Raw genomic sequence first — 54,432 nt, 5'->3', positions numbered from 1 at the left:
AGTCGGGAAGACGGGTCCGCTCGGGATCAGGCCTCGGGGGCCGCGGCGGCCTTGCGACGCGAGGGCTTGGCCGCGGGCGCCTCGGGCTCGACCGCCTCGGCGGTCTCGATCGCCGCCGCCTTGCGCTCGTCGATCGCGTCGAACGCGGCGTTGGCCCCGTCCTCGAAGCCGCGGCGCACCGCGCTGCCGTTCGGCAGCAGCTCCTTCAGGAACACCGCGGCGAACACGACGCCATAGGAGGCGCCATAGGCGCCCTTGTAGGCTCCGGCCCCGAGGACTTCGCCGGCCTTGCCCGCCGCCGACTTCACCGTGGCGCCGGCGCTTGCGCCCGCATTGCCGATGTAGTCGATGGCGTTTTCGACCGCGGTCGAGACGCCCTCGAGGGCGCTGTGCTCGCGGGCGTCGATCGTTTCAGTCGCGCTCATGTCTCGTCTCCTTTTGCGAGGTGAAGCGGCGGCCCAAAGAGGGCCGCCGGGATGCTCGGGATGTCAGGCCGCGCGCTCGGCCGCCGGGGCCACGGCGAACGGCAGCGGACCGGCCTCGACCGCGCCCTGCATGGTCGCGATCATGCGCGGACGGCGGATGCGCTCCACCAGCAGCCAGGCGACGCCGATCAGCATGTAGACCAGGAACAGGCCCGACAGCAGCGAGTCCGGGAAGCCGATCGGCGGGAACAGCTCGCTGCCGGGAAGCCCGAAGGTGCCGAGCAGCGGCAGCGCCATGAAGGCGAGACCCGCGACCGAATAGGCCACGGCCCGTGCGGTCAGCCGGCCGATGGAGCGCAGGTAGAGCGGCGCGGCGATCGTGATCAGGATGTAGACCGTGATGAAGCCGAAGCTGCAGAGCGTGCCGAAATAGCCCTGCGCGTCGAAGGCGCCGACGCCTGCGAGATGGACCGCCGCCGGAGCCGCGAAGGTGATGAGCGCCGCGACCGCCACCGCCACATGGGGCGTGCGGTTGGTCTCGTGCGCCTCGCCCAGCGCCTCGAAGAACAGGCCGTGCCGGGACATCGAGTAGATGATGCGGGCGGTCGAATTGATGGCGGCGAGCGTGCAGGCGAAGAAGCTCAGCATAACGCCGATGGTGATGACGGTCCCGAGCGGGCCGACCCCGAGCCTGGAGGCCAGATGATCGAGCGGCGCCTCCGAGGTCGCGAGCGACGCCGTCTCGCCCTTGAAGCCGAGCACCACGACGTAGGCCATGAAGATGAACACGATCCCGGAAAACACCACGCTGTGCATAACCGAGCGCGGGATCGTCTTCAGCGGGTCCTTGGCCTCCGCGCCGAGCGAGGTCGAGCTCTCGAAGCCCGAGAACGCGAAGATCGTCAGGACCACGCCGACCAGGACGCCGCTCGGGCTCGCGCCCTCCAGCCTGAACTGGGAGGAGTCGATCTCGAAGCCGTGCTGGCGCCAGATCAGGACGCCGAGGATCACGATCGAAACGATCGCCACCGCCTCGAACACCAGCATGGTCTTGGCCGAGAGCTGGATGTTGCGCATGGCGACCCAGCCCGAGAGCCCCGCGCCGATCGCAAACCAGAGCAGGACCGGAAGCTGCAGGCCGGTCGCCTGGCCGAGCAGGACGTTCGCCACGAGGGCGAAGCCGCAGAGCGTCGACATGCCGGTCAGCGTGTAGGCGAAGACCAGCGCCCAGCCGCCGAGGATGCCGGACGTGGGCCCCAGTCCGCGCACGATGTAGGTGTAGAGCGAGCCCGGCGACGCCGAGCGGGTCGCGAACTGGTTGACGTTGAGGCTGACCAGCACGAGGCCCAGCATGCCGAGCAGGAAGCTGAGCCAGGTTCCCGTTCCCGCCGAGGCGAAGATCAGGCCGATGATCGCGGCCGGAACCGTCGAGGGGGCGATGACCGACACCGACTGCGCCAGCACCTCCGGATAGGACAGGCATTCGCGTCGCAGGCCGCCCGCCGTCGGAGCGGCGACATGATCGTTGGCGTCGAGGGCGACGGGCTGGGTCTGCATGGTCGGGCTGCCTCGCTCCGGTGAGAGGTCGAAAGCGGCGACGTCGCCGCGGCTGCACGGATCGCGAGGCGCACAGGAAGGCGTTTCCGCCGATCGGGGAACGGCGAATCTGGCCTGTCTGCGAAGTCACGGTCCGCATCGATCTCGACGCTGGGGAAACGCGTCGCCGACGTCCGGCGACCCACTCACGGCAACGTCATCTGAGTGTCATTTAATGCACCGCAAAACGCGGATTTGCAATGCGCCACGCGCAAATAATTTCTCTAAGTCATTAAAAACACAGATAAATACCAATTTCCTACTAGGGATATGGCATTTCTCTCTTCGCCACCACGGCGCCTGTGCGACGTGGGTTGCGGAAGCCCTTCCTATGGCATCGATGGCAGATTATGTCCATAAAAAAATACAAAGTCTATAGATTTTGATCAAAAGATTTTCGGCAGGGGCCTGACGCGTGCGTCAACCCTCGGCGAACCTGCTTTCCGTCTCGCGGCGCTGTCTTCAGACGCACTGTCACGCCCCGTCGCGCCTGCTCTCAACGGCGCGATCGTGCGGGGACGGCAACTGCGACAAACCGATCCGCAAGCGTGACAAGAAGAGAATGTTCGTGGTCCACTCCGTGAAAAAATGATTTACTGTGTAGTGGCGGAGCGTATGGCAACCAACGCGCCGACAGAGATAGAATGGAGTAAGCTCCTGGGTCCAACAGCACCGCTGATAAGGATTGAGCCGACGGATTGGACCAAAATGTCTTCACATCGAAAAAGGCGAAGTCTCCTTGTTAGAGTTTGGCAAGAACAAGTGTCAGGCTCGAGAGAGCCATAATATGTCGGTCGAGGTTTTTGGAAAATATGCGGGACTTCGCTTGGCGCGGCCTTCATGTTCGCTGGGATGATGGACAATGCGAACAACCGAAGGCGGCATGGAGACGACGACGCACGATGCGATCCGGCACGATCTCAATGCTCGCAAGGCGATGGGAGAGAGCGGCGAGATCGTCCGCTCCGAGGTGATCGCGCGGGCGATGCTCGACCAAGACCTCGGCTATCACTCCGACAGCCTGCGGCATGACTATGGGCTAGACGAGGCGACCCGCGACCGCTTGATCGCACATGCTCGCCAGGATGCCGCGAATGCCCAAGGCAATGCTTTGGCCGCCTACAAGGCCGCGATCTCCGCCAAGCGCGTCGCTTTGGCGCTCGGGCTGATCAACGCCGGCCTGTTGACGTGGGTTCTCGTCCGGCTGGGCTAAAGCCCTCTGTTAGGGATCTGCGACAAGCCCCCGACAGATCGCCAAGTGGATTCCTTCAGAAACTCAAGGCAACTTTCTGACAAATCCCAAACCCAGAAGGCGCCGCGAACAGGCATAGGGTTTTGCGTAAGGGCTTTGGAGCCGGCGTAAAAGTTCTCCGACCATTCGTGGCCGAACTGTTCCGATTCAGGAAGTTCCCTTCAGCTTCCAACGGCATTGAAAACCGCTGGGAGCTGAAGAAAATTTGGCGACCCCGGCTGGATTCGAACCAGCGACCATCAGCTTAGAAGGCTGGTGCTCTATCCGGCTGAGCTACGGGGCCGTGGAAACGACGCTCAGTGCGTCCAGGGCTCGGGAGCGCCGGCGCGGAAGTTGTCGGAGTAGGCCATGGCGCGGCGCACCGGGGCTTTCGGCTCCTGAACCTGATAGGCGAGGCCGGCGCGCTCCGCATAGGCCACGGCCTCCTCGCGGGTGGCGAAGGTGAGACGCACCTGCTGGTGGGTGTCGGCGGAGGAGGTCCAGCCCATGAGCGGCTCCACGCGCCGCGCCTCGGCCGGCTCGTGCTCCAGCACCCAGCGGCGGGTGCGGGCGGCGCCCGACTGCATGGCGTTGCGCGTCGGTCTGTAGATGCGTGCGGTCATCGCAAGCCCTCGGATAAGCGCGGACGGACATGGTCGGGGCGACACGATTCGAACATGCGACCCCCTGCTCCCAAAGCAGGCGCTCTACCAGGCTGAGCTACGCCCCGCGACCAACGTCCGCTTCGGGTTATGCGGGATCGGAGCCCTCCCGGCAAGGCGCGAAAAACGGAACGGACGGAGAATATCGGCACGTTCTGGACAAGTCGTCCCGGAATAGCACCGGAGCATGTTCCGCAGGCGTTCCGCCCACGGCCGCCAAAAACGAAAACGCCGCGGCCCTGGCGGGGGCTCGCGGCGCGGATCGCATGTCGAATTTCAACGCCCCCGAGTATAGCCCCCGCGTGGGCCGGGTCCAGCCCAAAGCCGCGGTGTCGTCGCGCGACCACTACGAGGTCTACCTCACCCCGTCCGGCTGGGTAATGGACCACGGCGGCCTCCGCACGCTGATCGGTCGCACCTTCGCGGAAGCCTTCCGGCGGCTCTCCGACGTGGCTCCCGCAGGTGTCCCCGGCCTCGTCATTGGCGGCGAGTGATGACCGCCCTCTCCGACATGGGCCATGCGGCGGCGGAAGCCGGCGCGTGGTCCCACATGGACGCGCTGGAGCTGGAGTTCCTTGCGCTGCCCATGCCCGACCGCGCGGATCTCGCCTTCCTGCGGGAGGCCGGCGTCCCCGAGCGCGCCCTCACGGCCCACGCCACCATGACGAAGGTGGCCCCGGTCTCGATCGATCGCGGCCGCTTCGAGTTCCAGCCCGGCGGCGAGCCCATGTTCGTCAACGCCGTCCGCGCCTTCACCAGCGAGGTGCAGGACCTTGTGGCGTGGCGGCCGTCCCCGTCCGTGAAGCTGCGCCTGCTCGGCCGATCCTTCGCCCTGGGCGAGGCCGCGATCGACATGGCGGCGACGTACTTCGCGGACAACGCCTTGCAGGTGTGGCGCTCGCCGCTGGACTGGCTGCGGGCGGAGGGTCGCGGGATCGTGATCGTCGATCGCGCCGCCGTCCACGACCGCCTGCGCGACGTCCCCCGCATCGCCGGCGAAGACCTGGAGCATTCCCGTCAGCTCCGAGACGCGCTCGTTCCGCCGCGGCCCACCTGCCGCGTCGTCCTGCACAAGACGACGATGGAGAAGGCCGCGTGACCTACGACAACGACAGCTCGTGGATCGACCTGGAGGAGGTGGAGCGCCGCCGCGGCCACATGCCGAAGGGCGGCCCCGTCATCCGCACCGCCGAAGAACTGCGCCGGATGGTGTTCCCGCCGGTGTCCTATGTGGTGCCCGGCTTTATCGCGGAGGGCTGCACCGTCCTCGCCGGCGCGCCCAAGCTCGGCAAGTCGTGGTTCGTTCTGGACGTGGGGCTCGCCGTCGCCCGCGGCGGCTTCTGCCTGGGCGAGACCAAATGCCCCCAGGGCGATGTGCTCTACCTGGCGCTGGAGGACAACGAACGCCGGCTCCAGCGCCGCATCACCAAGGTGCTGGGCGTCACGTTCGACGAGTGGCCCGAGGGCTTCACCTACGCCACCGAATGGCCGCGCTCCAACGAGGGCGGCGTGGCCCGCATCCGCGAATGGATCGCGACCGCCAAGAACCCGCGGCTGGTGATCGTGGACGTCCTCGCCATGTTCCGCGCGCCCCGGAACGACAAGCAGTCGGTCTACGAGGGCGACTATCTGGCGATCAAGGAGTTGCAGAAGATCGCCTCCGACACCGGCTGCGCCATCGTCATCGTGCACCACGTCAAGAAGGGCGGCTCCGACCTCGACCCGTTCGAGGAGGTGTCCGGCACCTTCGGCATCATGGGCGCCGCCGACGCCGGCCTGATCCTGCGTCGCACCTCGAACGGCGTAACCCTGTATGCCCGCGGCCGCGACATCGAGGAGGCGGAGACCGCCGTCACCTTCGACCGCGACAACTGCCGCTGGCGGGCGCTGGGCGACGCCGGCGACGTGCACAAGTCCGACGAGCGGGGCCGCATCCTTGCCGAGCTGAAGGACGCCACCGAGCCCATGGGCGCCCGCGAGATCGCCTTCGCGGTCGAGACCACCCGCAACGCCGTGGACATCCTGCTGTACCGCATGGTGCGCGCCGGCGAGGTGCTGAAGGTCGGTCGCGGCCTCTACATCCACCCTGACCGCACCGATCTTTCAGCCGATGACGCCGGGGAGAGAAAGAACGGAAAGAAAGAAAGATCGGAGGCGACTGACTTCTACGCCGAAGACGAGGCCCAAGAGAATGAACGGTTTTCAGAGGGCGACAAAAAGCCGGAAAGTCAGAAAGCCCCTGAATCTTTCTTTCTTTCGGATCTTTCCGAGGTGGCGGAGCCCGCTGACAGAAAGAAAGAACTGACGATCGAGGAGGCGGTGGAGAAGGGCCGCATGGTCCGGGCCGCCGAGCGCCGCGAGCCCGGCATCGTGGCCCGCCTGCTGGAGGAACGACTGGCCGCCGGCGAGGAGCCGACCCGCGAGAAGCTCGACGCGCAGCTCGCGGCCGCGATCCAGTCGGCACCCGCCATCCAGCCCGTCGCCGCCGCCACCGATTGGGAGGCGCGGGCTGCGTCGATCACCTGCGCCAAGGGCGAGGGCAAGGGGCGCAGCCTCACGTCCGCGGGCGAGGCGCTGTTCGCGGAGATGCTGGCGGCGGGCGTCAACTCCTGCCGGGCCGGGCGCATCGTCGGCATCTCGAAGCAGTCGGCGCATACGCGGGCGCAGAAGCTGAAGGGGGCTCCCCTCCCCTAAAGCTGTCCCAAGTTCCTCCGTGCGCAACTTTTTCGCCCCCCGCATCCTTCGCGCATGGCGAAGCGGAAGAAGCACAAGGCTCTGGCGACGATGGCGGGGGACGTTCTCCCGCCCGCGCTCGCGCTCGACGAGAAGGCCGCGCCGGCGGCCGGCGGGACGCTCGCCTACCATGACGAAGACTTGTTCCGCATCTTCGGCATCGAGACGACCAGCATCAACGTCGGGCCGCGTTCGGCGCTGGAGCTGACGGCGGTTTCCGCCGCGGTGCGGCTGCTCTCCGAGACGGCCGGCGGTCTCAAGTTCCACGTCTACAAGCGCGGCGACGGCGAGGCCCGCGAGATCGATCGCGAGCACCCGGCCGAAGCCCTGCTGAACGAGGACGCGAACGACTGGACGGCGGCCGGCGACCTGCGGGCGCTGCTCGTCTCGGACGCCTTGCTGCACGGCAACGGCTACGCCTTCGCGAACCGCGTCGAGGGCCGCGTCGTGGAGCTGCTGCGGCTCGACCCCCGCGCGGTCTCCATCGTCGTGGACCAGCTCACCGGCGAGCCGTCCTTCGAGGTCAGCGTCGTGACCGGCGGGCGGCGGGTCTACGGCGTCCGCGACATCATCCATCTGCGCGGCCCGCATCTGGACGTTGACGGCGTGTCGGGGCTGGCGGCCATCAAGGTGGCGGCCAACGCCATCCGCTTCGGGCTGGCGCTCCAGCGCCACGGCGTGAACCTGTTCGAGCGCGGCGCGCGGCCGGGCGGCGTGCTGATGACGCCCGCGGGCACCCGCATCGACGCGGAGACCCGCGCCCGCATGAAGGCGTCCTGGCGGGCCTATGAGGGCTCCGCCAACGCTGGCGGGACGCCGCTGCTGGAGCAGGGCACGGCATATCAGCCCTTCACCTTCAACTCGACGGACGCGCAGTTCCTCGAACTTCTGCGGTTCATCGTGGACGACATCAGCCGGGCCTTCGGCGTGCCGGCGCACATGCTCGGCGAGATGGGCCGCGCCACCTGGGCGAACGTCGGCGAGCTTGGCCGCGAGTTCCTGGCCTATGGCCTCTCGCCCTGGCTCACCCGTCTGGAAGCTGGCTATCGCCGCGTCCTGCTGAGCCCGGACGAGCGGGCGGAACGCTTCATCGAAGCCGAGACGGACGGGCTGATTTCCGCGGACATCAAGAGCCGGGCGGAAGCCTACAGCCTCATGCGCGCCGCCGGCGTCGTCACCGGCAACGAGTGCCGCGCCCGCGAGAACCTGCCGGCCCGGCCGGACGGGGACAGCCTGAGCAATCCCAACACCACGAGCGGCGCCGAGCCCGAGGGGAGGAAAGTTCCCCCCCCCTCCGAGCCCGCCGAACAGGAGCCCGCCGATGGCGAATGAGGCGATCACCACCACGCGCTTCTTCGGGGACGGCGATCACGCCTTCGCCCTGCCGCCCGAGCGGGTGGCGGAGCTGGAGCGCAAGGCGGGCGCGGGCGTCGGGGCCATCAGCCGCCGCATGTTCGCCGGCGACTTCACCGCGCTGGAGCTGCGCGAGACCGTGCGCATCGGCCTGATCGGCGGCGGCTCCACGCCTGAGGACGCGGCGGTGCTGGTGTCGCTCTACGTGGACGGCCGGCCGCTCTCCGAGGTCCACCCGCTCGCGACCGCGATCCTTGAGGCCCTGTGGTGGGGTCCGGCCAAGACGGAGGCGGACGATGGACAGGCTTGAGGTCAAGGCCGTCTTCACGCCCGGCGATCAGGGCGAGGTGGTCGGCATCGCCTGGCCCTTCGGCTCCGCCGACATGGTGGGCGACGTCATCGAAAAGGGCGCGTTCGCCAAGGTGGTCGGCGCGCTCCCCATGCTGTTCGCCCACGACCAGCGCGACGCCGTTGGCGTCTGGACCGAGGCCAAGGAGACCGGCGCCGGGCTGGAGGTGAAGGGCCGCCTGCTGGTGGACGACGTGGCCCGCGCCCGCGAGGTCCGCGCCCTCATGAAGGCCGGCGGCGTCGGCGGGCTCTCCATCGGCTTCGTCACCCGCAAGGCCGCACCCCGTCGCGGCGGCGGCCGGACCATCACCGATCTCGACCTCAAGGAAATTTCCATCGTCCCCGTGCCGTCGCATCCCGGCGCGGTCGTGACGTCTCTCAAGGGTGCCGGACGAGAAGCAATGACCGAGACGACCGCGGACACGCCCGCGACCGAGACGCCGCCGGCCCCGGTCGCGGCCGACATCGAGAAGAAGCTCGCGGAGCTGGGAGACGGCGTGAAGGGCCTCGCCGCCCTGCCGGGCCGGCTCGACAAGATCGAGGCCCGGCTCAACCGGCCGAACGCCGGCGGCGGACAGCCCGAGGACGAGGCCGCGGCGGTCGAGAAGAAGTCCTTCGGCGTCTATCTGCGCCGCGGCGACGCCGCCCTTGGCGAGACCGAGCGCAAGGCCCTCACCGTCGCGAACGACGCCTCTGCCGGCTATCTGGCTCCCGAGGCCTACGGCTCGGAAATCCTCCGCGCGCTGGTCGAGTACAGCCCGATCCGCCAGTACGCCCGCGTCATGCAGCTCGCGGCCCCGGAGGTGCGGCTCCCCAAGCGCCTGACGGGCACGAACGCGCAGTGGGTGAGCGAGATCGAGGACCGCCCCGAGAGCACCATGACCTTCGGCCAGGTGACGCTCACGGCCCACGAACTGGCGACCTACGTCGAGATCAGCAAGCAGCTTCTCGAGGACGCGGCTTACGACGTCGAGGGCGAACTCCGCACGGCCCTGTCCGAGGACTTCGGGCAGAAGGAAAGCGCCGCCTTCGTCACCGGCGACGGCGTGGGCAAGCCGAAGGGCATCCTCGCCGCCGGCGCCGGCATTCAGGAGGTCGTCACGGGGGCCGCGTCGACGCTGGGCTCCGCCCCGGCCGATCTGCTGATCGACGTCATGTCGAAGCTCCCGACCGCCTATGCGCAGAACGGCGCGTGGCTGCTCAACCGCACCGTGCTCGCCAGCATCCGCAAGCTGAAGGACGCGCAGGGGGCCTATCTCTGGCAGCCCAGCATCCAGGCGGGCGCTCCCGCCACGCTGCTCGGGCGGCCGGTGATCGAGGCGGTGGACATGCCGAACGTGGGCGCGGGCGCGTTCCCGATCGTGTTCGGCGACTGGTCCGGCTACCGCATCATCGACCGCGTGGGCCTGTCGATCCTCGTGGACCCCTTCACCCGCGCCACGAACGGCATCGTCCGCTTCCACGCCCGCCGTCGTGTCGGCGGCGACGTTCTCGAACCCGCCAAGTTCGTGAAGGTCAAGGTCGCGGCGAGCTGAGGGAGGACGACATGGCCCATCTGACCAACAAGACGAAGTTCTACATCGCCACCACGGCGGCGACGCCCGCGCTCGACACGGTGGCGGAATACGAGGCCCTGACCTGGACCGAGATCAAGGACGTCTTTGATCTTGGCGAGTTCGGCGACGTGGACGAGGCCGTGGAGGTGAAGAGCGTCGGTGAAAGCCGCCTCCGTCGCCTCGCCGGCACCACCGACGGCGGCACGCTGGACCTGATCGTCAACCGCCTGCCGGGCGATGCGGGCCAAGCCGCGCTCTCCGCGGCGCGCGGCAAGGGCGATTACCCGTTCAAATGCGTGCTGCCGGACAAGCTGACCGCGGGCGGGGACGGCACGACGTTCTTCTTCTCCGCGACGGTCCTTGGCGGCCGCATCTCCTTCGGCGAGAGCGACAACGTGGTGCGCATCACCCACACGCTGGCGATCAACACCGACCGTCTCGAAGTGGCGGCGGACTGATCCCATGGGGGCGCTGTCCGCCATCATCGGCGACGTCGTCGTGGTGCATCTCGGAGGCCAGGCCATCGAGATGCGTCCGACGCTGCGCGCCGCCATCCGCTCCCATGAGCTGCACGGCGGCTTCGACGCGCTGCTGAAGAAGCTCCACGAACTCGACACCCGCACCGTCCGCCGGTTCATGCGGGTGGCCGTGGGTAGCAATGCCTCCAAGGTGGTCGAGGCGTCCACGCCCGGCGCGCTGATGGCGGTCCAGCCGCAGCTTCTCGACTTCGTGCTCGTCCTCGCCAACGGAGGGACCATCCCCGGCGACATGTCCGGCGACGCCCTCGACGCCCCCAAAACCGGAGGCGTCACCCACGCGGACTATTTCGCCCGCCTCTACAAGATCGGGACGGGCTGGCTCGGCTGGACCCACGAGGAGGTCATGAACGCCCCGATGCCCGCGATCCTGTCCGCCTACATAGGCCGGCAGGAGATGCTTCAGGCCATCTTCGGCGGAGGCGACAAGGCCAGAGGGCGGAACGACACCTCCCTCGAAGACAAGCTGAAGGCCGGCATGGCCTTCCTCGGCACGCGCAAGGTGGCGCGCGCGGCATGACGAACACCCGGACGCTCTCCTTTGAGGGTCGCCTTCGCAGTCGGCCCAATACCGAAAAGCCCGCCTCCCTGGCGTCCGGGCATACACCTGACTGGAGGGTCAAGGCGGGCAGGACTGCGACGCTCGTGAGAGAGGGAGGAGGCGTCGTGGTAGCGCTTCCTCCCGCCGCGGGGAGCTGAGCCCATGCCCATGCGCGCCCCTCGCATCTGCGGCTGTGGACATCGGATCGCGTCCGGCGCCCGCTGCCCCTGCGAGACCCGACGAGACAAGGCTCGCCGCGACGCCTTCGACGCCAAGCGCCAGTCGTCCGCGGCACGAGGCTACGACGCCCATTGGCGCAAGGTCCGCGCCGCCATCCTCAACGCTGAGCCCTGGTGCCGGAACCATGCCGCCCGAGGCGAGAGGGTCGAGGCGACCGAGGTGGACCACATCGACGGGAACAGCCGGAACAACGCGACCGCGAACCTGCGACCGCTCTGCAAGGGGTGCCATTCGGCCCGCACCGCCCGCGACCAGGCGTTCGGCCGCAGGGACCGGGGGGTGGGTCGAGACTTTGCCGAGAAGGGCCAAGACCGCGCGCCCCCAGACGCTCGCAACACCGGCGATTTCAGTTTTCCTGACGACACCATTCAGGCGGATAAGAAGCGCTGATGATCGTGATCTCGCTCGCCGACATGCGCGCCCACCTAGGTCTCACCGACGACTTCGGCGCGGACGATGACGTGCTGATCGTGAACAAGGTGGCGGCGGCGACGGCCCATGTGGAGGCGGCGGCCGGCCTGTCCTTCGACGACTTCGAGACCGTGGACGCCGTGCCCGCCGACCTGAAGGAGGCCATCAGGATGCTGGCGGCGCACCTCTACGAGAACCGCGAGGCGTCCATCGTCGGCGTATCCGCGAGCGCGATCCCGTTCGGCTTCGACGATCTGGTCCGGCCCCATCGGGCGGAGTGGTTCTGATGGCGCGCGGGAACGGGCTGGACGACCTGAGCCGGCGCCTGAAGCGCATCCCCGAGGAGGTGCGGAAGGCGATCGACCCGGCCGTCACCCAGTCGGCGGAGGAGATGGCGGCCACCATGCGCGCCATGGTCCCGGTGAAGAGCGGCAAGCTCCGCGAGAGCATCGTCGTCACCCCGCCGGGCGGCACGACGCCGGCCCATAGCCAGCCGGGCGGCTCGCATGTCGTGCCCGCCGGCGCGGCCGTCGTGACCGCCGGAAACAGCGAAGTCCGCTACGCCCATCTCGTGGAGTACGGCCACATGGCGAGCGGCTGGAGCGACGTCCCGGCGCCCGCCTATCCATTCTTCTGGCCCGGCTACCGACTGACGAAGAAGCGGGCGCGGGGCCGCATCAATCGGGCCATGAAGAAGGCGATTGAGAGGGGGTGGTCCTCATGACCGAGCCCAGCCTCGCGCTCCAGAAGGCCGTGTTCGACCGTCTCCGCGCCGACGCCGGCGTGACCGCGCTCGTCCCGGCCGCCAACATCTTCGATCGCCACGGCCTGCCGACCGTCTCCCCCTGCATCATCCTCGGGGACGACCAGACCATCCGCGACCCGCTGAGCCTTGCGGATAACAGCTACCGCGTCGCCGTCACCCTGCACCTGTGGGTGAAGGGTCAGAACCTCGTGCTCGCGAAGCAGATCAGCGGCGCCGTCATGGTCGCCATGAGGCCCGGCTTCTGGACGCCGGCGGGCTTCGAGGTGGCGTGGCTCTCGCTGGATGACGCCCGATACATGCGGGATCCCGGCGGCGAGTGGGGCCATGCGGTGCTGACCTTCGAGGCCATGCTCGTGGAGGTCGTGGCATGAGGGCCGGCTCGCTCGATCGGACCATCACCATCCAGCGCCTTGGCGAGGTGCAAGACGAGTTCGGGGGCGTCTCGGGGGGCTGGACGTCGCTCGCCAGCGTGCGGGCGCAGCTTCTGGAAAGCAGCACGTCCGAATGGATGGAGGCCGCCGGCGAGCAGGCCGGGCGCTCGGTCGCCTTCCGCACCCGCTGGATTGCTGGCCTGCGCAACGCCGATCGCGTCGTGTTCGAGGGCGCCGCGTTCGACGTGCTGGAGGTGAAGGAGATCGGCCGCCGCCGCGGGCTGGAGCTGCGGTGCAAGGGGGCGTCGTCGTGAGGGGCGCGAAGCCGAACCTGAAGCCGGCGGCCCGTCCAGTTCTGGACGCATCGCGTCCGCCCGCCTGGCTGTCCAAGGACGCGAAGGCGGAGTGGAAGCGCGTCATGCCGCTGCTGATCGAGCGCCGCATCCTGTCCGACGCCGACCTCGGGAGCCTCGAAAACTATGCGGTCTCTATCGGCCGCGTCCGCGAGATCGAGCGCCTGATCCAGTCCGCGGGCGTCGATCCGGCGCTGTTCCGCATGCAGGACAAGGCGATCCAGACGGCGCGCCAGCTCGCATCCGAGCTTGGCCTCACGCCCGTGTCGCGCTCGCGCCCGGCCCTGAACGAGGAGCCCGATGAAGACGACACGTCCCCTCTGGCTGAATGACGGCTCCGAGATCGACGACCCGTTCGGCTATGGCGAGCGGGCGGTCGCGTGGCTCCGCAAGCTGAAGCATCCGAAGTCGCGCCTGCCGGGCCGCGCGTTCCAGCTCGATCCGTGGCAGGAGCGGATTGTTCGGCGCATCTATGGCCCGTGCCATCCAGACGGCCGGCGGATCGTGAAGACCGTCGTGCTGCTGCTGCCGCGCGGCAACCGCAAGACGTCGCTCGCCGCGGCGCTCGCCTGCCTCCACACCTTCGGCCCGGAGAAGGTTCCGAACGGACAGGCGGTGTTCGCCGCGGCCGACCGCGATCAGGCCCGCATCGGCTTCGCGGAGGCGGCCGGCATCATGCGCGAGGACCGCCGTGTGGAAAAGGCGCTCCGCTTCGTGGATTCGCGCCACCGGGTTTCCTACCCGCAGAAGGGCGCGACGCTCCGGGCGATCTCGTCCGACGCCGGCCGGCAGCACGGGCAGACCCCGAATTTCGCGCTGGTGGACGAGCTCCATGCGTGGCCGAAGCGCGACCTGTGGGACGTGCTGCGCACCGGCCTGACGAAGGTGGCGGGCTCGCTGCTGGTGGTCGCGACGACCGCCGGGCGCGGCAAGGAGAACGTCGCGTCGGACGTGGTGGACTACGCCCGCAAGGTGGCCCGCGGGGAGATCGAAGACCCGGCGTTCCTGCCGGTCCTGTTCGAGATGCCGGCAGGCTCCGACTGGCGCGATCAGGCCATGTGGCATGACGTGAACCCCGGCCTGGCGCTGGGCTATCCCGACCTTGAGGGCCTGCGCCAGCTCGCGCGGGAGGCGGAGAACCGGCCGTCCGATCAGGCCGCGTTCCGGCAATTGCATCTCAACGAGTGGCAAGCCAACGCCACCACGCCGTTCGTGGACATGACCGTTTACGACCAGGGCGCCGGCGAGGTGGACCTCGACGCCCATGCGGAGGAGCGCACGCCCTGCTGGCTTGGCGTGGACCTGTCCTCGTCCATCGACCTGACGGTGGTGGTGGCGGCGTTCGCGACCGAGGCCGGCTTCGAGATCGCGCCCTTCTTCTTCTGCCCGACCGGCAATCTCCAGCAGCGCCAGGACCTGAGCGGCGCGCCCTATGTGCGGTGGGCGGCGGAGGGCCAGATCACCGCCACGCCCGGCGACGTGATCGACGTGCGCGCGGTCGAGGACCGCATCCGCGACCTCTGCGCCACCTACAACGTGCAGGAAGTCGCCTTCGACCCGGCGCTCGCGCGGCAGTCGCTGGCGACGCTCGGGGACGAGGGCCTTCCCGTGGTCGAGCACCGGCAGGGCGCGTTGTCCATGATGCCGGCGATTGCGGAGCTGGAGCGGGCGATCATCGGCCGCCGCTTCCGCCATGGCGCGCATCCGGTCCTGCGCTGGACCTTCGAAAACACCGAGGTCGAGACCAACGCCCACGGCCACAAGGTGCGGCTGTCCAAGCCGACCCGCTGGCTGTCGATCGACGGCGCGGTGGCGGGCGCCATGGCGGTGAGCCGGGCCGCGACCGGGAACATGGGCGGCTTCATCTACGCGGACGCCGACGCGCGTCCCGAGGGCATCGAAATCTGGTGACGGAGGGCTGAGACATGGCGGCGGACAACGGGGCGCGGCTGATCGCGACGCTCGAAGCGCGGGTGAACAAGTTCGAGAAGGACCTCGCCAAGGCCAACGGCACGGCCCGGCGGGAGTTCGGCGCGATCGAGAAGCGCGGGCAGCAGATGGCGAACCGGCTGGAGACGACGGTCAGCAGCGCCGCGACCCGGGCGCAAGGCGCGCTCAAGGGCTTGGCCGGCAGCTTCGCCACGGGCTTCCTCGGGGGCTTCGCGGCGGGCGGGGTGCAGGGCATCGTCTCGGAGATCCGCAGCGCCACGCGGGCCATGTCGGATCTGAAGGCGGAGGCGGCCAAGGCGGGCGTCGGCGTGGAGGCGTTTCAGGCGCTGGGCTACGCGGCGCGCCAGAACAACGTGTCGCTGGACGCCCTCACGGACGGCCTGAAGGAGCTGCAGCTCCGGGCTGACGAGTTCATCGTCACCGGCAAGGGCTCGGGCGCGGAGGCTTTCGCCCGCCTCGGCTACGGCGCCGACGAGCTGAAGGCGAAGCTGCGCGATCCGGCGGCGCTCTTCGTCGAGATCATCGGCCGCATCAAGGCGCTGAATAACACGGCGGCCGGCATCCGCATCGCCGACGAGATTTTCGGCGGGACCGGCGGCGAGCAGTTCGTGCGCTTCCTCGAGCAGGGCGAAGCCGGCATCCGGCGCAACATGGACGAGGCCAAGCGTCTTGGGCTCGTGCTGGACAAGGACGTCATTGAGAAAGGCGCGGAGCTGGACAAGCAGTTCCAGAAGATCGCCGACACCATCTCGAACAACATCAAGTCCGCCGTGGTCGGCGTCGCCACCACGCTGGCGTCCTGGGCCACGAACGTCGAGGGCTTCCTCGCGGCGCTCGGCAACTCGAAGTTCTTCGCGATCCTGAACAAGATCATGGGGAGCGAGCTTGAGGCCGGGTATTACGGCGCGAAGCTGATCGACCGCAGCGGCGCGGCGACACCGGCCGGGGCGCTGGACCCGAAGGCCGTGAACGCGCTGCGCGACGCCATGAACGCGGCCGGGACCACCGCCCGCGCCAACGTGCCGAACCGGGCGGAGCACCTGCCCGAGCGCTTCGTCGATCCGAAGCTCGCCGGCCTGCAAACCGAATTCCGGGGCTCGCTGGCGAAGCTGATCGAGGCGGCCAAGGAGGCGGGCCACGACATCAAGATCACCTCGGGCTTCCGCAGCGTGGAGCGGCAGCAGGAGCTTTGGGCGGCGGCCGTCAAGAAGTACGGCAGCGAGGACGCGGCCCGGAAGTGGGTGGCTCCTCCGGGCCGGAGCTTCCACAACAAGGGCACGGCGGCCGATCTGGGCTACGGCTCCGACGCGGCCCGGACGTGGGCGCACGCCAATGCCAATCGGTTCGGCGTCACCTTCCCGATGGGGAACGAGCCATGGCACGTCGAGCCCGAGGGGCAGCGCGGGCAGCCGAAGGACGGCGACCCGGACACCTCGGGCCTGGAGCGCCAGTCCACGGCCCGCGCCAAGGTGACGACGGAGGCCGACAAGCAGGCCGCCGCCGTCAAGCGCGTAATGGACGCCCTGGCGCTGGAGACGGCGCAGGTGGGCCAGACCGAGCAGCAGCAGCGCATCCTTCAGGAGCTGTCCGCGGCCGGCGTGGACATCCACACCCGCGAGGGGCAGGCCATCGCCGCCAAGGTCGCGGAGCTGTACCGCCTCAAGGCGGCGCAGGAAGGCGCGGCGGAATCAGCGGAGCAGTTGAAGGACGCCCGGCAGCAGTTCGCCGACATGGGCAAGGAGGCCACGAAGGGCTTCCTGCGCGACCTTCGCCAGGGCGTATCCGCCGCCGACGCGCTCTCGAACGCGCTGGATCGCATCATCGACCGGCTGATGGACATGGTGGTGGATCAGATTTTCTCCGGGCTGTTCGGGCAGCAGGGCGCGGCCGGCGGCTCGGGCGGGGGCATCTTCTCGACGTTCCTCGCCAGTATGTTCGGCGCGCCGCGGGCCAAGGGCGGCCGGCTGGAGGCGGGCAAGCTGCATCTGGTCGGCGAGGAAGGCCCGGAGCTGGTGAAGGGCTCGGGGACGGTGATCCCGGCGGCGAGGACCGCGCAGCTCATGGCCCCAGCCCCGCCCTCCATCGGCAAGCCGAACGTCGGCGCCGCCAGCGCCGCGCTGCGGCCGGTGGTGAACGTCACGCCGCCGAAGACCGAAATCCACGTGGCGAACGCCCCGGCCGTCGCGCGCCAGGAGGAGAGCGAAGGGCCGAACGGGACGCGCCGCGTGGAGTTGGAGTTCGAGGACTGGATGGCGAACGCCACGAACAAGCCGGGCGGCCGGATGCAGCGCATCCTTCGCTCGGGCTACGGCGTGCAGAAGACCGTCACGCGGAGGTGAGGGCGTCAGTCGAACTGCCTGATCATCACATCAACAAACCTGTCGATTATGTTGTTTAGGGAAATGGATAGCACACAGAATAAAAACCAATATACAATGGTGTGTATCTTTCCATGACCGCGACTGTTGAAAATGCGCTCAAGAGCCAAATATATTAGATAAAGAATATTGTTTAGTGTGTATTGCGCGAGGAACGCAAAGCCAATGCCATAAAAAACAAGAGGGATATAGCTTCCTGTTTTCTTGTGCATAAAGAGAAGAAGGGCAAGTATACCGACGCCTTCGATGAAATTAAAGACGACATCACGTGTCGCTGAGCTATGTTCGGTTTGCTGCCGCTGGTACTCAAGCCGATCCATGGGCTACCCTGCCGACCTGTCGGACGGAGAAAGCGCGTCCCGCACCTCGGCGCCCGCCAGCTCAATGCCCCATTCCTCGGCATATACGCTCTCGCGCTCCCCCCACCCAAATGAGTATCGAGTGATATCACCCCCTCCCTGATTAACTTGAAACACTCCTTCATTCTCAATGAATACTGTCGCTGAACTAAATCTCACTAAATTCTTCAGGTAAGATAGAGCATCTGATTTTGTAACAAACTTCATATCCGGCAATGGAGATATCTTCCCGTCCATCCCAACACTTGCCAAATGAAGTACATAATATCCACTCATCTAATCGTCCTCAATCCCGTCCCGCGACCGTCTATTTCCGCATCGGCCAGCCATCTATCCCGGTAGTGCGGCGCTCAATGCTGGCCTTCAGCGCGCCGGACGCAACCAGCACTGAAGACACGTTTGGCGATGGCCACTGTTCACGGATCTGTCGGATGGCGCTTGATACCGAACCACGCAACTGCTCCATCAGTCGCCTTTCGTCCTTCGACTGCCTGCTGTCGAAGTCTAGGCTGTAATTAATTGATTCTACCAGTGACCACCACTTCTTTGCATCTTCGATATTGGCATCCGCACGAAGAGATTTTTCTAGTTCAGCGATCTTCGACAGCGTGTCGAACATGTCATTTCCCCTTCCTCAGCCGCACCCCAGGCCCCTCTCCGTTCTCATCCACGAAGATCACGCCGGCGGCTTCGAGGGCAGCGCGGATGGCGGCCATAGCCTCGGCAGATGCGGGAGGTTTTCCAGAACCTTCGGCACGCTTCACCGTCATAGAAGACACGTTCGCTCTTTCGGCCACCTCGGGTTGAGATAGTCCGAGGAGCGCGCGCGCGGCACGGAGTTGTTCGGGGCGAGCCAAGCCTATTGACCTAATTAGAACAGTGAGCCATTGTTCTAATTGTATCAGGCAAGTCACTTCGGAGCAATGAACCATGCCGCACCACCCCGTGCCGGCCAACGGCGGAGCCATGTCTACCGCCACGGCCCATATCGAACATCCCGCCGCCTTCGGCCGTGTCGCGCTCGCCTGCGCGGCCCTGCGCCGGCACCGTGTAGCGCTAGACGCTCTCCGCGAGCGCGCCCAGATCGAGGCGGCCGAATACGCCCGCGCGCGGGAGGACATGGAGCGCCTGATCGCGATGCTGATCGCCCGGCTCGACGAGGCGGACGGGGACCCGGACATGGAGGACTTCGCAGAGGCCGTGGATGAGGACGGGGGCGCGGTGGACGACGAGGGCGAGACCACATCGTGCGAGACCGCCGGACGCGGCTTCACCTTCAATGGCGGCGCGCGCGAGGATGACGCGGAGGAGGACGACCCCGGCGAGCGCAACGGCGATTACGAGCCCAGCTTTTGCGGCGTGACGGTGGAGCGGACCATCAACACCAGCGCGGAGGCCTGGGCATGAACCGGCGCGGCTTCCTTTCGATCGCGGCGGCGTCTCCGCTTGCCGGTAGCGCTGCCCTTGCTTCCGCGCCGGCGGATCGACACTCGCGACTGCGCGCTGAACTGGAGCGCCTGGCGGCATGGTCCGCATCGCTCAACGCCAGGAGCGGCCACGCCAGCGAGGAGGAATGGGACCGCCTCGCCCTCGCCGAGCGCGCCGCCTACGATGAGATCGAAGCCCTGCCGATCACGCGGGAAAACGCAGTGATCAGGGCGCTCGCGGTGCTCAACATCTATGACGGTGACCTTGCTGAATTCGTCGATCGGCAGCCCACCACGGATATGCGGCTCGCCCTCCTGGTCTTGAAAGACTTGGTGACGGAGACGGCGTCATGACCATCGCCCGCCTCCTGCTCGCCCGCCTCCACCTCGCCGCGGCGCGCTACCTCATCCGTCGCTCGCTCGTCTACGCGCGGGCGGCGGGGGTGGAAGTTGGCACGCCTCCACGTGTAGGCTCAGCGACTTGACATAAAGGTTCATTGAAACCAATTGTAGGCTCAGCTTATGGAGCCCACGATGGTCGACCCTCTCTTCTCTCCCTCTTTGAAATGGCTAGCCGATCACTGGCACAAGGCTGCCGCCAGCGGCGCCGAGGCTGCGACACTCCTCGCGATCAAGCCCAACACACTGAAAACAAGGGTTTCGCGAGGGCAGGCACTCGCGCTGCGAACTCCCGCCGGAGATGTGCGGAGCAACGTGACATACACGGGATACCACCTTGTCTACAATCTTCTTCAGGATCGCTTTGCACGATTTAACGTATTTTCGCCTGATAAATCGGAAGGCATGAAAGATTTAGTCCACTTGTATGCGGAGTGGACGCGCGAACACATCCTTGGTGGCGAGCATCATCATAGCGCAATCATTCGATTCACCTACGATCATGATGGACACATCAACAATCATCTGATCACCGACGGCAAAATCGATGAGGCTGATGGCGACACCTCGGTAATCGTCCCCATCGGAGTGATGGTCGGCCGCATCGCGATGAACCTTTGGTTGAAGAGCGCCCCCGATGAGGTCTCGGCCCTCATGACCCAGCTCCGCCAGGCTGCGAACACGTGATGACCGCCCCCGGCGTCATCCGCGGCCGTGGCCGCATCGCGGGCCTGCTCGCTGTGAGCGAAAAAACGGTGAGCCGGATGCGCGCCCGCGGCGAGATCAAGGTCGAGACCAAGGCCGCCGGCCGTCCCGCCAACTGGTACGTCACCCGCTCCGAACTGGAGCGCGTGAAGAAGCAGCGCGAGGGCTGACCGCTCATGGGCCTGGTCCCTGCCGCTCTCTCCGCCCGTCTCGACGAACTGTTCGCGTCGGACTGGATCATCTCGCACCCCGCCGCCGCGGCGGTGCTGAAGATGAGCGACAAGACCTTGAGGGCCCATGGCGACGCCGGCCGTATTCGCTACCGGCTCCGCGGCACCTCCTGGCGGGGCTACGCTCGCGAAGACATCGAAGAGTTTGTGAGGGCCGATCCATGTCCGTCTACCGACCGAAGCGCCCCGACGGCTCGTTCAAGTCGGACTTCTTCCACTACGACTTCACCGTCAAAACGCCGACCGGGGAAAGTCATCGCTTTCACGGCAGCAGCGGCCAAAAAACTCGTTCAGCAGCACAGAGGGTCGAACAAAAGCTCCGCGAGCAAGCAGCGACCGGGAAGCTGATCCACCACCTCACTCTGGACGAAGCCGCCTTCCGCTATCTGGACGAGATCAAGCACCAGCCGAGCGCGGACGACACCGGCGCCGGGCTGGTGCACCTCTGCCGCCTAATCGGCGGCGGGCGCCAGCTCACCAGCGTGACGGGCGAGATGATCGCCGACGCCGCCCGCAGGCGCTCCGCAGAGCGCGTCGTCATCCAGACCAAGGAGGGGCCGGTCGAGAAGGGGCTCGTCTCCAACGCGACCGTCAACCGGCAGATCACCCAACTGGCGCGACGCCTGCTGAGGCGCGCGAAGATCCATTGGAAAATCCCTGTCGAGATCGATCTCCCCTGGCGCGACATGCTCCTCGCCGAGAAGAAGCGCGAGCGCATCCTGAGCGACCGGGAACGCGAGGCGTACCTCGCCGCCATCCGTGACGACTACAAGCCCATCCTGGCGGTCTACATGCTCTGCGGCGCCCGCAAGGCCGCGTTGTGCGGGCTGAAGAAGTCGGCGGTGGACCTCGATCGGGAGGGCTTCACGATCCTCCTGAAGCGCAAGCGCGGCGAGGAGCCCCGCGAGCACTTCATTCCGTTCACGCCCGCGCTCCGCGCCGTCTTCGTCGAAGAGATGAAGAAGAGCCCGCTGCCCTACGTGTTCACCTACATCATCCAGCGTGGCCCGAAGGCCGGCATGCGGGCGCCGATCGTCTACAACTCGATCCGCCGCATCCATGAGACCGCCAGGACGGTCGCGGGGGTCGAGGACTTCCGTTTCCACGACACGCGCCACGACACCGCGAGCCGCGCCCTCCGCGCCACGCGCGATCTCAAGCTCGTCCAGCGGATGCTCGGCCACTCCGACATCGCGTCCACCGTGCGCTACGCGCACATGCTCGACGACGACCTCCGCGCGGGCATGGGCAGTTTCGGGCTGTCCCGGAATAGCACCGGACAGCCCACCTCACCGGCTGATGGAGATCAGCCTAAGCATCTGAAAAGTGAAGGAGAATGAGATGTCAGCAGTGCGAAAGAACGATTGCTCCCAAAGCAGGCGCTCTACCAGGCTGAGCTACGCCCCGCGACCAACGTCCGCTTCGGGTTATGGGCATTTTGCGCGCACGTCGCAAGCGGGAGAACATGAAACGCGCCGTCCAGCTCCGCGTCGCGCCGCTTTCCGCCAGACCCCATGGTCCGCATGGGCGGATCGGGGCGGCGGAGATGCGCGTCGCCTGACCTCGGGGAGGCTGTGCTCATCGACGAATCCGCCGCGCCCGCCTATGGTGCGCCACCGCGCCCGGCTCCGACCGGGCCGCACGCGCCCTCCTCCTTCATGCGATGGCCTTACCCCATGAGCGACAGCCTGTCCGACCGCCTGCTCGCGACCGCCGACGATCTCGACGGCACGCCGAAGCCCATGCTGCAGATCCTGCTGCGCATGGCCGCTCAGAAGCTGACGGAGCGCGCGGAGCGGATCGAGAAACTGGTGGCGCTGGTGGAGCGGCAGGACACGGACGCGGCGAACGGCTGAACGGGCGCGGCGCCCGTCGCCTCGCCCGGAGCGCGCGACCGGGCTCAGCGCCCGGCCGCGGCGTCGATCAGGCGCTGGGACACCCGGTCGCCGGGCTTCAGGCCGAGAGCGTCCGCCTCGCCGGCGGCGAGCTCCACCACGAAGCGCACCGGCGCGCCGCTGTCGATGATGGCCTCGGACAGCGGTTCGGCCCCACGCTCCACGCGGTGCACGAGGCCCTTGTCGGTCACGAACACCATGTCCAGCGACAGGTAGGTGTTCTTCATCCACATGGCGACGGGCTGCGGCGCGCCGAAGTCGAACAGCATGCCGTGATCGGGCGCGAGCGCGCGGCGGTACATCAGGCCCACCTGCCGGCGTTCGGGCGTGTCCGCCACCTCCACCTGCACGGCGCGGGGACCGGCGGCGGTGTGGAACGTCAGCGGCTCCAGCTTCGATCCGCCAGCGACCACGGACGCCCCCGCCGCGACGAGCGCCAGCAGGGCGAAGATCAGGGTTCGGAACGCGCGCGACAGGGTGAGCATGCGCCGTTTGTCGGCCCGCGCGGGGCCGCAAGTCAATGGGCGGAAGGACCGCCGCCGGCGCCTTCGGGGCGCACCTCGGCCGCCATCAGCCCCTTGGGGCCGGGGCCGTAGCGAACATGCACCTTCTGCCCCGGCTTCAGCTCCATGATGCCGTAGCGGCGCAGGGTCTCCATATGGACGAAGATGTCCGGGGAGCCGTCGCCGCGGGTGAGGAAGCCGAAGCCGCGCAGGCGATTGAACCACTTCACCTCCACCAGCTCCAGCGCGCTGGTGGGCGTGACGTTCACATGGGTGCGGGGCGCCGGCAGCTCGCCCGGATGGCGCGCCGTGCTCTCGTCCAACGACAGCACGCGGAACGCCTGCGCGCCCCGGGACCGGCGCTGCACCTCGCACACGATGCGCGCGCCCTCGGCGGCGGAGTGGAACCCGTCGCGGCGCATGCAGGTGACGTGCAGAAGGATGTCCGGGCCGCCGTCGTCCGGCACGATGAAGCCGTAGCCCTTGGCCACGTCGAACCACTTGATGACGCCCGACATCTCGTAGAGGTCGAGCGGAAGAGTGTCAGACAGCGCGTCCGTCGCGTCACGCTCGTTCGGAGCCCCGCTCCGCGGCCTGTCTGCACTCATACGAACCGCCCGCTCAAACACACACGCGGAGGCCCGATCGGCCGGGACCCGCCACGACTCACACGATAACACCCGAACCCGCGAGGGAAAGCAAAAAATGGCTCAATCGTGGCGCAGGCGGCGCAACTCCGTGGCGGCAGATCGGAAAGTCGGTCGCGGAGCGCGGCCGCCGCCCCTTCGCGACGAGGGCGCGGCCGGACTCATCTGAACGCCGCCTCCCGCAGCAGCGCCTCCAGCCAGTCGGCGAACACCGACAGCCGGCGGGAGAGGTGCCGGCGGTTGGGGTAGAGCAGCGTCATGGGCGCGGGCTCGGCGCGGTGGCCGGGCATGACCTCCACCAGCTCGCCCGCCTCCAGATGCGCCCGCACGTCGTAGGCGGGAATCTGGATCAGGCCGAGACCCGCGAGGCAGCAGGCGATGTAGGCCTCGGCGCTGTTGACCGTGACCCGCCCAGGCATCGGCCGAGCGCGGCGCGCCCCGCGCTCGACCCACTCCCAGGGCTCCACGCGGCCCGTGGAGGGCGAGGCGTAGTTCACCGCCAGATGGCCGTCGAGGTCGTCGGGATGGGCGGGCGCGCCATGCCGCACCAGATAGGACGGGCTCGCCACGTTGATGAACGGCAGCGCCCCGATGGGACGTGCGATCAGGCCGGAATCGTCCAGCGGGCCGACCCGCAGCGCGGCGTCCACCGCGTCCTCGATCAGGTCCACGGCGCGGTCGGTCACCCCGAGATGGATCTCCATGTCCGGATAGCGGTCGAGGAAGTCCGGCAGCGCCGGCGCGACGATCAGCCGGCCGATCCGCCCGGGCATGTCCACCTTCAGCACGCCCGACGGGCGCGAGGCGCTCCGCCGGAACAGGGTCTCCGCCTCCTCCACATCGGCCACGAGGCGCAGGCAGCGCTCGTAGAACGCGCCGCCGTCCTGCGTCGGCGCGACCTTGCGGGTGGTGCGGTGGAGCAGGCGCGCGCCGACGCGCGCCTCGAGTTCGCTCACCGCCGCCGAGACCGAGGAGCGCGGCAGGCCGAGACCGTGCGCGGCCTTGGTGAAGCTCGAGCACTCCACCACCCGGGCGAAGATGCGGAACAGGTCGATGCGGTCCATAGCCACCCGTCCGATTGTTCGCCATTTCCGACATATGACGTCAGATTGGCGGCGTTTATCAATCGGGCGAGGACAATATTGTCGTCTCCGAAAGGGCTGGCGCATCCGCGCCGCCGTTTGGAGACCTGCGCGCATGACCGATCATTCCATCACGGGCAAAACCGTTCTCATCGCCGGCGGCGCCAAGAATCTCGGCGGTCTGCTCGCCGTCGACCTCGCCCGCCACGGCGCCAAGGCGGTGGCGATCCACTACAACAGCGCCTCCGCCGCGGCGCAGGCGGACGCCACCGTCGCCGCGATCCAGAAGGCGGGCGCCGAGGGCTTCGCCTTCCGGGCCGATCTGACCACGGCGGGCGCGATGGAGACCCTGTTCGCCGACGCGAAGATCACCATGGGCTCGATCGACATCGCGGTGAACACCGTGGGCAAGGTGCTGAAGAAGCCCATGGTCGAGATCAGCGAGGCGGAGTTCGACGAGATGAGCGCCGTCAACTCCAAGTCGGCGTTCTTCTTCCTGAAGGAGGCCGGCAAGGCGGTCAGCGACAACGGCAGGATCTGCACGCTGGTGACCTCGCTGCTCGGCGCCTACACGCCGTTCTACGCGGCCTACGCCGGGACCAAGGCGCCGGTGGAGCATTACACGCGCGCCGCCTCCAAGGAGTTCGGCGCCCGGGGGATTTCGGTGACGGCGATCGGCCCCGGCCCCATGGACACGCCGTTCTTCTATCCGGCCGAAGGCCCGGAGGCGGTGGCCTATCACAAGACCGCGGCGGCGCTGTCCCCCTCCACCCCGACCGGCCTGACCCACATCGAGGACATCGTGCCGTGGATCCGCTTCCTCGTTTCCGAGGGCTGGTGGATGACGGGCCAGACCATCCTGGTCAACGGCGGCTACACCACGAAGTGAGGCTCTTCCGCTGATCCCCTCCCGCCCGTCGTCCCGCGCGGGCGCCGTCAGGCGCTGGCGCGGCGGCGGGCGTGGGCCTGCAGGTCGATCGGCCGGTCCGGCACCGTGATGCGGAAGGTGGCGCCGATCGCGCCGTCCACCAGCGCGATCGCGCCGCCATGGGCCCGCACCAGCTCCGCCGCGATGGCGAGGCCGAGGCCCGAGCCGCCGGTGCGGGTGGAGCCCTGGAACGGCTCGAACATGTGCTCGCGCGCCTTGCGGGGCAGTCCGGGACCGGTGTCCGACACCTCGATCACCGCCACCGAACCCTCGCGCCGGCCGGAGATGCGGATGTGGTCCCGATCCGGATCGGGCGCGCCGCGGCTCTCGAACGCCTGCACCGCGTTGCGGCCGAGGTTGAGCAGAATCCGGAACATCTGCTCCGGATCGGCGTCGAGCGTCAGGCCGCGCTCCACCGCCGCCGTGAAGCCGATCGGCCCGTTCGGCTCCAGACCCAGCGCGGCGCGCACGTCCTCCACCACGTCGGCGAGCGCCGTGCGGCGGCGCGCCGGCGGCCGCTCCTGCGCCCGGCCATAGGACAGGGTCGACTGGCAGAAGGCGATGGCCCGGTCCAGCGTCGCGATCAGCTTGGGCGCGAGCTTCTGCACGGTGGGATCGGCGACGGTCCCGAGCCGGTCCGACATGAGCTGGGCCGAGGCCAGCAGGTTGCGCAGGTCGTGGTTGATCTTGCTGACCGCGAGCCCGAGGGCCGCGAGACGCGACTTCTGCTGCAGCTGGTCGTGGATCTCGGTCTGCATCCGCGCCAGTTCGAACTCCGCGACGCCGATCTCGTCGGCGCGGCCGGAGACCGTGACGATGCGGCTCGCGTCCTCCGGCGCCGCGGCGAAGGCCACCATGGTGGCGGTGAGGCGGCGCACCGGGCGCACGATGATCCGGTCCAGCGCCACATAGACCAGCGCCGCGGTGAGGATCGAGATCAGCGCCGACAGCATCAAGACCGTGCCCGAGAAGGTGAGCATGGCCTGCCGCAGCTCGGTCTCGTCCACCACGATCTCGATGAAGTCGGCCTGGTTCGGCACCTCCGCCACCACGCGGGCCAGCCGCCCGCGCCCGTTCAGCAGCGTGTCGAGCGCGTCGGCCACCGCCGAGGCGCCCGTGTCCTCCCGCCGGTCGATGGTGATGTCCACCTCGTGAGGGATGTCGGACACCGCGAGCAGGCGACGCGCCTCGCCCGTCTTGAGCGCCAGCGCCTTGGCGCCCACGCTCTGCAGCAGCCGGCGCGCCAGCGCCTCCTCCACCGCGCCCTCCGGCGCGGCGTCGAGCGCCAGCGCCGCGGTGCGGGCGCGGTTGATCTGGTCGTCGATGAAGTTGAGGCGGAAATTCGCGATCGACGGCACGTAGATCAGCACTTCCGACAGCATGACGAAGGCCACGGTCAGGCCCAGCAGCTTGCCGGAAAGACCGAGCCGCCCGCTTTCAGGTGGTGAAATCGCGTCGTGCGTCATGTGATGGTCGGAGTGGCGACCCTTGGTGGGGTCCCTGCGCGGCCTCGCCGCCCTTTGCGTTCAAGCGCTCGTTCGGGATGAGGTCGCCCGGCTGCGAAGCGGCGCGACACGGGCCGCGATCATGGGGGCGAGCGCGCGGTTCGTCAAACCGCCGGCCGCGCAGACTGATTGACTTTCCGACGCCTCCGCCCTTATAAGCCGCCCCGTGACCGCGCCCGCGTCAGACGCGGGCTTCATTATTTATGGCCGGGGCCCGCGCCAGCTCACGCCGGAGGGCGGAGCGAGGCGGTCGCGGCGACCGGAGTATGACCCCGTGAAGCGCACCTACCAGCCCAGCAAACTCGTCCGCAAGCGCCGGCACGGCTTCCGCGCGCGCATGGCGACCGTCGGCGGCCGCAAGGTGATCGCCGCCCGCCGCGCCAAGGGCCGCAAGCGCCTCAGCGCCTGACGACCGCATGCCCCGCGCCGCGGCCGGTCTCGAAACCCTGCGCCGCCGCGCGGATTTTCTCGCGGCCAAGGACGCGGTGAAGATCGGCGGACCGCTCATTGGTCTGCAGCTTCGCGACCGCGGCGAGACCGACGCGCTTCCGCGGGTCGGAATCACCGTCACCAAGCGGATCGGCGGCGCCGTGGAGCGGAACCGGATGAAGCGGCGCCTGCGCGAAGCCATCCGGCTCACCCTGCCCGCGGCGGCGCGTCCCGGCTGCGACTATGTTCTGATCGCGCGGCGGGCGGTGCTCGACGCGGATTTCGCGCGCCTCGTGCGCGATCTGGGCGACGCCCTGCGGCGCGCCCATGGCCGGCTCGACCGGCCCTCGAAAGTCGGCGCCGCGGCGCCCGACGCCTCTCCCCCGCTCCCGCGGCCCCGAGGGGCCGCCTGAACCGCGGACGACAATGGACAACCGCAACACCATTCTCGCGATCGCCCTGTCGGCGCTGGTTCTCATCGGCTGGCAGTACTTCTTCGCCCGCCCGCAGGTGGAGGCCCAGCGCCAGCAGCAGGCGGTGCAGCAGCAGCTGACCGAAAGCCGCGAAAGCGCCCAGGGCGCCGGCGCCCCCCAGCCCGGCGCCGCGGCGACGCCCGCCGCTCCCGGCGCCGCGCAAGGCGCGGGTCCGGCCCGGACCCGCGAGGGCGCGCTCCAGGACAGCCCCCGCATCCCGATCGACGCCGAGCGCCTGCACGGCTCCATCGCCCTCAAGGGCGGCCGCGTGGACGACGTGACGCTCAAGGACTACCGCGAGACGGTGGACCCGAAGAGCCCGGAGATCGTGCTGTTCGCGCCGCTCGGCAGCCCGCAGCCCTATTACGCCGAGTTCGGCTTCGTGAACGCGCCGGGCGGGACCACCCCGCTGCCGAACGCCGACACGGTGTGGACGGCCGAGGGCTCCGGTCCGCTGACCACTGCGAATCCGGTGACGCTCACCTGGGACAACGGCCAGGGCCTGACCTTCCGCCGCACCGTCTCGGTGGACAAGGACTACCTGTTCACGATCCGGGACGAGGTCGCCAACGCCGCAGGCGGGCAGCCGGCCACGCTCTACCCTTACGCGCTGATCTCCCGCCACGGCGAGCCGCACGTCTCCGGCTACTACATCCTGCATGAGGGCCTGCTCGGCGTGATGGGCGAGGACGGCCTGCAGGAGATCGCCTACAAGAAGATCGCCGAGCAGGGCGCGCGCACCTTCCGCCCCACCGGCGGCTGGCTCGGCGTCACCGACAAGTACTGGGCCTCGGCGCTGATTCCGCCGCAGGACAAGCCGTTCAACGCCCGCTTCGCCTCCACCGACGACGGCGGCCGCGCCTACCAGACCGACTATCTGCTCGATCCCGTCACCGTGGCGCCGGGCGCCTCGGCCGAGGTCACCGGCCGCCTGTTCGCCGGCGCCAAGCAGGTGGCGGTGCTCGACCGCTACGAGAAGGAATATGGCGTCCGCCACTTCGAGCTGATGATCGACTGGGGCTGGTTCCACTTCATCACCCGCCCGATGTTCTACGCGCTCGACCTGTTCTACAAGATGGTCGGCAACTTCGGCATCGCGATCCTGATCGTCACGGTGCTTCTAAAGCTGCTGTTCTTCCCGCTGGCCAACAAGTCTTACGTCTCGATGTCGAAGATGAAGCTTGTGCAGCCGGAGATGATGCGCATCCGCGACCGGTTCGCGGACGACAAGCAGAAGCAGCAGCAGGAGCTGATGGCGCTCTACAAGCGCGAGAAGATCAACCCGCTGGCCGGCTGCCTGCCGATCGTGGTGCAGATCCCGGTGTTCTTCGCGCTCTACAAGGTGCTGTTCGTCACCATCGAGATGCGGCATGCGCCGTTCTTCGGCTGGATCCACGACCTCGCCGCGCCGGACCCCACCTCGCTGTTCAACCTGTTCGGCCTGCTGCCCTACGACGTGCCGCACTTCCTGCTGATCGGCGTGTGGCCGCTGCTGATGGGCGTCACCATGTTCATCCAGATGCGGCTGAACCCGGCGCCCACCGATCCGGCCCAGGCCATCATCTTCAACTGGATGCCGCTGTTCTTCACCTTCCTGCTGGCCTCGTTCCCGGCCGGCCTGGTGATCTACTGGACGTGGAACAACTTCCTGTCGATCGTCCAGCAGTGGGTCATCATGAAGCGGCAGGGGGTGAAGGTGGACCTGTTCGGCAACATCCGGGACACGTTCCGGAAGAAACCGGCGGACGCCGCCAAATCCTGACGCGCCTCCCGCGTCCCGACATCGCCCTCGCCGCTCCTTCCCGAAGGGGCCGCGGGGGCTTCGCGTTTCAGGGGCTTCCGCCGCCATGACCACCGACCCGACCGACGACGACCCCTATCCGGAGATCGGCCGCAAGCTGTTCGCCGGCCCGTGCGACTTCGTCATCGGCGCGGCGAAGCTCGAGCAGCTTCCGGCCATGGACCGGCCGGAGATCGCCCTGGCGGGGCGCTCCAACGTGGGCAAGTCCAGCTTCGTCAACGCGCTGACGGGGCGGAAGACGCTGGCCAAGACCTCCAACACCCCCGGCCGCACCCAGCAGCTCAACTACTTCGATCTGGGCGGAAAGGCCTATCTGGTCGACATGCCGGGCTACGGCTACGCCCAGGCGCCGGTGGAGCAGGTGCGCGCCTGGACAAGACTGGTGAAGACCTACCTGCGCGGCCGCCGCAGCCTCGCCCGGGTGTTCCTGCTGATCGACGGCCGCCACGGCCTGAAGACGGTGGACGGCGACGTGATGGACCTGCTGGACGCCGCCGCCACCTCCTATCAGGTGGTGCTCACCAAGATGGATCAGGTCCCGAAGGGCGAGCGGGACGCGCGCGTGGCCGACACGCTGGCGGCGCTCGCCCGCCGGCCCGCCGCCTATCCCGTGATCCTCGCCACCTCGAGCCGCGACGGCGACGGCGTGGCCGAGGCCCGCGCGGCGCTGGCCCGCCTGATCGACGAGCGCCGCTGAAGAACCGCTTCAGAGGATCGAATCGGGCGGGGACCGTTCGCCGTCATGCCCGCCGCAGGCGGGCATCTACGACTTTCCCTCGGTCGAAAGCTTGAGCACTCAAGTCGTGGATGCCCGAGACACGCTCGGGCATGACGGGAGCTTGAGCGGCGCGCGTCCCGTTTCCGGACCGCCGCCGCCTCACCCCTCCCGCGTGAGCGCGGCGATCCCTTCCCGGTAGGTGGGGTAGGCGAGCGCCACGCCGAACGCCTCGCGCAGCGCCCGGTTCGCCACCCGCTTGTTGGACGAGTAGAAGCTGCGGGCCATGGGCGAAATGTCGGCGGTCTCGAACGCCGCCTCCGGCGGCGGCGGCACGCCCAGCAGCTCCGCGGCGTAGGCCACAACGTCCTGGGGCGGCGCCGGCTCGTCGTCGGTGACGTTGACGATCGGTCCGGCCTGCGGCCGCGCGATGCCGGCCGCGAGCGCCGTGGCGATGTCGTCCACATGGATGCGGTTGAACACCTGCCCCGGCTTGACCAGCCGCTTGGCGGTCCCCGCCTTCAGGTTCTCGATCTGGTTGCGGCCGGGGCCGTAGATGCCCGCCAGCCGGAAGACCTGAACCGCCACGCCGGCGTCGCGCCCCAGCGCCAGCCACTCCCGCTCCACCGCGATGCGCCGCGCGCCGCGGACGCTGTCGGCCTCGGGCGGCGTGGCCTCGTCCACCCAGCCGCCGCCGGCGTCGGCGTAAACCCCGATGGTTGAGAGATAGCCGATCCACGCGAGATCGGGCGCCGAACGCAGCACGTCGCGCGCCGCCCGCAGCGTGGGGTCGCCGTGATCGTCCGGCGGGGCGGAGACCAGCAGGTGCGTGGCGCGCTCCAGCGCCTCCTTCAGCGCGGGCGCCAGCGACGAACCGTCGAAGCTGTGGGCGCGCAGGCCGTCCGCCGCCAGCGCCGCGGCCTTGTCCGGGGAGCGGGCGGTGACGTCCACCGCGTCGAAGCCCGCGCCGTGAAGCGCCACGAACCGCCGGGCGGTGTAGCCGCAGCCGATCACGACCAGCCGCCTCAACGCCCGTCTCCGCTCATCGCCATGGTCCATTCGCTGCGCACCTCCTCGTCGGTTTCGGTCGCGAGCGCCCGCTCGGCAAGAGGCGCGAGCGTCGCAGGCGCCGCGAGCCGCCGCAGCGCCCATGCCGCCGCCCCCCGCACCAGCGGGGACGCGTCCTGCGTCAGGCGCTGCGCCACGTCCGCCAGCGCCGCGTCGCCGGAATTGCCGAGCGCGATCGCCACGTTGCGGACGAAGCGGTCGCGGCCGATGCGCTTCACCGCGGTCTTGGCGAACAGGGCGCGGAAACCCGCGTCGTCGAGCGCCGCAAGTTCGGCCAGCGGCGGCGCCTGCAGCGCGTCCCGGGCGGCGAGCCGCGTCTCGCGCCCGGCCTGGGCGAACTTGTTCCACGGGCAGGCGGCGAGGCAGTCGTCGCAGCCGTAGATGCGGTTGCCGATGGCGGCCCGGAGCGCGCGCGGGATCGGCCCGGCGTGCTCGATGGTGAGGTAGGAGACGCAGCGGCGGGCGTCGAGCTGGTAGGGCGCGGGAAAGGCGTCGGTGGGACAGGCGTCGAGGCAGGCGCGGCAGGAGCCGCAGCGGTCGCCGGCGGGCGCGTCCGGCGGCAGTTCGGCGGTGGTGAAGATGGAGCCGAGGAACAGCCAGGAGCCGAAGTCGCGCGACACCATGTTGGTGTGCTTGCCCTGCCAGCCGAGGCCGGCGGCCATGGCGAGCGGCTTCTCCATCACCGGGGCGGTGTCCACGAACACCTTGATCCCCGCCCCTTCGGCGCCGAGCGCCGCCGCCACCTGCTTCAGCCGGCCCTTGATCAGGTCGTGGTAGTCGTCGCCCTGCGCGTAGACCGAGATCGCCGCGCGATCCTTGAGCCTCAGCGTCTCGCGGGGATCGCGCTCGGGCCCGTAGTTCATCCCCAGCATGATGACGGAGCGGACCTCGGGCCACAGCGCGCGGGGGTCGCCGCGCCAGTCCGCGCGGTCCGCGAGCCAGGCCATGTCGCCGTGCCAGCCGTTGTCGAGCGCCTGCGCCAGCCGGGCGGCGGCGTGGGGAATGGCGTCGGGCGTCGTCACCGCCACCGCGTCGAAGCCGTAGCCGCGGGCGCGCTCCACGATCCGGCACTTCAGGGCCTCCGGCGTCATCGCGGGCCTGAGCCGGGAGAAAGACCCGGCGTCAGAAGTCCAGATTGGCGTAATTGGCGGAGGGCTGCATGCCGGCCAGCGTCTCCGCCAGCAGCGGACGGAACGAGGGCCGCGACTTCACCCGCGCATACCAGCTCTTGGCGGTCTCGTCCTCGTCCCACGGCACGTCGCCCAGATAGTCCACCGCCGACAGATGGGCCGCGGCGGCGAGGTCCGCATAGGTCAGGCGCTCGCCGGCGAGCCAGTTCCGCTGCCGGGCGAGATAGCCCACATATTTCAGATGATAGCGGATGTTGGAGCGGGCCGCGCGGATGGCCGCCATCTCCGGCGCGCCGCCGCCGAGGCTGGTCGGCATGAAGCGCTTGTAGACCTTCTCGTGGATGAGGTGGCTCGACACCTCCTCGAAGAACTTCTGGTTGAACCAGGCGGTGAGCCGCCGCGCCTCCACCCGCTCGCGGGGGGCTTCCGGCAGCAGCCGGCGGTCGCCAAGCGCGAGGCCGCGGGTCTCGTCCAGATATTCGGCGATCACGTCGGCGCCCGGCACGGAGGGGATGCTCGCCTCCACCAGCACGGGCGTGGTTCCCGCCGGGTTCAGGTGCAGGAAGGGCTCGCGCCGCTCCCAGACCTTCTCCTCCACCAGATCGGCCTTGAGGTCGTATTCGCCGAGAGCGAGCCGCACGAAACGCGAATGCGGGCACAGAGGGTAATGATACAGAATGGCCATGGAGCCCGGTGTGCCAAGGGAGTGGGGCGAAGTGTGGCCGGCCCGCCGCGGACGCCGCCGGAACGTCGCGCGCGTGATGGCGCGACGCGGGAACCCCGTATAGAACCGGCGTCGTCGCGCGACAACAGCGAATCGGCGGCGTCATCTTCAGGGGATCGGGCGTCATGGATGTGGTGAGCCTGCTGCAGGCCGCGCTGCTCGGCTTCGTCGAGGGGCTGACGGAGTTTCTGCCCGTGTCGTCCACCGGGCACATCCTGCTGCTCGGCCACTTCCTCGGATTCCACTCCACCGGTAAGACCTTCGAGGTGCTGATCCAGCTCGGCGCGATCCTCGCCATCCTGCTGGTCTACGCGGGCCGGCTGACCGACATCGCCCGCCGGCTGCCCACCGACCCCTCCGCCCGCCGCTTCGTGCTCGGCGTGCTCATCGCCTTCCTGCCGGCGGCGGTGATCGGCGCCATGGCCCACGGCTTCATCAAGACCGTGCTGTTCGAGTCGCCCGTCACCATCTGCGTGGCGCTGATCGTGGGCGGCGTGGTGCTGCTGTGGGTGGACATGATCCGCCCCGACGACCGCTACGCGGTGCGCACCACCGACGGGCCCGCCCACGGCTGGGTCGGACAGGCCGAGCCGGACGTGCGCTACGACGACGCCACCCGCTTCCCCTTGTGGCTGTGCCTCGCCATCGGCCTGTTCCAGTGCCTCGCCATGATCCCCGGCGTGTCCCGCTCGGGCTCCACCATCGTGGGCGCGCTGCTGCTGGGCGCCGGCAAGCGGGCGGCGGCGGAGTTCTCGTTCTTCCTCGCCATGCCCACCATGGCGGGCGCCTTCGCCTACGACCTCTACAAGAGCCGGAACATCCTCTCCATGGACGACATGGGCCTGGTGCTGGTGGGCTTCGTCTTCGCCTTCATCACCGCCATCCTGGTGGTGCGCCGCCTGCTCGACTTCATCTCCCGCCGCGGCTACGCGCCCTTCGCCTGGTGGCGCATCGTGGTGGGCGCCGCCGGCCTCGCCGGCGTGATCGTCTACGGATGAGCGGCGTCGTCTTCGACGACGTGGTCGCCGGCGCCGGGCGGCTGAACGGCCTGTCCTTCGCGGCGCCGGCCGGGACGATCGTGGCGCTGGTCGGCGGCGACCGCGCCGCGCGACGCCTCGCGCTCGACCTGCTGACGGGCGCGGCCCGGCCGGCGAGCGGCGAGGTCCGGATCGGCGATTTCGCCGCCCGCTCCTTCGGCTCTCCCCTGCCCCACGGCGTGGCCCTCAGCCTCGACGGCGCGGATTTCGCCCCCCGCCGCAACCTCTACGACGCCATCGCCTCCGGTCTGCGCCAGCGCGGCCTGTCCCGCGCGGAGGCCGAGGCGCGCGCGCTTCACGCCGCCGACCGCTACGGCCTCGGCGGCGCGCTGGCGACGCGGGCGCGCGACGCGTCCCTCCCCCACCTCCGCCGCACGGCCCTCGCCCGCGCCTTCGCCCACCGGCCGCCGGCGATCGTGGCGGACGAGCCGTTCGCGGATCGCGCGCTCGGCGAGGCGGCCGCGGAGCTGCGCGCCCTGCGCGACGCCACCGGTGCCACGCTGGTCGTGGCGGTCGGCGACGCGGGCGCCGCGATCGCGCTGGCGGATGCGGCCGTGCTGCTGCGGGACGGCCGCGCCGAGGCGTCGGGCGCGCCGACGGCGCTCTACGAGCGGCCGCCCACCGTCGCCGCCTCCGGCTTCGGACCCTACGGCATGAACGTGCTGCCGGTGCGGGCCAACCAGACCGGGCTGTCGCTTGAGGACGGAACCACGCTGGGCGGCGCCAGCGTGCGCACCGGCGCGACCTTCGCCCTGCTCGGCGTCCGGCCCGAGCACCTGTTCCCGTGGGAGGGCGACATGCCGCCGGAGCACGGCGCCCGCCTGCCGGTGATCGTCGAGAACGTCCAGTCCACCGGCGCGGACCTGTTCGCGACCGGCCGCATCGGCGCGTTCTCCGTCACCGCGCGGCTGCCGGCAGGAACAAGCCTGACGGTCGGCGCGCCGGCGCAGTTCGGCGTGAAGGGCGAACACCTGCACATGTTCGATCCGCGCACGGGCGAACGGCTGGCCTGACGCTCCTTACGTCCCGCGGGCTGTCTCTTACGTCCCGCGGGGCTTGGCGCGGCTGGTGGCTTGCGCCCCGGCGGGATCCTCCGGCCAGACGTGCCGCGGGTAGCGGCCGCGCATTTCGGCGCGCACCTCCTTCCACGAGCCGGCCCAGAAGCCCGGCAGGTCCTTCGTCACCTGGATCGGCCGATGGGCCGGCGACAGCAGCCGCAGCGTCAGCGGCCGGCGGCCGCCCGCTATGGACGGATGCCGGTTCAGGCCGAACAGCTCCTGCACCCGCACGTCGAGCGCCGGGCCTTCGACGTCGGAATAGTCGATCGGCAGGCGCGAGCCCGAGGGGGCGTTGAAATGGGTCGGCGCCTCGGCGTCGAGCCGCCGGCGCAGGGCGTACGGGACCAGCAGGTCGAGCGCGGCGGAGAGATGCTCCTCGCGCACGTCCCGGAGCGCCGTGGCGTGGGTCAGGAACGGCGCCAGCCAGTCGCCGGCTGTGGCCGTGAGCGTCTCATGCGACAGGTCGGGCCAGTCGCCGTCCGGCTCGGCCTCCCGCAGGAAGCGGACGCGCTCCAGCAGCGCCAGCGCGGACCGGCCCCACGGCAGGCGGTCGAGGCCCGCGCCCGCGAGCCCTTCCGCCAGCGCCGCCGCCGTCTCCGGACCGGGCGTCACCGCCGTCTGGCGCTCACTGAGCGTGAGGGCGCCGAGCGCCTCCCTCGCCCGGCCGCGAAGGCCCATGACGGCGAGGTCGAAGGCGACCTCCTCCCGGCGCCGGATGCGATGGGCCGCCGCCTCCCGCACGTCGTCTTCGGACACGGGAGCGGCGAGCAGGATGCGCCCCTCCTGCGCCACGCCGGTCAGGTCCAGCACGGCGAGATAGGGCTCGCGCGACAGCGCCTCGGCGGGGTCGAGCGCCGCGCCCCGGCCGTTAACGAGCAGGAAGGCGCCGGCCCGGCCGCGCGCCTTGGCGATGCGGTCCGGAAACGCCGCCGCGATCACCCGCCCGGCCCGCTCGGGACGCGCCGTTTCCCGCCGGCCGCCGGCGGAGGTCAGCCAGCCGTCGGCGAGTCCCCGCGCCGCCTGGGCTCTGGGGCCGCGCTCGCGGGCGAAACGCTCCAGCCGATGGACGAGATCGGGCCCGTCGCCGCCGAGCCCCCGCTCCACCGCGAGCAGAGCGATCTCGGCCGCGAGCGCGCCATCGCCGGCGGGAACCGCGTCGAGCAGCATGGCGGCGAGGCGGGGCGGCAGCGCGATCCCACGCAACCGCTGCCCCCGGGGCGTGACGCGGCCGTCGCCGTCGAGCGCGCCGATCTCGGTCAGCAGCGTCTTCGCCTCCGCCACGGCGGCGCGGGGCGGCGGATCGAGAAACGGCAGCGCGGCGGGGTCCGAGACGCCCCAGGCGGCGAGGTCGAGCATGAAGCCGGACAGGTCGCTCGACAGGATTTCGGGCCGCGCGAAGGGCGCGAGGCTGCGGGTGGCGGCCTCGTCCCACAGCCGGTAGCACACCCCCGGCCCGGTGCGTCCCGCGCGGCCCCGGCGCTGGTCGGCGGAGGCGAGCGACACCCGCACGGTCTCCAGACGGGTGATCCCGAGCGCGGGCTCGTGCGCCGCGACGCGGGCGAGGCCTGAGTCGATCACCACCCGCACGCCCTCCAGCGTCAGCGAGGTCTCGGCGATGGCGGTGGCGAGCGTCACCTTGCGGCGGCCGGGGGCGGCCGGCGAGACCGCCGCGTCCTGCTCCCGCGGGTCGAGCCCGCCATGAAGCTCCACCACGTCCACGTCCTCGGGAAGCCCGATCTCCTCCAGCCGCCGGGCCGCGCGGCGGATTTCGCCGCGGCCCGGCAGGAACGCCAGCACGCCGCCGCGCTCCTCGGCGAGCGCCCGCCGGACCGTGGCGGCCACCGCGTCCTCCAGCCGGCCGCGGGGATCGCGCGGCGCATGGCGGGTCTCCACGGGGAAGGCGCGGCCCGCGCTCTCCACCTGCGCGGCGCCCGGCATCAGCGCGGCGACGCGCGCGCCGTCGAGCGTGGCCGACATGACGAGGAGGCGCAGGTCCGGCCGCAGCCCGCCCTGGGCGTCGAGCGCGAGCGCGAGGCCGAGATCGGCGTCGAGGGAGCGCTCGTGGAACTCGTCGAACAGCACGGCGGCGACGCCGGTCAGCTCCGGGTCGTCCACGATCAGCCGCGCGAACACGCCCTCCGTCACCACCTCGATCCGGGTGCGGGGGCCGACGCGGGAGCCGAGCCGGACGCGCAGGCCCACCGTTTCGCCCACCCGCTCGCCGAGCGTCGCCGCCATGCGCTCGGCCGCCGCCCGGGCCGCGAGCCGGCGCGGCTCCAGCACGAGGATGCGGCCGTCGCCCCGCCACGGCGCGGCCAGCAGCGCGAGCGGCGCGCGCGTGGTCTTGCCCGCGCCCGGCGGCGCGGTGAGCACGGCGTTCGGCCCAGCCGCAAGGCTCGCGAGAAGCTCGGGCAGAACGGCGTCGATGGGGAGCGGCGTGGCGGTCATCGTCGGGCAGGGATGCCCGGTCGCCCCGGCTCTGGCAAGGGTTCGGAAATCAGCCGCCGCGCACGCGCGCCGCCACCCGGCGCTTCAGCTCCACCCGCTCGCGGCTGGAGACGCCGAGCAGTTCGGCCGCGCGCCAGACCACGTTGTCCTCGAGCTCGTGGACCGCGCCGTCCGCGAACACGATCTCCCACATCATCTCCACCACGGCGGCGCGCCCCTCCCCGTCCAGCGCCCGCTTCAGCACGCTGGTGAAGGCGTAGAGGTCGACCGCGTCCTCGTCCCTGCGGCGGGCGAGCTCGATCAGCTCCTCGGTCTCGGCGTCGCCCAGCCCGAAGCGGGCCTTCAGCACCGCGCGCAGCGCCTCGCGCTCGTGCGGTTCGGCCACGCCGTCGATCTGGATCAGGTGGACCAGCAGCGCCGCCGCGGCGACCCGATGATCGGTGGCCGCGAAGTGGCCGCCGGCGTCTGCGCCGGTCAGCTCGGACATGAAGGATCGCAGACTGTCGAGCATCCCGCCTCCCGGCGCGCACGGCCGTTTTTCCCACCGGTTTCGAGCGTATAAGGCGTCCGCCGCCGAGGGCGAGCGCGCCAGGGCCACAGCCGTGCCGAAAACGACGCGCCTCGAACGCCTCGGTTCCGACGAAGGACGGGGGCGGGCCGCGCGCGTCACGGCGTCTCGCCTCTCGCGGCGGCCGGCCCGGCGCGCTATGTGGATGCCATGACCGATCCCGCCGCGCCCCGCTGGTTCTCAGCCCGCTCCCTGCTCATTCTCGCCGCAGCGCTCGCGCTCAGCGTGGCGGCTTCCGTGCTGGGCTCCTCCGCCACGACGCCGAACCTGCCGTGGTACGACACGCTGGCGAAGCCGGCGTTCAACCCGCCCAGGCTCGCCTTCCCCATCGCCTGGACCATCCTTTACGCGCTGATGGCGATCGCGGCGTGGCGCGTCGGCGTTCTCGGGCGCGGCGAGGCGCGGCGCAGAGCCCTGATCGCCTATGGCGTCCAGTATGTCCTGAACGTGGGCTGGTCCTTCGCCTTCTTCGGCGCCCAGTCGCCGGCGCTCGGGCTCGCGGTGATCGGCGCCCTGCTGGTGGCCATCGCCTGGACCATCGTCCGGTTCCGGGTCGTCGACCGCGCCGCGGCCCTGATGCTGTGGCCCTATCTCGCCTGGGTGAGCTTCGCGTCGCTCCTGAACGCCGCGATCCTCGTCCTGAACCGCTGAGGAGCGCCCATGGCCGACTTTCTCTCCACCTTCGCCGTGCCGGCCGCGCTCGCGGCGGTGGCCATAGCCCTGCTGCTCGGGCTCGCCAACATGATGCGCGACGGCCCGGCGGGCCGGTCGCAGACGCTGATGCGCTGGCGCGTCGGCCTGCAGTTCGTGGCGGTGGTCGTCATCATGACCACCATCTGGTTCATGGGGCGCTGAAGCCATGGTCAAGCTGAACAAGATCTACACCCGCACCGGCGACGACGGCACCACCGGGCTCGCGGCCGGCGGCCGGCGGCCGAAGCACGACCTCCGGGTCGAGGCCTATGGCGCGGTGGACGAGACCAACGCCGCGGTCGGCCTCGCGCGGCTCCACGCCGGGCCGGAGCTCGACGCGGTTCTGTCGCGCATCCAGAACGAGCTGTTCGACCTCGGCGCTGATCTCGCCACCCCCGACACGGGCCAGGACCTCGGCTACGAGCCGCTGCGCATCGTGGCGAGCCAGGTGGAGCGGCTGGAGGCGGACATCGACGCCGCCAACGCCGCGCTCGCGCCGCTGAAGTCCTTCGTGCTGCCGGCGGGCGCGGCGCTGTCCGCCCATCTGCACATGGCCCGCACCATCGCCCGCCGGGCCGAGCGGCTGATGACGGCGCTCGCCGCCCGGGAGCCGGTGTCGCGGCCGGCGCTGTCCTACGTCAACCGGCTGTCCGACTACCTGTTCGTGGCGGCCCGCGCCGCCAACGCCGAGGTGGGCGACGTGCTGTGGGCGCCCGGAAAGACACGCTGACGCCACATTGATGAACGGGGCCGTTGCCGCGGCCCCGGGGGGCGCCGATAATCCTCCGGCTGACGGCGCGCGGGCTCCCCGCGCGTCACGGCGATGACGGCGGAGAGCTTATGTTCGTCCCCATCCTGGACGACGCGCCGGTGCGGCGCATCCGGCATGCGTGGGTGAACAACGGCTTCATCGCGCTGTGCGCGGTGATTTACGTCGTGTTCCAGTCGGGCTGGATCTTTCCCGCCGCCACCGGCGCCGCGGTGTCCTTCGGCCTGATCCCGAGCGTGCTGTTCGGCGACGCGGTGCTGCCCGCGGGCTATGACGTCGTCCCGGCCTGGGCGACGCTCGTCACCTCGCTCGTCCTGCACGGCGGCGTGCTGCATCTCGCCGGCAACCTGCTGTTCCTGTGGGTGTTCGGCGACAACGTGGAGGACGACCTCGGCCATGTCCGCTACGTGCTGTTCGTCCTGCTGTGCGGGATCGGCGGCGGCGTGGCCCACGCGGCGGCGGCCTCGAACCCGGACGCGCCGCTGGTCGGCGCCTCCGGCGTCGTGGCCGGCGTGGTGGCGGCTTACGTGATGCTGCACCCGCAGGTGAAGGTCTGGGTGCTGGTGTTCTACCGGCTGCCCGTGCGTCTGCGCGCGTTCTGGATCATCGGCGCCTGGGTGGCGTTCCAGCTGGGCAACGCCCTGCTCGCCGGCGAGACCCAGGTGGCGTGGTGGGCCCATGTGGGCGGCTTCCTCACCGGCGCGGTGCTGGTGGTGGCGCTGAAGCGCCGCGACGTGCCGCTGTTCGACCGCGACCTCAACGCCCGCATCCGCCGCCGCGGCGCCGAAGCCGCGGCCGAAGACGCCGCCTGAGCCGGGCGCGCTATCCGCTCGATCCGACGGCGGTTCGCGCCTGCGCGCCGGCCGCCTGCGGCGCCGCTCCCGGACGGCCGAACAGATAGCCCTGCGCCTCGGTGCAACCCTCCAGAACCACCATCTGGCGCTGGGCCTCGGTCTCGACGCCTTCCGCCACAACGGGGAGATCGAGGCTGCGCCCGAGGCCGACGATCGCCGTCACGATCGCCTTGGCGCCGCGGTCGTCGCCCATGGCGGTGATGAAGCTGCGGTCGATCTTGATCTTGTCGAACGGGAAGCTCTGCAGATTGCTGAGCGACGAGTAGCCGGTGCCGAAGTCGTCCATGATGATCTTGACGCCGAGAGCCTTCAGCCTGCGCAGGGTCTGAAGCGTCTCCTCCCGGCTCCGCATCAGGGCGGTTTCGGTGATCTCCAGGCCCAGCCGCTCCGGGGCGAGGCCGGTCTCCGCCAGGATCGCGCTCACCTGATCCGCGAGGTTTGCGACGCGGAACTGGACCGGCGACACGTTGACCGCGATCGACAGACGCTCGTCCCAGCCGGCGGCGGCGCGGCACGCCTCGCGCAGCACCCATTCGCCGAGCGCGATGATGGCGCCCGTGTCCTCGGCGAGGGGGATGAACACGTCCGGCGCGACGTCGCCGTGGTCCGGGCTGCGCCAGCGCAGCAGCGCCTCGTAGCTGACCGGCCGGCCCTCCACGTCCACCACCGGCTGATAGACGACGCGCATCTCGCTCCGCTGGATCGCCCCGCGCAGGTCCGCCTCCAGCCGCCGCCGGGCGCGCACCGCCTGATCCATGTGCAGGTCGTAGAAGGCCACGGTCCCCCGCCCGGCGGACTTGGCGCGGTAGAGCGCGATGTCCGCCGAACTCAGCAGGCTCTCGGTCTCCGTGGCGTCGTCCGGGGTCAGCGCCACGCCGATGCTGACCCCCACCGCCGTGGGGTCCATCGCGGCGTTCATCTCCATGCGGAAGGCGTCGAAGATCCGTTGCGCAAGCGCCCGCGCGCCTTCGGGCTGCGCCGCCCCCACCTGCAGGATCACGAACTCGTCGCCGCCGAGCCGCGCCACCGTGTCCGCGCCGCGAACGGTGCGGGACAGGATCGCGGCCACCGTCTTGAGCACCCGGTCGCCTTCGGCGTGGCCGAACAGATCGTTTACGGCCTTGAAGCGGTCGAGATCGAGCGCGAGCAGGGCGATCGTCTCGCCGGACCGCTTGGCGCGGGCGAGCGCCTTGTCCAGGCGGTCCCGCAGCAGGGTCCGGTTGGGCAGGCCCGTGAGGCCGTCATAGAGCGCAAGCCGCTCGATCTCGGCCTGGGCCTGCTTCTTCTCCGTCAGGTCCATGACCGCGAGCACCTGCGACGGCCGGCCCCGGAACTCGATGGTGCTGACCGCGAGCTCGAACGCGCGCTCCGGATCGCCGGTCCGCGGGGCGGCCTCGATCGCGGCCGGCCGCGCCGCCGCCGCGGGCAGGCCGTCCGCCGCCACGATGCAGGCGTCGGGATCGCGTCCGATCAGCTCCTTTTCGGGCGTGTCCATGAGCGCGGCGAAGCGGGCGTTCGCCTCGATGATCCGGCCGTCCCGCACCACCGCGAGCCCTTCGAGGGTGGCGTCGGCGAACCCCTTCAGATCCGTGAGGTAGCGATCGAGGACCACGGCGAGGCTGGTGATCAGCGCCACGAGGCAGGCGACGCCGAACACCGCCCCGATCAGCCAGCCGTGCTGCCGGCCCGAGAGGGCGGGATCGAGCGCCAGACGCGGATCGGGCGTCAGCGTGGTCGCGGACATGGCGGTGAAGTGCAGCGCGCAGACGCCGAGGATCATCCAGGCCGCGGGCTCCACCAGCCGGAAGGCGCCGGTCAGCGCGCGGAACCGGAGGAAGGCCGCCGCCATCGCCGCCGCAGCTATGGCGAGCGCCGCCACGACGGGCGGCCAGTCGTAGCTCACCGTGGCCGCGACCCTCATCGCCGCCATGCCGACGAAATGCATCGCCGCCACGGCGAGCGCCGCGACCGTTCCGGCGCTCAGGGCCGAGAGCGGCCGATCGGGACGGCGCAGGGCGATCGCAAGCCGGAAGCCGACGCAGACGATCGCCGCCGAGACGAGCGTCAGCGCCGGGTCGAAGGTGAAGTCGACGACGCTGCGGTAGCCAAGCATGGCGACGAAATGCACCGCCCAGATCGACAGGCCGCCCGCGACGGCGCCCACGGCGAGCCAGCGGCTGCGGCGGACGTCCGCGCATTCCTCCGCGCGCGACAGCAGCAGGAAAAAGGCGAGCAGCCCGCCCGCAGCGATGAGGGCGGCGAGCACGACGGTTCCCGGCATGTGCTGTTCCGTGACGCACGCGACGACCGTCCACATGCCCGCCTCATCTTTTACCCAAACCAGACAATGAGCGTTTTATCTGGCGGACCTTTCCGGTTTTTGTCTTGGACATGTTGGCGCTAACGGTCGACCGGCGACCGTCACGCCGGTTCGGAGCCCGGCGCGATCGCGTTCGCCTCCCGCTTTCGGGTTCGGATTCATAACCCGCAGCTGACGACTGCGGCGATGTTGCCGGCTGCCGCCCTCACCCCGACGCATGGCCGGATCGTCGCGGCCCCTCATGGCGGCCAATGACGCTCGACGCCGCCCCCCTTTATGAGGACCGGGTCGCGGAGCTCCGTCGTGGCGGCGGCCTCGTGCCGACATGACGGATGCGTTTCCGCGGACTGAACGGACGGGCGCGCAGCGCGCACGGTGAGGCGCCCCATCTCGCTCCGGACGGGATGGAGGAGGCGTCTGAACGAAAGGGGCGCTTCGGGGCGCGGTCGGGGCATGTCTTGGCCGTGCGGCGCCTCACGTGTCCGGCGTGCAACAGTCGGGGCGACATGCGCCGCAGTTTAGAAGGCCTACAAGCGATTGATTCCGTTTTGGAATATGAGTCCTTTGGCTGTGATTGGCAGTCTTGAATCCGGCTGGCTGGCGGCCTGGCGAATGATGACGACGCTCGATGCCCTGCTGGGACAGCTCTTCCGGCTGCACCACACCGAACTGGTCCGTTTCGCGTCCCGTCTGATCGGTGATCGCGACTGCGGCGAGGAAGCAGCCCAGGAAGCCTATCTCAGGATCGCCGCTCGTCGGGAGGCGACCGCGATCGTCCATCCCAAGACCTACCTGTTCACGGCCGCCAGACGGACCGCGATCGACATTTCCGTCCGTCGCCAGGCGGAGGCCGATCGGAGGGCCGACCTCGACGAGGCGACGCATGTGGTCGACAGCCCCCATTTCGCCGAGCAGGACCGGCGGAACAGGCGCCTGTTCCAGCTCATCGTCGCGCTGAACGAGCTCCCGGCGGCCTGCCGGCAGACCTTCGTGCTGAACAAGCTCCACGGCATGAAGCACAAGGACATCGCGCGAAAGCTCGGAATCTCGGTGAGCATGGTCGAGAAGCACATGATGCGCGCCTTCGCGCATTGCCGCGACGTCGCCCGGGATCGCGACGACATCTGACGATCGCCTTTGAGGTTTGGTCGTCCCGCGCTGTCTATAGGGATGAGACGCCGGCTTCCGCGGCGCGAGGGTGCTTCTGCGTGAAAGACGTCGGCGCTGAAGGCGGTCCGCCGCCCATCGACATATCGGACGAAGCTCTTCGCTGGGTCATTCGGCTGAACGCCGGCGACGCCACGGCGCGGGATCACGCGGCCTTCGCGGCCTGGCGTTCGCAGGATGCGCTTCATGAGCTCGCGGCCCGCGAGGCGGAAGGTCTCTGGAACGAGGCGTCAGGTCTTCAGCAGGACGCGCGCACCGGACGACTCGCGCGCCGCGCCGAGCCGCGAGGCCCGTCTCGCCGCAAGCTGCTCGGATTGACCGGCGCGGCTGTGGCGGCCGGCGGAGCCGGCTGGCTGTCGCTCGGCGGCGGCAGGGCGTTCGCGGATTACGCCACAGGGCTGGGCGAAACCCGAGAGCTCGCCTTGCCGGACGGGTCGCGCGCGTTCATGAACGCGCGGTCGGCGCTGAATGTGGAATACGGACCGGGCGAACGGCGTGTCCGCCTGGTGGGCGGAGAGGCCACGTTCCAGGTGAACGGCGGCGCCCTGCCGCCGTTTCGCGCGGTCACGCCCCTGGTCGAGGCGATCACGCAAGGAGCGGCGTTCAACCTGAACGCGGCGGGCGACGACGTCATCGTGTCGGTCGCGAGCGAAACCGTCCGTCTTCGGTCGACCTCGGGCCAGACGCTGGATCTCGGCCGCTCGCTGGAGGCCATCGTGTCGCCAAACGGCGATATCGAGCGCCCGGCCCCCATCAGCCCGGACGCCATCTCGTCCTGGAGGACGGGAGAATACGTGGCCGAGAACAGGCGCCTGTCCGACGTGGTGGCGGCGCTTCGAGGCTACTATCAGGGCTGGATCGTGCTCCGCGACGACGCGGCCCGGATCCGGGTCAGCGCGGTGCTGGACCTGCGGCGGCCGATCGCCTCGCTCGACGCGCTCAGCGCCGCCCTGCCGATCTCCGTCGAAAAATATTCCCCATACATCACAGTGGTTTCGAGACGTTCCGCCTGACCGTCGCGCGATTTCTACAGCGGATGTTTGAGGATTTGGCCAGGGCCTCCGTCTACACAGACAGGAGCGCACGCATCGAACGCGCTCCCGATCTTGTCGGGGAACACAATGCGTATGGCGTCACGGACTTCTGCATCGGGCCTCATGCTGGCGGGGATGGTCTCGGGAGCGCTCGTCTGCGCGCCGGCCTCCGCTCATGAGCGCGTCGCATACGACATCGCAGCGCAGCCCCTCACCCAGGCGCTCACGGCCTATGCGCGCGCCTCCGGCCTCAAGCTCGCCTATGTGGCGGAACTCACCACGAGCCGCGAGGCGCCCGCGGTCAAGGGCGCGCTGAGCCCCGAAGACGCGCTCAGGACGCTGCTGGCGAACAGCGGCCTCACCTATCGCATCACCGGCGGGACGGTGACGATCTTCGACCTCCGCATGACCGACGTCGTGCCGATGCAGCAGTCGGATTCGCTCGAGCTCGACGAGATCAACGTCGAGGGCGCGGCCGTCGACGAGACCGCGACCGGCCCGCTTCGCGGGTATGTGGCGCGGCGCAGCGCCTCGGCGACGAAGACCGACACGCCCATTCTCGACACCCCGGCCTCCGTGTCGGTCGTGGGCGAGAAGGAGATGGAGCGGCGTGGCGTGAAGAGCCTCGACAGCGCCGTCGGCTACATTTCGGGCGTCAACACCAATCTCTACGGCGCGGACAAGCGCTACGACTTCATCGCCATCCGCGGCTTCGTCGAGACCGGGATGGGCATCTATCGCGACGGCCTGCAGAACAGGACGAACAACTTCACGGGCAGCCGCATCGAGCCCTACGGGATGCAGCGGGTCGAGGTCTTCAAGGGCGCGACCTCCGTGCTCTACGGGCTCAACGCGCCGGGGGGCCTGGTCAACCTGATCACCAAGCGCCCCACCGAGCACCCATTCGGCGAAGTTTATTCCACCGGCGGAAACGATCATCTGGAGGCGGGCGTCGATTTCGGCGGTCCCATCGACGCGAACGGCGAGTGGAGCTACCGCCTGACGGCGAAGGCGCAGGACAGCAAGGATGGCCATGAGTGGGCCAAGGACGACCGGCTGTTCGTCGCGCCGGCCCTGACCTGGAAACCGACCGACGCGACCAGCATCACGGTCCTCGCCGACTACAACAAGCGCAAGGGCGCCAACCGCTACGGCGTCCTGGCCGGCAAAGGGTACAGAAAGACGGCCTTCCTTGGCGAGGACCAGTTCGATCGGAACGACACCACAGAGAAGAACATAGGCTACATCTTCGACCACGACTTCGAGAATGGGCTGAAATTCCATTCCAACGCGCGCTACACCGACCTCGATCTGACGAACAAGAACGTCTACTTCGACAGCGTGTTTGATGGGGACCCTGCCTTGAAGACGGACGAGACCCGCCGGGTCTCGATGGAGGTCGACGGCGATCTGAAGCGCTTCGTCATCGACAACCACATCCAGTACGACTTCAAGTTCGACCGGATCGCGAGCCGCACGCTGGTCGGCGTCGACTATTCCTACACCAAGGCGAACGAGCGTGACTTCCGGCAATACATCCCGGGCGTCGGCCTTGACCCGCGCAACCCGGTTCACTGCAGCCCGAACTGCGCCGGGAGTATCTATCTGTCGTCGCCTCCCTATGTGGGCAGGGGCACCGAGAGGACAGCCTCGGTCTACGCTCAGGAGGAGCTGACGCTTGACGACCGCTGGATTCTGACGCTCGGGGGCCGCTACGACGACGTGAAGGCCCGGTCGAGCGCCGTGTTCGAAATCTTTGGCCTGCAACTGCCGGACAGTCAGGAGATCAAGGAGGAGGCCTTCACGACGCGCGCCGGTCTGACCTGGAAGATCACGCCCGAAGTCTCGCTCTACGGCAACTATTCGGAATCCTTCGCGCCGGTGACGCCGGTTCCGACGCCATTCGGCGGCTTCGGCATGCCCTCTCTGTCGGGAGACAACAAGCCTGTGGAGGGCGTCCTGCACGAAGCGGGCGTGAAGTATCAGCCCGCCGGCGTGAACGCGATGTTCACCGCGGCCGTTTTTGAGATCAAGCAGAAGAACGTGCCGTATTACGTCGGCCAGCAGCGCTATCAGATCGGCGAGCTTGAGACGCGCGGCGTCGAGCTCGAGGCGAAGGCGGAGATCAAGGAGAACCTCAACGTCATCCTCGCCTATTCCTATCTCGACTCGGACATCATCCGCGGCGAACTGGAAAGTCAAAAAGGCAACAGGTTCCAGTTCATCCCCAAGCACTCCGCGTCCGCCTGGGTCGACTACACCTTCAAGGGGCGGGGATCGTTCGGCGACCTGACGCTTGGCGCCGGCGCGCGCTTCGTCGGCTCGCGTTTCGCCGACAACAACAACTCGATCAAACTGGCCTCCTACACGGTATTCGACGCCGTCCTGAACTATAAGATCACCCAGAACGCGTCCTTCGCGATCAATGCCACCAACCTCTTCGACAAGGACTACGTGTCCTATGTCGAGACCTTCAGCTCGCCGGATACATTGTTCTATGGCGACCGTCGGACGGTCCGCGCGACGCTGAAATACACGTGGTGACGTCGACACTCAGCGGGGGCACAGCGCGATGACGTTCAGAGCCAGGGCCATCGTCACGGTCGACGAGGTCGATCGGGTGCTGCCGGCCCTGCTCGATCATATGGAGGAGCACGCGACCGTCGTCCGCGCGGGCGGCGGCGCGTCCATCTCGAGCCCGTTCGGGAGCGTCGACATCCAGCGGCGTCCGGGCGGCCTCGCCCTCGAGGCCGCTTCGGGATCGGCGGAAATCCTCGCGATGATCAAGGTGTTCGTCGCGGAGCATGTCTTTGAGTTCGCCGGGCCGTCCGCGTCCATCGTCTGGAGCGGCGAAGGCGCCGGCGATCCGCTGCCGCCGCATTTCCAGAAACTGACGGTGACGTCCGCCTTCGACGTCACGCCGCGCATGCGACGCGTGACCTTCGCCTGCGAACGCGCCGCCGCCTTCACGGGCGGGGCCGGCTACCACGTCCGGCTGCTGCTGCCGCCCGTCGGCGGAGCTCCCCTTTGGCCGACGATCGCCGAGGATGGCCGCATGGTCTGGCCTTCTGGCGAGGACGCGCTGGCGGTTCGGGTCTACACGATCCGGAGCGTCGATGTTCAGCGAGGGGAGGTCGCGATCGACTTCGTCCGGCACGACCACGCCGGGCCCGCTTCCGCGTGGGCGGCCGGGGCGAAGCCGGGAGACGTCATCGGCCTGCTCGGGCCGAGCAGCGGCCTCGCGCCTTCGGCGGACCGCTACCTGCTCGCCGGCGACGAGACGGCGCTCCCTGTGATCGCCCGGACCTTGGGCGCGCTTCCGGAACGCGCGCGCGGCGCGGCTTTCATCGAGGTCCAGAACCCGGACGAGATCCAGCAGATCGAACATCGCACGGGGATCGAACTCTTCTGGCTGTTCCGGAACGACGCGGCGCCAGGCGCCTCGACGCTGTTGAGGGACGCCCTTGCGGCGCTTCCGGCGCCCGCTGCGGACGAAAGCCATTTCACCTTCGTCGCATGCGAGTTCGCCGCCAGCCAGGCGATCCGGGCGCATCTGCGCGAGGTCTGGCGCCTTCCCAAGGGACGTTTCTCCGTGGCGTCCTACTGGCGACGCGGCCAGAGCGACGACGGATCATCGGGGCTGAGCGATGACGATGACGTCTGACGGCGGAAGGGCCCGCGCGCCGCGTTCGGGCGCATGGCCGGTGGTCGGGCTCGGCGGCCTCTACGTCGCGCAGAGCGTCATCGGGTCAATGATCTTCGCCGGGCTTCCGGCCGTCATGCGGCAGAGCGGCGCCTCGCTCAACGAGATCGCGTTCACGCTGCTCGCGGTGCTGCCCTGGTCGTTCAAGTTCCTCTGGGCTCCGGCCGTCGAGCGGTTCCGCTCGCCTCAGGACGGCGTCCGGCGCTCGCGGCTGACGGTGGCGATCGTCGGCGCCGTCTCGGTCTCGGCCGTGGCGGCGTTCGCGCTGATCGGCCCGGGGGCGCTGGCGCCGCTCGCGGCCGCGATGATGCTGGCCTCCTTCGCGTCCGCCACGATCGACATCGCGTGCGACGGGCACGCGGTCGAGACGCTCGCCGAGCGAGACAGAAGCTGGGGCAACGCCGCTCAGGTCGGCGGGGCCTATCTGGGGTCGGCGCTCGGCGGCGGCGTCTTCCTCGTGCTGATCGACCATATGGGGTGGCGGGACGCAGGCCTCGTCATGGCCGGCGCGCTCGTGGCGCTCGCCCTTCCCTTCCTGCTGACCCCAGACGGTGCGAGGCCGGCGCGGGCGGACCGGCCGAGGCCGTCGCTGAAGCGCGCCTTCCAACGGCCAGACGTGCGGTTCGGCCTCATGCTGGTCGCCGTCTACGTGTTCGGCCAGAAATGGGCCATGACGCTGATCGGCCCGTTCCTGATCGACTCCGGGCTCAGCCTGACGGCGATCGGGACGATCAACGGCGTCGGCGTCACGGCGCTCGGCGTGCTGGGCGCGCTTGGCGGGGGCTACCTCGTGCGCCGCCACGGACCGTTCTCGATCATGACGCGGACGCTTGGCGCGCAGATCGCCGCAATGCTCGCCCTGGCGGCGATCGCCTATTTCCAGGTGACGTCGCCCTATGTGCTGCTGCCCACGGTGCTGGCGTCGGCCGTGATGTTCGCGCTGGGGTTCGTCGCGCTCTACACCGAACTCATGGGCCGAGCCTCGCTCGACCAGGCTGGCGTGGACTTCACCCTGTTTCAGAGCGCCGACGCGATCGTCAGCCTGATCGGATGGCAGCTCGCCGCGACCGTCGGCGAAGCGCTGGGCTACGCGGCCTGCTTCGTCGCGGCCGGTGTGTTCGGGCTTGCGGCCTTGGCGCTGATGCCCATTCTCTCGCGCAACGCGCTGGTTCACACCGAGGCTCGCAGTTGAGACCGCGCTTCCCGATGGAACGAATGGCTTTCGCCGCTCTGGGCCAGGGCTTCAAAGCCGGTTCAAAGCCGCCGCATCCGATTGCGTCCGCCGCCGCGATCGGCTAGGTTCCGCCCGCTCAAGCGCGCAGGCACCCGTAGCTCAGCTGGATAGAGCGTCGCCCTCCGAAGGCCGTCCGGGTCGGAAACTTCAACAAAATCGGGATGTTGGGACCCTTGGGGCGTGTAAGCATCCTGAGGTCGATCTGCGCTGTGGACCACGTTTCCGTCCACATTCCTTCCACTCCGGGCTTCGGATAATCACTTCCGCGCCACCCCAGCTGATGCCGGGCCGTCGCAATGGCGGCCCTCGCCATAATGGCGTGGAATTGCGCTGAAGGCTTTTTCGCCAAGTTGCATGTCGTAATGGGCGCAAGACCGGACATCGCGATCATCTCCGACGATCGGCGAGGTCGCGATACAACGCGATCCAGCCATGCGCCGCGAGGTGCGCGCAGATCTCGCCCACGAAGCGGATCTCTTTGTGAAGGCTCATCGGGGCGCCCCCGCTTCGCTGAGTTGCTGCGCTTCCCACTCCTTGTAGGTCAGGTCGGCGCCTTCCAACCGCCAAGACGTCAGCCCGTTGGAGTTGCGGCCTTTGATGACGGCGGCGGCGGCGCTTGGGCTCTTAAACGCGTACTTCTGAGCGAACACGCAGTGCTCTCCTTCAGGGACCAGCACACCTCGTGGCGATCTGCCGGGTGGATCGTCCGTCGGTGCGCGAGAAGGGTCACAGCGGCCTCGGGAGCGCCAAGCGCGCCACGATGGCGGATCGCGTTTGCAGCATCGACGCCGTGTGGCGCTCTCCGCCGAGCGCATAGGGCATCGACGACCGATCGCCGTCGCGCCGTGCTACGTCAACTTTGTTGCGTCCACATGTCCGCGCGGTCCATATCCCACAAGAAGAACCTTGAAGGACATTTATTGAAAGTCTTCAGCATCCAAATGACATAGGGATTTTAATTCAACCTATGATATTCTTAAATTCGCAGACTTACATATTTTACGATATCTTGAACTGAAAAAACGTTCGTTTTTCTCATAAGGTCGCCTTAATGACGACCTCAGAGAAACATTTATCTTTTCAGAACAACGTGACCGAAGTCCCGCCACCATCTACGACAAACTCGGACGCGGTCAGATAATTCGACTCATCCGCCGCAAGGAATACTATCATGTTGGCGATGTCGCTGGTTTCTGCAAGACGCCCGATCGCGGTCAGTTTCTTGCCCAGTTCGTCCGCAGACATGCCGGATACTTTCTCGGCGTAATCGGCCATGGCGGTTTTCACATAGGTCGGATGGACCGAGTTCACGCGGATATTCATCCCGGCCAGCTCGGCCCCCAGATCCTTTGACATCAGACGCACCGCGCCCTTGCTGGCACCATAAAGCGCGTGTCCCGCCGAACCCTGCAAGCCAGCGATGGACGACAGGTTGATGATCGACCCGCCATTGCGTTCCTGCATGTAGGGAACGACGTGCTTGCACCCCAGGAAGACGCCGGTGACGTTGATCGCCATCAGCTTGTTCCAGGTTTCAAGGCTGATGTCGGTGACCGGGGAGATGATATAGATCCCTGCGTTGTTCACCAGGACATCCACGCCGCCGAACTTGTCCTTGGCCTGTTTGAAGACGTTGATCCATTGGTCTTCGGAAGCAACATCATGCTTGACGATCAGCGCCTCGCTGCCGGCGTTTTCCACCAGCTTTGCGGTTTCTTCCAGCCCGTCAAGATTGATGTCGGTCGCGACGACCTTGGCGCCGCCCTTGGCGAACAGCTCGGCGGCCGCGCGGCCGATCCCGGCGCCTGCGCCCGTGATAACAACGACTTTTCCAGCAACAGTCACGCTCATTTGGACACTCCATTATTGTGTGTCGATAGTTCTGCATACCCGAACGCAAAACAACAGGCATGGCGTATGCGCCACACCATTACGTGACAGGAGGCGTCCATGCGGATATCCGAATCTGACTGATCACCGCCGCATCGCAGAGGTTCTGGATGATCCAGCGGTGCTGCCATAGGGTGATGCGTGTGGTCGGGGGCGTGACATGAGTATTCTTGAAACCGGGCTGGTTGCCCTGCGGGATCGTCAGCGGCTGGCGCAGATCAGCGCCATCGCGATCCGACACAGCTTTTCCGATATCCTTGCCCGGCTGGGTGTCGGGGGCAAGGCAGGCAGCGATGGCGGCCCCGATGCGCCCGAGCGTCTGCGCCGGCTGTTGGAAGAACTGGGCCCCACCTTCACCAAGCTGGGCCAGATCCTGTCGACGCGGGCTGATCTGCTTGGCCCTGAATGGACCGGCGCGCTGGAAAAGCTGCAAAGTCAGGTGCAGCCGCTGCCGTGGGAAACCGTCCGCGCGGAAATGGCCGCGGCGCTTGGCCAGCCGCCCGAGGATGTCTTTGCCACCATCACGCCCGAGCCCTTGGCCGCAGGCTCGATCGCGCAGGTTCATCGCGCGCAGCTGTCGGGTGGCGAAGACGTGGTCGTCAAGGTCCGCCGTCCCGGGTTGCGTCCGAAAATCGAAGCCGACATGCGAGTCCTGTCGCATCTGACCGGCCTTGCCGAGGCGCAATGGCCCGATATCGCCCGCTTTCGACCGCGAGAGATCGTGCGCAACCTCGCCTCGGCCATGGCCGAGGAACTGGACCTTGCGGCCGAGGGGCGCAACAATGACCTGATTGCAGCCAACATGGCCGAACTGCCCGCAATCAAGCTGCCGCGGATCTTTCACGACTATTCCTCGGAAACCCTGCTGGTGCAGGAGTTCATCGACGGCATTGCCCCGAACGATCACGCGGCCCTGCAAAAAGCCGGTCTGGACGGACGGGTGCTGGCGGCACGCGGGACCGATGCGTTTTTGCGCATGGCGCTGGTGGACGGGGTGTTTCATGCCGACCCGCATCCGGGCAATCTGCGCGCCCTGCCGGGCAATGTGGTCGCCTTCATCGATTTCGGCATGGTCGGCCGCCTCGGCGCCCGCCGGCGCGAGGAGTTGCTGGCGCTGCTGGCCGGGATCGTGGACCAGAACGGCGGGCGGATCGCCATGCTGCTGTTGGACTGGTCGGGCCAGACGCAGGCCGATCTTTCCGCGATCGAGGCGGATTGCGATCTGTTCGTGACCCGTCATGGCGTGCCGCCGCTGCGCTTGGGTCTGGCGGTGGCCGAGTTCACGGCACTGGCCCGCCAGCATGATCTGGCTCTGCCGCCGGATCTGGCGCTGCTGTTCAAGGCGCTGATCACGGCGGATGGGGTGATGCGCGGCCTCGATCCCGATTTCGACGCGATTACCGTCGCGGCGCCCATCGTGCGCCGTGAAATGCAGCGCATGCTTGGTCCGCAGGCGCTTGCGGCTCAGGGCAAGACGCTGGCCATCGACCTGACGGGCCTGCTGCGCGACCTGCCGGGCCTGCTGCGGCTGCTGAACCTGCGGCTGCGGCAGGGAACCCTGTCGGCCGAGATCGAGTTGAAGGGGCTTGAGCGGCTGAGCGGCGATATCCGTCAGGCAGCGGTTCGCATCGCGGTCGCCATCATCACCGCAGCCTTCGCCATCGGCCTTGCGCCCGGCCTCGTCCAGTCCGGACCGACCGTTTTCGGCCTGCCGTTGGGATCCTGGACGGGCGTGGCGCTGGTCGCGGCAGGGCTTGTCTGGACCGTCTGGCCCCGCAAATAGCGTCGGGCCTTCCATCCGTGGGGAACCCGCGCGGTCAGCCATCCCGCCATTTCGACCGGCCCGGCAGATCGAGCGTCCTTTTCCCGGCCGTGATTGACCTGAGACCCTGAACTTCCTCGAGATTTAGGTAGAGTCCGTCGAACACGGAGACGGACGATGCGACCCTCGCGGTTCACGGAAGAACAAATCATCGCGATGCTGAAGGAGCAGGAGGCGGGGGCAAGGACGGCGGATGTCTGCCGCAAGCATGGCATCTCGGCAGCGACCTTCTACAAGTTCAAGGCAAAGTTCGGGGGCATGGATGTGTCCGACGCCCGCCGCCTTAGGCTCAGGACCTATTAATTTGGATTGAAACGTGATTCAGAGTCTCGATTGAGGGAGGCTCTGGTGGGTGATTTGTTTTT

The 54,432-nt window shown here is 68.8% G+C and carries 58 protein-coding genes, 2 tRNA genes and 1 pseudogene; 41 read left to right on the top strand and 20 right to left on the bottom strand.

The features are described from left to right. Positions 1-26: 26 nt before the first annotated feature. On the bottom strand, positions 27-425 hold the full coding sequence (locus PKE85_RS09955; protein WP_271204591.1) for a hypothetical protein: 399 nt from the start codon (positions 423-425) through the stop codon (positions 27-29). Between the two features lie 63 nt (positions 426-488). Further along, positions 489-1,982 carry an APC family permease gene (locus PKE85_RS09950; RefSeq protein WP_271204590.1) on the bottom strand — a complete coding sequence of 498 codons (1,494 nt, stop codon included), beginning with the start codon at positions 1,980-1,982 and terminating at the stop codon, positions 489-491. 922 nt (positions 1,983-2,904) lie between these two features. Here PKE85_RS09950 and PKE85_RS09945 point away from each other — a divergent pair. Beyond that, positions 2,905-3,234 carry a hypothetical protein gene (locus tag PKE85_RS09945; protein ID WP_271204589.1) on the top strand — a complete coding sequence of 110 codons (330 nt, stop codon included), beginning with the start codon at positions 2,905-2,907 and terminating at the stop codon, positions 3,232-3,234. A 245-nt stretch (positions 3,235-3,479) separates the two neighbouring features. Here the strand turns inward: PKE85_RS09945 and PKE85_RS09940 are convergent. The 3 genes from PKE85_RS09940 to PKE85_RS09930 form a co-directional block, all read right to left on the bottom strand. Then, positions 3,480-3,556 (bottom strand) — tRNA-Arg (locus tag PKE85_RS09940). A 13-nt stretch (positions 3,557-3,569) separates the two neighbouring features. Next, positions 3,570-3,875 carry an ETC complex I subunit gene (locus tag PKE85_RS09935; protein WP_271204588.1) on the bottom strand — a complete coding sequence of 102 codons (306 nt, stop codon included), beginning with the start codon at positions 3,873-3,875 and terminating at the stop codon, positions 3,570-3,572. 30 nt (positions 3,876-3,905) lie between these two features. Then, positions 3,906-3,982, bottom strand: a tRNA-Pro gene (locus PKE85_RS09930). Positions 3,983-4,180: 198 nt separating this feature from the next. Between PKE85_RS09930 and PKE85_RS09925 the strand changes: the two genes are divergently transcribed. From PKE85_RS09925 to PKE85_RS09850, 16 genes are all read left to right on the top strand, one after another. Then, a complete protein-coding gene (locus PKE85_RS09925) occupies positions 4,181-4,408 on the top strand; it encodes a hypothetical protein (RefSeq protein WP_271204587.1) in 228 nt (75 codons plus the stop codon). Continuing rightward, positions 4,408-5,013 carry a hypothetical protein gene (locus tag PKE85_RS09920; protein WP_271204586.1) on the top strand — a complete coding sequence of 202 codons (606 nt, stop codon included), beginning with the start codon at positions 4,408-4,410 and terminating at the stop codon, positions 5,011-5,013. Before PKE85_RS09925 ends, PKE85_RS09920 begins: the two co-directional genes overlap by 1 nt. Further along, a complete protein-coding gene (locus PKE85_RS09915) occupies positions 5,010-6,608 on the top strand; it encodes an AAA family ATPase (RefSeq protein ID WP_271204585.1) in 1,599 nt (532 codons plus the stop codon). Before PKE85_RS09920 ends, PKE85_RS09915 begins: the two co-directional genes overlap by 4 nt. A 90-nt stretch (positions 6,609-6,698) precedes the next feature. Next, positions 6,699-7,979 carry a phage portal protein gene (locus PKE85_RS09910; protein ID WP_271204584.1) on the top strand — a complete coding sequence of 427 codons (1,281 nt, stop codon included), beginning with the start codon at positions 6,699-6,701 and terminating at the stop codon, positions 7,977-7,979. After that, positions 7,969-8,310, top strand: coding sequence for a gene transfer agent family protein (locus PKE85_RS09905; RefSeq protein WP_271204583.1), 342 nt, complete (start codon positions 7,969-7,971; stop codon positions 8,308-8,310). The genes PKE85_RS09910 and PKE85_RS09905 overlap by 11 nt, the downstream gene beginning before the upstream one ends. Then, positions 8,297-9,883: a phage major capsid protein gene (locus PKE85_RS09900; RefSeq protein WP_271204582.1), complete on the top strand. Its 1,587-nt coding sequence runs from the start codon at positions 8,297-8,299 to the stop codon at positions 9,881-9,883. Before PKE85_RS09905 ends, PKE85_RS09900 begins: the two co-directional genes overlap by 14 nt. 11 nt (positions 9,884-9,894) lie before the next feature. Then, complete coding sequence (locus PKE85_RS09895; RefSeq protein WP_271204581.1) at positions 9,895-10,362, top strand: iron ABC transporter substrate-binding protein; 468 nt, start codon at positions 9,895-9,897, stop codon at positions 10,360-10,362. 4 nt (positions 10,363-10,366) lie between these two features. Further along, the gene (locus PKE85_RS09890; RefSeq protein WP_271204580.1) at positions 10,367-10,960 is read left to right on the top strand and encodes a hypothetical protein; all 594 of its coding nucleotides are present in this window, start codon (positions 10,367-10,369) and stop codon (positions 10,958-10,960) included. A gap of 183 nt (positions 10,961-11,143) precedes the next feature. Further along, the gene (locus PKE85_RS09885; RefSeq protein WP_271204579.1) at positions 11,144-11,611 is read left to right on the top strand and encodes an HNH endonuclease signature motif containing protein; all 468 of its coding nucleotides are present in this window, start codon (positions 11,144-11,146) and stop codon (positions 11,609-11,611) included. Further along, complete coding sequence (locus PKE85_RS09880; protein ID WP_271204578.1) at positions 11,611-11,919, top strand: head-tail connector protein; 309 nt, start codon at positions 11,611-11,613, stop codon at positions 11,917-11,919. The genes PKE85_RS09885 and PKE85_RS09880 overlap by 1 nt, the downstream gene beginning before the upstream one ends. Then, a complete protein-coding gene (locus PKE85_RS09875) occupies positions 11,919-12,356 on the top strand; it encodes an HK97 gp10 family phage protein (protein WP_271204577.1) in 438 nt (145 codons plus the stop codon). The genes PKE85_RS09880 and PKE85_RS09875 overlap by 1 nt, the downstream gene beginning before the upstream one ends. Then, positions 12,353-12,769, top strand: a complete 417-nt coding sequence (locus tag PKE85_RS09870; protein WP_271204576.1) for a DUF3168 domain-containing protein — start codon at positions 12,353-12,355, stop codon at positions 12,767-12,769. Before PKE85_RS09875 ends, PKE85_RS09870 begins: the two co-directional genes overlap by 4 nt. Continuing rightward, positions 12,766-13,083, top strand: a complete 318-nt coding sequence (locus tag PKE85_RS09865) for a phage head closure protein (protein WP_271204575.1) — start codon at positions 12,766-12,768, stop codon at positions 13,081-13,083. Before PKE85_RS09870 ends, PKE85_RS09865 begins: the two co-directional genes overlap by 4 nt. Continuing rightward, positions 13,080-13,454, top strand: coding sequence for a phage terminase small subunit P27 family (locus PKE85_RS09860; protein WP_271204574.1), 375 nt, complete (start codon positions 13,080-13,082; stop codon positions 13,452-13,454). Before PKE85_RS09865 ends, PKE85_RS09860 begins: the two co-directional genes overlap by 4 nt. After that, on the top strand, positions 13,423-15,033 hold the full coding sequence (locus PKE85_RS09855) for a terminase large subunit (protein ID WP_271204573.1): 1,611 nt from the start codon (positions 13,423-13,425) through the stop codon (positions 15,031-15,033). The genes PKE85_RS09860 and PKE85_RS09855 overlap by 32 nt, the downstream gene beginning before the upstream one ends. A gap of 14 nt (positions 15,034-15,047) precedes the next feature. Next, a complete protein-coding gene (locus PKE85_RS09850; protein WP_271204572.1) occupies positions 15,048-17,411 on the top strand; it encodes a M15 family metallopeptidase in 2,364 nt (787 codons plus the stop codon). Between the two features lie 5 nt (positions 17,412-17,416). On the opposite strand, the gene PKE85_RS09845 is transcribed toward PKE85_RS09850, so the two are convergent. The 3 genes from PKE85_RS09845 to PKE85_RS17700 form a co-directional block, all read right to left on the bottom strand. Then, positions 17,417-17,770, bottom strand: a complete 354-nt coding sequence (locus PKE85_RS09845; protein WP_271204571.1) for a hypothetical protein — start codon at positions 17,768-17,770, stop codon at positions 17,417-17,419. Positions 17,771-18,116: 346 nt separating this feature from the next. Continuing rightward, complete coding sequence (locus PKE85_RS09840) at positions 18,117-18,428, bottom strand: hypothetical protein (protein WP_271204570.1); 312 nt, start codon at positions 18,426-18,428, stop codon at positions 18,117-18,119. A 1-nt stretch (position 18,429) separates the two neighbouring features. Further along, entirely contained in the window at positions 18,430-18,666 is a 237-nt protein-coding gene (locus PKE85_RS17700) for a helix-turn-helix domain-containing protein (RefSeq protein ID WP_271204569.1), read from the bottom strand. 73 nt (positions 18,667-18,739) lie between these two features. Here PKE85_RS17700 and PKE85_RS09830 point away from each other — a divergent pair, with 73 nt between their 5' ends. The 6 genes from PKE85_RS09830 to PKE85_RS09805 all read left to right on the top strand — a co-directional run bounded on the left by PKE85_RS09830 (position 18,740) and on the right by PKE85_RS09805 (position 22,426). Beyond that, a complete protein-coding gene (locus PKE85_RS09830; RefSeq protein ID WP_271204568.1) occupies positions 18,740-19,216 on the top strand; it encodes a hypothetical protein in 477 nt (158 codons plus the stop codon). Then, entirely contained in the window at positions 19,213-19,590 is a 378-nt protein-coding gene (locus tag PKE85_RS09825) for a hypothetical protein (protein ID WP_271204567.1), read from the top strand. Before PKE85_RS09830 ends, PKE85_RS09825 begins: the two co-directional genes overlap by 4 nt. Before the next feature lie 180 nt (positions 19,591-19,770). Further along, complete coding sequence (locus PKE85_RS09820; RefSeq protein ID WP_271204566.1) at positions 19,771-20,322, top strand: hypothetical protein; 552 nt, start codon at positions 19,771-19,773, stop codon at positions 20,320-20,322. Then, the gene (locus PKE85_RS09815) at positions 20,322-20,510 is read left to right on the top strand and encodes a helix-turn-helix domain-containing protein (protein WP_271204981.1); all 189 of its coding nucleotides are present in this window, start codon (positions 20,322-20,324) and stop codon (positions 20,508-20,510) included. The genes PKE85_RS09820 and PKE85_RS09815 overlap by 1 nt, the downstream gene beginning before the upstream one ends. A 221-nt stretch (positions 20,511-20,731) precedes the next feature. Continuing rightward, the gene (locus PKE85_RS09810) at positions 20,732-21,910 is read left to right on the top strand and encodes a tyrosine-type recombinase/integrase (protein ID WP_271204565.1); all 1,179 of its coding nucleotides are present in this window, start codon (positions 20,732-20,734) and stop codon (positions 21,908-21,910) included. 336 nt (positions 21,911-22,246) lie between these two features. Continuing rightward, on the top strand, positions 22,247-22,426 hold the full coding sequence (locus PKE85_RS09805) for a hypothetical protein (RefSeq protein WP_271204564.1): 180 nt from the start codon (positions 22,247-22,249) through the stop codon (positions 22,424-22,426). A 44-nt stretch (positions 22,427-22,470) separates the two neighbouring features. Here PKE85_RS09805 and PKE85_RS09800 read toward each other — a convergent pair whose 3' ends face one another. From PKE85_RS09800 to PKE85_RS09790, 3 genes are all read right to left on the bottom strand, one after another. Then, positions 22,471-22,950, bottom strand: a complete 480-nt coding sequence (locus PKE85_RS09800) for a DUF192 domain-containing protein (RefSeq protein WP_271204563.1) — start codon at positions 22,948-22,950, stop codon at positions 22,471-22,473. Between the two features lie 32 nt (positions 22,951-22,982). Further along, entirely contained in the window at positions 22,983-23,576 is a 594-nt protein-coding gene (locus tag PKE85_RS09795) for a cold-shock protein (RefSeq protein WP_271204562.1), read from the bottom strand. A gap of 200 nt (positions 23,577-23,776) precedes the next feature. After that, positions 23,777-24,679 (bottom strand): LysR family transcriptional regulator, encoded by a 903-nt coding sequence (locus PKE85_RS09790; protein ID WP_271204561.1) that lies wholly within the window; start codon positions 24,677-24,679, stop codon positions 23,777-23,779. Positions 24,680-24,812: 133 nt separating this feature from the next. On the opposite strand from PKE85_RS09790, the gene PKE85_RS09785 reads away from it, so the two are divergent. After that, positions 24,813-25,586, top strand: a complete 774-nt coding sequence (locus tag PKE85_RS09785; RefSeq protein WP_271204560.1) for an SDR family oxidoreductase — start codon at positions 24,813-24,815, stop codon at positions 25,584-25,586. A gap of 47 nt (positions 25,587-25,633) precedes the next feature. Here the strand turns inward: PKE85_RS09785 and PKE85_RS09780 are convergent, their stop codons facing one another. After that, the gene (locus PKE85_RS09780; RefSeq protein WP_271204559.1) at positions 25,634-27,091 is read right to left on the bottom strand and encodes a sensor histidine kinase; all 1,458 of its coding nucleotides are present in this window, start codon (positions 27,089-27,091) and stop codon (positions 25,634-25,636) included. 313 nt (positions 27,092-27,404) lie between these two features. Here PKE85_RS09780 and rpmH point away from each other — a divergent pair, with 313 nt between their 5' ends. The 4 genes from rpmH (at position 27,405) to yihA (ending at position 30,530) form a co-directional block, all read left to right on the top strand. Next, the gene (rpmH, locus tag PKE85_RS09775; protein ID WP_020179492.1) at positions 27,405-27,539 is read left to right on the top strand and encodes a 50S ribosomal protein L34; all 135 of its coding nucleotides are present in this window, start codon (positions 27,405-27,407) and stop codon (positions 27,537-27,539) included. 7 nt (positions 27,540-27,546) lie between these two features. Then, complete coding sequence (gene rnpA, locus PKE85_RS09770; RefSeq protein WP_271204558.1) at positions 27,547-27,972, top strand: ribonuclease P protein component; 426 nt, start codon at positions 27,547-27,549, stop codon at positions 27,970-27,972. A 13-nt stretch (positions 27,973-27,985) separates the two neighbouring features. Further along, positions 27,986-29,794 carry a membrane protein insertase YidC gene (gene yidC, locus PKE85_RS09765; protein ID WP_271204557.1) on the top strand — a complete coding sequence of 603 codons (1,809 nt, stop codon included), beginning with the start codon at positions 27,986-27,988 and terminating at the stop codon, positions 29,792-29,794. Positions 29,795-29,879: 85 nt separating this feature from the next. Next, positions 29,880-30,530: a ribosome biogenesis GTP-binding protein YihA/YsxC gene (gene yihA, locus PKE85_RS09760; protein ID WP_271204556.1), complete on the top strand. Its 651-nt coding sequence runs from the start codon at positions 29,880-29,882 to the stop codon at positions 30,528-30,530. Between the two features lie 180 nt (positions 30,531-30,710). Here the strand turns inward: yihA and PKE85_RS09755 are convergent, their stop codons facing one another. The 3 genes from PKE85_RS09755 to PKE85_RS09745 are packed head-to-tail and all read right to left on the bottom strand — an operon-like array spanning position 30,711 to position 33,431. Continuing rightward, positions 30,711-31,577, bottom strand: a complete 867-nt coding sequence (locus PKE85_RS09755) for an SDR family oxidoreductase (protein WP_271204555.1) — start codon at positions 31,575-31,577, stop codon at positions 30,711-30,713. Beyond that, positions 31,574-32,707 carry a tRNA epoxyqueuosine(34) reductase QueG gene (queG, locus tag PKE85_RS09750; protein WP_271204554.1) on the bottom strand — a complete coding sequence of 378 codons (1,134 nt, stop codon included), beginning with the start codon at positions 32,705-32,707 and terminating at the stop codon, positions 31,574-31,576. Before queG ends, PKE85_RS09755 begins: the two co-directional genes overlap by 4 nt. 31 nt (positions 32,708-32,738) lie before the next feature. After that, a complete protein-coding gene (locus tag PKE85_RS09745) occupies positions 32,739-33,431 on the bottom strand; it encodes a glutathione S-transferase family protein (protein ID WP_271204553.1) in 693 nt (230 codons plus the stop codon). Between the two features lie 164 nt (positions 33,432-33,595). On the opposite strand from PKE85_RS09745, the gene PKE85_RS09740 reads away from it, so the two are divergent. Beyond that, on the top strand, positions 33,596-34,468 hold the full coding sequence (locus PKE85_RS09740) for an undecaprenyl-diphosphate phosphatase (protein WP_271204552.1): 873 nt from the start codon (positions 33,596-33,598) through the stop codon (positions 34,466-34,468). Beyond that, positions 34,465-35,520, top strand: coding sequence for an ATP-binding cassette domain-containing protein (locus PKE85_RS09735; RefSeq protein ID WP_271204551.1), 1,056 nt, complete (start codon positions 34,465-34,467; stop codon positions 35,518-35,520). The genes PKE85_RS09740 and PKE85_RS09735 overlap by 4 nt, the downstream gene beginning before the upstream one ends. A gap of 27 nt (positions 35,521-35,547) precedes the next feature. On the opposite strand, the gene hrpB is transcribed toward PKE85_RS09735, so the two are convergent. Together hrpB and PKE85_RS09725 are read right to left on the bottom strand one after the other, a co-directional pair. Further along, positions 35,548-38,013 carry an ATP-dependent helicase HrpB gene (hrpB, locus tag PKE85_RS09730; protein WP_271204550.1) on the bottom strand — a complete coding sequence of 822 codons (2,466 nt, stop codon included), beginning with the start codon at positions 38,011-38,013 and terminating at the stop codon, positions 35,548-35,550. 49 nt (positions 38,014-38,062) lie between these two features. Beyond that, positions 38,063-38,524: a tellurite resistance TerB family protein gene (locus PKE85_RS09725; RefSeq protein ID WP_271204549.1), complete on the bottom strand. Its 462-nt coding sequence runs from the start codon at positions 38,522-38,524 to the stop codon at positions 38,063-38,065. Positions 38,525-38,731: 207 nt separating this feature from the next. On the opposite strand from PKE85_RS09725, the gene PKE85_RS09720 reads away from it, so the two are divergent. From PKE85_RS09720 to PKE85_RS09705, 4 genes are all read left to right on the top strand, one after another. Next, positions 38,732-39,232: a TspO/MBR family protein gene (locus PKE85_RS09720; RefSeq protein ID WP_271204548.1), complete on the top strand. Its 501-nt coding sequence runs from the start codon at positions 38,732-38,734 to the stop codon at positions 39,230-39,232. Between the two features lie 9 nt (positions 39,233-39,241). Further along, positions 39,242-39,436 carry a twin transmembrane helix small protein gene (locus tag PKE85_RS09715; RefSeq protein ID WP_271204547.1) on the top strand — a complete coding sequence of 65 codons (195 nt, stop codon included), beginning with the start codon at positions 39,242-39,244 and terminating at the stop codon, positions 39,434-39,436. Positions 39,437-39,440: 4 nt separating this feature from the next. Continuing rightward, on the top strand, positions 39,441-40,004 hold the full coding sequence (locus tag PKE85_RS09710; protein WP_271204546.1) for a cob(I)yrinic acid a,c-diamide adenosyltransferase: 564 nt from the start codon (positions 39,441-39,443) through the stop codon (positions 40,002-40,004). Positions 40,005-40,114: 110 nt separating this feature from the next. Next, a complete protein-coding gene (locus PKE85_RS09705; RefSeq protein WP_271204545.1) occupies positions 40,115-40,855 on the top strand; it encodes a rhomboid family intramembrane serine protease in 741 nt (246 codons plus the stop codon). Positions 40,856-40,865: 10 nt separating this feature from the next. Here the strand turns inward: PKE85_RS09705 and PKE85_RS09700 are convergent, their stop codons facing one another. Continuing rightward, positions 40,866-43,214, bottom strand: a complete 2,349-nt coding sequence (locus PKE85_RS09700; protein ID WP_271204544.1) for a bifunctional diguanylate cyclase/phosphodiesterase — start codon at positions 43,212-43,214, stop codon at positions 40,866-40,868. 540 nt (positions 43,215-43,754) lie between these two features. On the opposite strand from PKE85_RS09700, the gene PKE85_RS09695 reads away from it, so the two are divergent. The 5 genes from PKE85_RS09695 (at position 43,755) to PKE85_RS09675 (ending at position 50,313) form a co-directional block, all read left to right on the top strand. Next, complete coding sequence (locus PKE85_RS09695) at positions 43,755-44,345, top strand: sigma-70 family RNA polymerase sigma factor (protein ID WP_271204543.1); 591 nt, start codon at positions 43,755-43,757, stop codon at positions 44,343-44,345. Positions 44,346-44,425: 80 nt separating this feature from the next. Beyond that, positions 44,426-45,397 (top strand): FecR family protein, encoded by a 972-nt coding sequence (locus tag PKE85_RS09690; RefSeq protein WP_271204542.1) that lies wholly within the window; start codon positions 44,426-44,428, stop codon positions 45,395-45,397. Positions 45,398-45,511: 114 nt separating this feature from the next. Next, on the top strand, positions 45,512-47,962 hold the full coding sequence (locus tag PKE85_RS09685; RefSeq protein WP_271204541.1) for a TonB-dependent siderophore receptor: 2,451 nt from the start codon (positions 45,512-45,514) through the stop codon (positions 47,960-47,962). A 28-nt stretch (positions 47,963-47,990) separates the two neighbouring features. Then, entirely contained in the window at positions 47,991-49,082 is a 1,092-nt protein-coding gene (locus PKE85_RS09680) for a siderophore-interacting protein (protein WP_271204540.1), read from the top strand. After that, complete coding sequence (locus PKE85_RS09675) at positions 49,072-50,313, top strand: MFS transporter (protein ID WP_271204539.1); 1,242 nt, start codon at positions 49,072-49,074, stop codon at positions 50,311-50,313. The genes PKE85_RS09680 and PKE85_RS09675 overlap by 11 nt, the downstream gene beginning before the upstream one ends. Before the next feature lie 530 nt (positions 50,314-50,843). Here the strand turns inward: PKE85_RS09675 and PKE85_RS09670 are convergent. Next, positions 50,844-51,170, bottom strand: a complete 327-nt coding sequence (locus tag PKE85_RS09670; protein WP_271204538.1) for a DUF4357 domain-containing protein — start codon at positions 51,168-51,170, stop codon at positions 50,844-50,846. A gap of 265 nt (positions 51,171-51,435) precedes the next feature. Next, positions 51,436-52,206, bottom strand: coding sequence for an SDR family NAD(P)-dependent oxidoreductase (locus tag PKE85_RS09665; protein ID WP_271204537.1), 771 nt, complete (start codon positions 52,204-52,206; stop codon positions 51,436-51,438). A 199-nt stretch (positions 52,207-52,405) separates the two neighbouring features. On the opposite strand from PKE85_RS09665, the gene PKE85_RS09660 reads away from it, so the two are divergent. Continuing rightward, positions 52,406-54,028: an ABC1 kinase family protein gene (locus PKE85_RS09660; protein ID WP_271204536.1), complete on the top strand. Its 1,623-nt coding sequence runs from the start codon at positions 52,406-52,408 to the stop codon at positions 54,026-54,028. 156 nt (positions 54,029-54,184) lie between these two features. After that, positions 54,185-54,355: pseudogene (locus tag PKE85_RS09655) on the top strand (transposase); the annotation flags it as partial. Positions 54,356-54,432: the final 77 nt, after the last annotated feature.

This window comes from Methylopila jiangsuensis (genome assembly GCF_027922305.1).
GTDB lineage: Bacteria > Pseudomonadota > Alphaproteobacteria > Rhizobiales > Methylopilaceae > Methylopila > Methylopila jiangsuensis.
This window is presented reverse-complemented; position numbering and strand designations above follow the sequence as displayed.

Coding starts and splice junctions, on each gene's coding strand:
- PKE85_RS09870 (WP_271204576.1), top strand. CDS start 12,353: ATGACCGAGCCCAGCCTCGCGCTCCAGAAGGCCGTGTTCGACCGTCTC.
- PKE85_RS09740 (WP_271204552.1), top strand. CDS start 33,596: ATGGATGTGGTGAGCCTGCTGCAGGCCGCGCTGCTCGGCTTCGTCGAG.
- PKE85_RS09900 (WP_271204582.1), top strand. CDS start 8,297: ATGGACAGGCTTGAGGTCAAGGCCGTCTTCACGCCCGGCGATCAGGGC.
- PKE85_RS09745 (WP_271204553.1), bottom strand. CDS start 33,431: ATGGCCATTCTGTATCATTACCCTCTGTGCCCGCATTCGCGTTTCGTG.
- PKE85_RS09855 (WP_271204573.1), top strand. CDS start 13,423: ATGAAGACGACACGTCCCCTCTGGCTGAATGACGGCTCCGAGATCGAC.
- rnpA (WP_271204558.1), top strand. CDS start 27,547: ATGCCCCGCGCCGCGGCCGGTCTCGAAACCCTGCGCCGCCGCGCGGAT.
- PKE85_RS09785 (WP_271204560.1), top strand. CDS start 24,813: ATGACCGATCATTCCATCACGGGCAAAACCGTTCTCATCGCCGGCGGC.
- PKE85_RS09880 (WP_271204578.1), top strand. CDS start 11,611: ATGATCGTGATCTCGCTCGCCGACATGCGCGCCCACCTAGGTCTCACC.
- PKE85_RS09925 (WP_271204587.1), top strand. CDS start 4,181: ATGTCGAATTTCAACGCCCCCGAGTATAGCCCCCGCGTGGGCCGGGTC.
- PKE85_RS09905 (WP_271204583.1), top strand. CDS start 7,969: ATGGCGAATGAGGCGATCACCACCACGCGCTTCTTCGGGGACGGCGAT.
- PKE85_RS09660 (WP_271204536.1), top strand. CDS start 52,406: ATGAGTATTCTTGAAACCGGGCTGGTTGCCCTGCGGGATCGTCAGCGG.
- PKE85_RS09820 (WP_271204566.1), top strand. CDS start 19,771: ATGGTCGACCCTCTCTTCTCTCCCTCTTTGAAATGGCTAGCCGATCAC.
- PKE85_RS09935 (WP_271204588.1), bottom strand. CDS start 3,875: ATGACCGCACGCATCTACAGACCGACGCGCAACGCCATGCAGTCGGGC.
- PKE85_RS09805 (WP_271204564.1), top strand. CDS start 22,247: ATGAGCGACAGCCTGTCCGACCGCCTGCTCGCGACCGCCGACGATCTC.
- PKE85_RS09705 (WP_271204545.1), top strand. CDS start 40,115: ATGTTCGTCCCCATCCTGGACGACGCGCCGGTGCGGCGCATCCGGCAT.
- PKE85_RS09825 (WP_271204567.1), top strand. CDS start 19,213: ATGAACCGGCGCGGCTTCCTTTCGATCGCGGCGGCGTCTCCGCTTGCC.
- PKE85_RS09850 (WP_271204572.1), top strand. CDS start 15,048: ATGGCGGCGGACAACGGGGCGCGGCTGATCGCGACGCTCGAAGCGCGG.
- PKE85_RS09865 (WP_271204575.1), top strand. CDS start 12,766: ATGAGGGCCGGCTCGCTCGATCGGACCATCACCATCCAGCGCCTTGGC.
- PKE85_RS09800 (WP_271204563.1), bottom strand. CDS start 22,950: ATGCTCACCCTGTCGCGCGCGTTCCGAACCCTGATCTTCGCCCTGCTG.
- PKE85_RS09950 (WP_271204590.1), bottom strand. CDS start 1,982: ATGCAGACCCAGCCCGTCGCCCTCGACGCCAACGATCATGTCGCCGCT.
- PKE85_RS09910 (WP_271204584.1), top strand. CDS start 6,699: ATGGCGGGGGACGTTCTCCCGCCCGCGCTCGCGCTCGACGAGAAGGCC.
- PKE85_RS09670 (WP_271204538.1), bottom strand. CDS start 51,170: ATGCGCTCGGCGGAGAGCGCCACACGGCGTCGATGCTGCAAACGCGAT.
- PKE85_RS09810 (WP_271204565.1), top strand. CDS start 20,732: ATGTCCGTCTACCGACCGAAGCGCCCCGACGGCTCGTTCAAGTCGGAC.
- PKE85_RS09665 (WP_271204537.1), bottom strand. CDS start 52,206: ATGAGCGTGACTGTTGCTGGAAAAGTCGTTGTTATCACGGGCGCAGGC.
- PKE85_RS09685 (WP_271204541.1), top strand. CDS start 45,512: ATGGCGTCACGGACTTCTGCATCGGGCCTCATGCTGGCGGGGATGGTC.
- hrpB (WP_271204550.1), bottom strand. CDS start 38,013: ATGACCGCCACGCCGCTCCCCATCGACGCCGTTCTGCCCGAGCTTCTC.
- PKE85_RS09895 (WP_271204581.1), top strand. CDS start 9,895: ATGGCCCATCTGACCAACAAGACGAAGTTCTACATCGCCACCACGGCG.
- yihA (WP_271204556.1), top strand. CDS start 29,880: ATGACCACCGACCCGACCGACGACGACCCCTATCCGGAGATCGGCCGC.
- queG (WP_271204554.1), bottom strand. CDS start 32,707: ATGACGCCGGAGGCCCTGAAGTGCCGGATCGTGGAGCGCGCCCGCGGC.
- yidC (WP_271204557.1), top strand. CDS start 27,986: ATGGACAACCGCAACACCATTCTCGCGATCGCCCTGTCGGCGCTGGTT.
- PKE85_RS09715 (WP_271204547.1), top strand. CDS start 39,242: ATGGCCGACTTTCTCTCCACCTTCGCCGTGCCGGCCGCGCTCGCGGCG.
- PKE85_RS09890 (WP_271204580.1), top strand. CDS start 10,367: ATGGGGGCGCTGTCCGCCATCATCGGCGACGTCGTCGTGGTGCATCTC.
- PKE85_RS09955 (WP_271204591.1), bottom strand. CDS start 425: ATGAGCGCGACTGAAACGATCGACGCCCGCGAGCACAGCGCCCTCGAG.
- PKE85_RS09675 (WP_271204539.1), top strand. CDS start 49,072: ATGACGTCTGACGGCGGAAGGGCCCGCGCGCCGCGTTCGGGCGCATGG.
- PKE85_RS09700 (WP_271204544.1), bottom strand. CDS start 43,214: ATGTGGACGGTCGTCGCGTGCGTCACGGAACAGCACATGCCGGGAACC.
- PKE85_RS09790 (WP_271204561.1), bottom strand. CDS start 24,679: ATGGACCGCATCGACCTGTTCCGCATCTTCGCCCGGGTGGTGGAGTGC.
- PKE85_RS09680 (WP_271204540.1), top strand. CDS start 47,991: ATGACGTTCAGAGCCAGGGCCATCGTCACGGTCGACGAGGTCGATCGG.
- PKE85_RS09845 (WP_271204571.1), bottom strand. CDS start 17,770: ATGGATCGGCTTGAGTACCAGCGGCAGCAAACCGAACATAGCTCAGCG.
- PKE85_RS09840 (WP_271204570.1), bottom strand. CDS start 18,428: ATGTTCGACACGCTGTCGAAGATCGCTGAACTAGAAAAATCTCTTCGT.
- PKE85_RS09830 (WP_271204568.1), top strand. CDS start 18,740: ATGCCGCACCACCCCGTGCCGGCCAACGGCGGAGCCATGTCTACCGCC.
- PKE85_RS09725 (WP_271204549.1), bottom strand. CDS start 38,524: ATGCTCGACAGTCTGCGATCCTTCATGTCCGAGCTGACCGGCGCAGAC.
- PKE85_RS09815 (WP_271204981.1), top strand. CDS start 20,322: ATGACCGCCCCCGGCGTCATCCGCGGCCGTGGCCGCATCGCGGGCCTG.
- PKE85_RS09720 (WP_271204548.1), top strand. CDS start 38,732: ATGACCGATCCCGCCGCGCCCCGCTGGTTCTCAGCCCGCTCCCTGCTC.
- PKE85_RS09875 (WP_271204577.1), top strand. CDS start 11,919: ATGGCGCGCGGGAACGGGCTGGACGACCTGAGCCGGCGCCTGAAGCGC.
- PKE85_RS09945 (WP_271204589.1), top strand. CDS start 2,905: ATGGAGACGACGACGCACGATGCGATCCGGCACGATCTCAATGCTCGC.
- PKE85_RS09920 (WP_271204586.1), top strand. CDS start 4,408: ATGACCGCCCTCTCCGACATGGGCCATGCGGCGGCGGAAGCCGGCGCG.
- PKE85_RS09780 (WP_271204559.1), bottom strand. CDS start 27,091: ATGACGCACGACGCGATTTCACCACCTGAAAGCGGGCGGCTCGGTCTT.
- PKE85_RS09795 (WP_271204562.1), bottom strand. CDS start 23,576: ATGAGTGCAGACAGGCCGCGGAGCGGGGCTCCGAACGAGCGTGACGCG.
- PKE85_RS09735 (WP_271204551.1), top strand. CDS start 34,465: ATGAGCGGCGTCGTCTTCGACGACGTGGTCGCCGGCGCCGGGCGGCTG.
- PKE85_RS09710 (WP_271204546.1), top strand. CDS start 39,441: ATGGTCAAGCTGAACAAGATCTACACCCGCACCGGCGACGACGGCACC.
- PKE85_RS09885 (WP_271204579.1), top strand. CDS start 11,144: ATGCCCATGCGCGCCCCTCGCATCTGCGGCTGTGGACATCGGATCGCG.